Consider the following 57,671-nt stretch of genomic DNA (forward strand, 5'->3'; position numbering starts at 1 on the left):
ACAGGAACGGGCTGCAATGACCCTGGAGCCGGAAGTATCCGGATTACCAGCCGTATTGAGTGCATTATCAGGAGCAACTGGAGAGTATTCAGGCATGGTTACAGGTGTTCTGAATGCTTCAGGGACAGTTCATAGTTATATACAGAATTATGGCGAGCATGGATCCATTATTACAGCTGAGGCCGCGCAGATTGATGGCCGCAGGACTTCGGACAGTGGGCGCAGGCAAACGGAGCAACAGGCCAAAACCAAGCTCGGGGAGGCCATGAAACTGCTTAATGAGATCCGCGGTCTGGGTGAAAGCGCAGAAGAAGCCGTGGAACGGTACCGTAGTCTGCGTCAATACTACGAGGAGAATGTCTCTTTCAATGAGGGTATAGAGCAGGAAGCGGCAGTTACCGAGAATAGCGGTGATCAATATACTGCCGGAAAATCATCGATGAAGAATATGGACGGCTTGTACTCAGCGATGAGCAGTGTTCTGGAAGGCGCCAGGGACAGATTGTATCAAACAGAGTATTCAGCAATGTATTTCCGTCATTTTGATCTATCGGCGCTGACTCCGCTGGCTTCCGGGTCTGCGGAAGGATTCGGAGAAAAGCTCGGGGAACAACTTGATCCTCAGGCTCAGGAGCTGGAGTATATTCTGTATGGCTTCTATAATCCTGCCGGGAATGTAGCAGCGGCTTATGGGGAGATCTTTGCCTTGCGGCTGGCCGTACGGACTATGGAGGGAATGATAGAGAAAGCCAGTCTGGGTAATCCGCTGGCGGTCCTGGCTGCTGCACTTTTGTATGGAGTTGAACAGACTGTTCAGGACATGCTTCTGCTCTGCAGGAACGGGGAGATTCCCTTATCCAAATATATGACCGCGAAGCTTACATATCGTGATCATTTGCGGCTGTTTCTTCTGCTGCATGGAGGAGGGGAGGAGCAATTGGCCCGGATGCTTGCACTTATCCGCCTGAATACCGGCACTGATCCGGCGGGTAAGTTCACGTATGCCTCAGCAGAACTCACAATGGGCATGCCGCTGTGGTTTCTCCCTGGAGTAGTGAAGCTGGTGGATTATAGTGCAGGACTCTCCGGGGACGTCCGGGGTAAGAATTATTTCAGGAAAGTAGGGGCCGACTTTTCTTATTGAAGGAGGATTGGCCGAATGAAGCTCTGTCTGCGGAAATCGCCGGGCCCGCGTGATGAAGGCAGCATGGTTGTAGAAGCGGCGCTGGTTCTACCCATGTTTCTGTTGTTTGTCCTGTTCCTGATCTTTATTGTGCAAATGACACTATATTCTACGGCGCTGCAGAGCACGGTATCCGATACGGTTAAAATAGTCTCGGCGCATATGTATCCTGCGGCTTTGGCCGCACAGCAATGGGATGATGCGGAGAACACAGATTCGTCCGCTGGCTCTGCCTCCCCGGGTGTATGGAGTATTCCGCGGTTGTCGCTTGCCGAATGGAGCGAGAATTATATGAAGGAGCTTCCGGAACCTATGGAATCTTGGGTCAGCGCTGCAATCCAGCAGGGAGAAGGGCCGCTCCAGAAGGTGCAGGCCGGAGCTTCCGAGGCCGTACTGGATATAGCACTTAAGCCTATGCTGAAGCCGTATCTGTCTTCGGACTGGCTTGAATACAGCCGGATTCATGTGTCCAATGTTACCGTCCCTGATCTAAATAAAGGGATGCATCCCTACTTCGGACTGGTAGTCAGCTATGACTTGCCGATGAAAGTTCCGTTCCTGAATCAGAAGATTGTACTTGAGGCCAGTGCAGTCGAACGCTTATGGATCGGCAACACAGATGTATCCGGAGATGGCGGTGCAGCCGGACCTGATGAAGAAACCGGCACCATTATCATCCTGGAGAAGCCTAATCCGGGCGTGGCGAACCATCAGGGCCTGATAAAGGTTAAGGTGCCTCCGGGCGCTTCGGCGAACCTGGCTATTTTTTACAAAAGTGGTCAGAGCACGGCCAAATATCTGGGCTGGAAGCAGGCGGATGAGAACGGATATATCGAATGGGAATGGAAGATAGGCGTAAATACAACACCGGGGACCTGGCCCTTCGTCATTTGTTTGGCTGACGGCACCTCCTTGGAGGCGACTTTTGCAGTTGTGAAATAACTGAAGTTTACGGGAAGGGGAGTGCGGATGACAGAATGGGCTTTTTGGGGCTGCCTGCCGTTCCTGACAGCAGCATTATTCACGGATATACGCTGGATGAAGATCCCTAACTGGATTACATTGCCTGCACTGGTTGCAGGAATATCCCTGCAGGTGATTATGAACGGCCGGCATGGACTGCTCTTATCTCTGTGCGGTGCAGGTTCGGGGTTTCTGCTGCTGCTGATCATGTATTTCATCGGGGCAGTGGGGGCTGGAGATGTTAAGCTTTTTGCCGGAATTGGTGCCTGGACTGGTGTACTGTTCTCCCTGCAGGTAATTGTGTATTCTGTGCTGTTGGGAGCCGTTGTCGGCTGGATCATGATTCTCTTCAGACGGGAAGCAGGCCGGAGGGTACGCGGTATGTTAAGCAGAACAGCGGGATTCCTGCTGCTCCGTAATACGGATATGTTCAAAAAAGGGCAGGGGAGTGATCTGCTCCGGTTTCCTTTTATGCTGGCTGTTTTTCCGGGATTTATCTGTGCGTACTATTATTTCTGACTTGAGGTTTGGAGTTTTAACAGCTCAGGAGGTGAAGCTGCTTGTTTGGACTGGAACGTGATTTCGTGCAGCAGGATGGGATAACGATGCTGCTCGGCAAGCCTGAGGGATTGGCGGCAGGAGAGCTTAACATGGTTCAGGCCCGCATGCTGATGAACACCGGTATTCCGCATCATCTGCGGCTGCTTCTTAGAGAGATAGACCTGCAGGTGACACTGGAATATACCGTATCAAGACGAAAAATGCTGGGGACTCTGCTCAAAAGTGAGAGGCTGAGCATGCTGGAATTCTTCGGGCTGCTGCTGCAGATCGCTGCAGGAATGGAGGAGGGGCGCCTGTATATGCTGCGTGCAGAGCAGTACGCGTTGCATGAAGATTACATCTTCATTGAGGGACCGTTAAACAGTGGAAAAGTGTTCCTTACCTACCTTCCACTGCAGCATACAGAATCAGCTGTAAGTCCGGGGGAGTCATTGAGATCGCTGATCATGGTTTTTATGGCGGCCATCCACGAGCTGTCTGGCGACGGAATGCAGCGGCTGCTGCAATACTGCGGGGAGGAGGCTTTCAGCCCTGCAGGGCTTAAGGAACTATTAGCAGAATTGCTGACAGGGGCAGACCAATACAGGGCTCCTCCTGAAGCCATGGGGCTGGTTCAGGGGAAGCTGGTAGGAGCGCCGATTCGGTCAGCAGACAGAATGGAACAGCCTCCGCTCCGTAATCTGGAAGAGCCAAAGACGGCTTTCCCGGGGAGAGCAGCCTTCGCGTGGGAGCAAGAAGATAAGGAGAGTGTGCCTCCTGCTTCTGGACAGGCGCCAGATCAGGCTCCATGGATGAGCGGCGCACCGCGGCTGAAGCGGAAGGATGGGGGAGCAACCGGAGAACAGCTGATGCCTGATATGCCTGAACAAACCCTCCAAGCTGCTGTGGACGGAACATCATCGTATCGGACGTATATTGTACTTGGTGCAGTGCTGTGCGATGCGTTGTTATGGAAGTTTCTCTATTTAAATAATCCCTTGACGCTTTGGCTCGCGGTCTGTGCAACAGTAACTCTGGGGCTGGCAGTTGTATGCTGGATGGTGTGGAGCGGTAGGATTACCCGGGGCGGATCTGAGGAAGAGGAAGAGGAAGAGGAAGAATTTTTGGAGGAGGGGACAGAGGACAGGAAGGGTACAGGCCGGAAGCTGAGGAATGAGCTGGAATGGGATTTTGGCAGAAATCCGGTAGCGCCGCTCCGGACTTCAGCTCCCGCTTACATGCGTTCAGAACAAGCATCATCTGCTGAAATCTCTTATCTAAGGGGGACAATGGCAGGTGGACAGGGTACAGCTCCGGAGATTGCCGAGGAACGGATTCATGTGAAAGAAGCGCCTGCTGCAGTAGCTGCCACAGCGCTGCTAATCCGGGAACCGGAACCGGTCAAAGGGGGCGGGCTCCCATCCAGCGGGCGGGCAGTTCCTTATCTGGAAAGAAGCGAGGCGGATGACGGCGGAACTCCTGAGAGAATTGAACTGAACCGCCCCAGCTTCATTATTGGCCGCTCTTCAGAGGTCGCCCAGTATGTAGAGACATCTGAAGGGGCATCGCGGGTGCATGCCGAAATTTCCAGAAGCGCCGGCGGGTATATCCTGAAGGATCTGGACTCCAGGAACGGCACACTTCTCGCTGGTGAGGTTATGGTTCCTTATAAAGAGTATCCGTTGACCGAAGGAGCGGTGTTCACGATTGTTAAGGGCTGCTATACGTTTCACACTTGAGATTTCAGCTGTTCAAGCGCCGGCTGCAGGGTTGGATAGGTGAACGTGAAGCCGTTATTCACTGCTTTGGAAGGAAGTACGCGCTGTCCCTCAAGCAGAATTTCCGACAGCTCACCTACGGCAGCCTTCAGCAGAAATGCCGGGACGGGGAACCAATGTGGACGGTGATAGACTTTGCCGATCATGCTTCCGAATTGTTCGTTCGTAACCGGCTGCGGAGCAGTAGCATTAACAGGGCCTTCGATCTCAGGATGAAGAATGCAGAATTCGATTAACCGGACGATATCCGTCAGGTGAATCCAGGACAACCACTGCTTGCCGCTACCGATTCTGCCGCCGAAGCCAAGGGAATACGGCAACCTCATTTTGGGAAAAGCACCGCTCTCATTGCCCAGCACAACGCCTGTGCGCAGTTTGACCAGCCGGCAGCCGGAATATGCTTCATCGGCAGCCTCTTCCCAGGTCTTGACGACTTCTGAAGGGAAGTCTACAACGCGGGTTGGAGAAGATTCATTATAGGTATCCTGCCGTGAAGTCCCGTAAATGGCGACAGCAGAGGACTGGACGACTACCTGGGGCTTATGCTGCAGCGACTGCAGCAGCTTCCCTGCTGCGGTAACGGTTTCCAGCCGCGATTTCATAATCGCCTGCTTGCCGCTTTGAGTCCAGCGCTGGCTAAGGGAAGCTCCGGCAAGATTAACCAGTGCATCTGCGCCTTCGGCAGCTTCGGGATTTGATTTCAGACTGTCCCAGGTAAGATAGCTCAGACCCGGATGAGATCGTGGGTTCGCCGGAAGCTTGCGGCCGACACTGATGAGCTGATGCCCGCTTTGCAGCCAATATTCGGTCAGCTCGCTGCCGATGAAGCCGCTGCCTCCGCAAATGATATATTTCATAGGGGGTGCTCCTGTTCTGGACGCCTGATAATGGCGTGACCTGATTAGCAGTTATTTGACTAAATGTTTATAAGGTGTGTAGTCGATGCCGTTCTTTTCCAGGAAGGTAACCAGAAAGCGGTTGTCGCGCCGTGGTGTGGCTATAATATAGCCTTTGATGCAGTGCTCACGGGTTACCTCCGGAGCGTTGCTCTCCACGGCAATTCTGCCGATCTCGGCAGCAATGGAATGTTTGGCGATGTCGCGGAAGGGACTGGGTACCGGCTGAAGCAGCTGGTCCAGAAAAGCCTTCATCTCGTCGCTCCATAGTGGACGGCTGCGTTCTACCCAGTAATTCTGCCAGTCCAGCTTGGACTTGCCGTCAGCCTTGGGCAGCACCTTCAGAAATTTGCGGAACATAAAATAGCCGCCGATGCACATACAGCCCAGCAGTAAAAAGGTCCAAAATGCGATGGAATTCATAAACCAATTGCTCGGAGCTGCAGATAACAAGCTTGAGGGTGAATGAAAATGCATGTATACACCGCCTTTGACAATGATGATTGTCACTTTCCTTTTACTCATCTAAAGTATAGCGTATTTCCAAAGTTTTGCGAAGCGGAAGCGGGCTTACGGGGCTTGCCTAGATTTATTTTCCCGATCACGGTAGAATAAGGGTTAATTCGTGAAGGAAAGAGGGAAATAGGCATGCTGAAAATAGGTTCACATGTGTCCTGCGCGGACAAAGGTCTCCTGAGCGCGGCCAATGAAGCAAATGAGTACGGATCTACCTCGTTTATGATATATACGGGAGCGCCGCAGAATACGCGCCGTAAGCCAATTGAATCGATGTTCCCTGAGGAAGGGAAGCTGGCTATGGCGCAGAATGGTGTCGAGGAGATTGTGGTTCACGCCCCATACATTATTAACCTGGGCTCCTACAAGGAAAGCACCTACCAGCTGGCAGTTGATTTCCTGCAGGAGGAGATCCGCCGTACCCATGCGCTCGGTGTTAAGCATATCGTCCTGCATCCGGGTGCATTCACTGACAAGGATGCCGAATACGGCATTCAGCGTATTGCAGACGGACTAAACGAAGTGCTGGGCGGTACGGATGAGACGGAAGTGCATATTGCTCTGGAAACAATGGCCGGCAAGGGAACAGAGGTCGGACGCAGCTTCGAGGAGATTGCTTCCATTATCGATAAGGTCGTACATAATGAGCGGTTGTCCATTTGTCTTGACACCTGTCACATTCATGATGCCGGATACGATATTGTGGGCGATCTGGATGGCGTGCTGAAGAAATTCGACGATACCATCGGCCTGGGACGGCTCGGCGTTATCCACATTAATGACAGCAAGAATCCGCGGGGAGCGGGCAAAGACCGCCATACTCCGATTGGCTCGGGCTATATTGGTTTTGAGACGATCAACAATGTCGTACATCATGAAGCACTGGCAGGTCTGCCGTTCATTCTGGAGACCCCGTGGATTGGCAAGGATGCCAAGAAGCTTCGTCCAATGTATGAAGTGGAAATTGCTCTGCTGCGCGGCAATGTGGCTGAACGTTTCGGAGTGGAATTCCTGCAGGAGCTGGAAGAGCTGCATGCTTTTTTTGCCAAACAGGAGCTGGACTCCCGCCGCTATGTGCTTGATGTATGGGAATTGCTGAAGAATGATGCCAAAGCCAAAAAAGCCGATCCCCGTGAACCGCTGGAACGTCTCTATGATCAAGTAATTGCCGCCGGATTATTCCCTCAGCTTAGTGAGGAAGCCGTCAACCAGCGACTGATCGCCTGGCTGGCAGGCAAGCAGCTGCTCGTGAACGCTTAATCCAACAACAGATTGCGCAAGCAGATGAGAGGATGGACGGAGAAATATGGAGTTACATGTGAAAAGAGATCATTCATCAGGCGGACAATATCCGGACCGGGCGCGTATGCTCATTTCCTGTCCGGACGGGCCGGGAATCGTAGCGGCTGTGTCGCATTTCTTGTACCAGCATGGTGCAAACATTGTGCAGTCGGATCAATATACGATGGACCCGGACGGCGGCATGTTTTTTATGAGAGTGGAGTTTGACCTGCTTGGGCTGAATGAACGGCTGGAAGAGGTGCGTACGATCTTTGGCGGCGTTGCCGAGCGCTTCAAGATGAACTGGCAGATCTTCAATGTAAGCCATAAGAAGCGGCTGGCGATCTTTGTATCCAAAGAGGATCACTGTCTGGTGGAGCTGCTCTGGCAGTGGCAGGCCGGTGATCTGGATGCGGATATTGCACTTGTGGTCAGCAACCATACGGACATGCAGGCTTATGTTGAATCCTTCGGCATTTCTTTCCACCATATTCCGGTTACGGCGGATACGAAGGAAGCCGCAGAGAAACGTCAGCTTGAGGTGATCGGTGATGATATCGATGTGATCATTCTGGCCCGGTATATGCAGATTATCTCGCCTTCGTTCATCGAGCATTACCGGCACCGGATTATCAATATCCACCACTCGTTCCTGCCGGCATTCGTCGGCGGCAAGCCGTACGCCCAGGCGTATCAGCGCGGGGTCAAGATTATCGGCGCTACTGCCCACTATGTGACTGAAGAGCTGGATGGCGGTCCGATTATCGAGCAGGACGTGCAGCGGGTCAGCCACAGTGATGATGTGAACGAGCTTAAGCGCATCGGACGCACCATTGAACGGGTAGTTCTGGCCCGTGCGGTGAAATGGCATATTGAGGACAGAATCCTCGTGCATCATAATAAAACAGTAGTTTTTAATTAAGCAGCGAAGTATTCCAGTTAACCATTACAACCACTCCGGTAAAAGTCAGGAAACACACGGATGCATATAACATCCTTCCGGCCTGATTTTTACCGGAATCATCTTCAGCCGGGAGCTTCTCCCGCAGCCTCAAGCTATACAACAACCTCACAGTAATAATCTAATACACTTCTCACCACTACAGGTAAAAAAGCATTTTACCGGCATTTTGGATCTTAAGCCAAAATGTATTTTGTTATGTGCAGATTTCACATTCAAAGGGGGTAAAGGGCTTGTCATCGCAACGCGGACATTTATTAAAACGCAATTACATCTTTGCCTTTCTCATCCTGACCGCCGGCTTCGGCGGACTGCTTGGCTATGATCTCTATTTCAAACCCTATGTACTCTCTCAGACTGTCGTCAAAATTAAGGTGGATGACGGAGGCTTTTTACCGAAAAATTATGAGCTGAAGCCCGGAGATCTCTATCTGGATTCCGTGCAGACCAAAGACATTCCGGCTGGTGTCATCCGAAGCCTGGATCAGGTGGAACGGAAGATTACGAATGTGAATCTGACGGATGGCAGTATTCTGACCGAATCCCTGATTGATGTGAGCAATCTGGAGCCGCAGCAGGATGAGGGGATATTTCCTATACCCAAAGAGGCGATCTATGCCATTAACGGTTCTCTCCGCAGCAGAGATAAGGTGGATATTTATCTGGTAGAAGGGGATTCGCCGGTTAAGGACCGGACAGGCTATAGCCCGGCAGCCGGGGCAGCAGATGCTTCCGCAGGAGTGAAGGTTTCAGGACCGGCTTCTGCTGTGGAAGAGGGAATTCAGCCGGCGCTTCCGGACCGCAAAGTATTTCTCAGCGGAGTAACCGTGAATTATGTGCGCACCGAAGACAACAATGATGTGCTGGATTCGGAGAATGGCAACAACAATAACCGCTTTACCTCGACCGGCAAAGTGGCGGCACCGGAGCTGAAGCTGAAGAAGAGCGACGGGGAGCTGCTGGGGGCATTTTTGGAACAGGGCAAGAAGCTGTGGATTGTAAGAGTGGAGTAGGAGAGTGGAGCAGAAAGGAGGAAAGATGAGCTTGAAAATATTCAGTCTGGGTATGGATCAGCTGACAATTAATGAAATAAAGCTTGCCGGATTTACGGTCATCGCCCAAAGCGTGCTGCCTGAGCCGGCGCAGGCCGGAGGACATCTGCTGATGGTGACAAGCGAGCAGGTACCGGTATCCGGACTCAGCCGGCTGCGCCGGAGTTATCCGGATTCCAACATTTTATATGTATATCTGCAAAAAGGAGTGAGGGGGTATCAGGCCATTCATATGCAATGTGAGAGCCTGGGGATTTTCTTCATGCCTCCGCGTTCCACCTCATCAGCAATCATCGATAAGCTGCGCTACATGCTTGAGGATGAGCAGGCAGAGCGGGGAAATCTGATCGGATTCTTCGGGTCCGGGCCGGGCATTGGCTGTACAAGTGCAGCTAAGCTATTCGCCAGACGGATTGCGGCTTCGGGGCTGCGGGTGATCGTGCTGGGTCTTGATCTGTACGATCCGGGTTATGACCGTAAGACAGCAGTCAGTCTGGACAGGCTGCGGCCGCGGATTACCGGCAAAATGCTTCACGATGAGGACTTTGCCGGGTTTGTGAAGCAGGAAGGATATTCGTATCTGCCAGGCAACTTCGATTATTTAAGCGCTCAGGACTATCAGGAGGAGGAGATCGAGTATTTGCTGGCCAGAGCAAGTGAGAATGCCGATGTAGTGGTGGCTGATTTCGGGTCCATTCCGGAAAGTGCCGCCTGGTATGTGGGCATGCAGAAATCGGTGCTGCGGATGATTGTAACGCATCCCCGTCATGAATACAGGCTGCAGCCTCTGATGGAGCTGGCCGGGCATATGGATCTGCATCCGCAGGATTTCCAGTGGATCATTAACCGCAGCAATGTAGAAGAGCTGACCTCTTCCAAGAATCTGGCGCTGCGCTTTGGCAGTGAGATCCTGCTGGAGCTTCCGTATTACCAGCCTTTCCTGGAGAGCCTGCCGCTTGGCAAAAAAGAACTTCAGCATGTAGACGATAAGGTTCATGCGCTGCTGGTCTCGCTGGGTCTGGCCTTGGAAGTCCGAAAGAAGGGAATATTTCAATGATTGAATATCCGGATGAAGCTTGGCCGCTGAAGCAGGGGCGAATTCCATCAAGATGGACTCCGCTAGACCCTGAGCATGGAAGACGGCAGGAAGAGGAGGACGGGAGCGGACAGGCACTGCCTGGATTAGCGAAGGAGACAGAGGACATACGGCTTTTCTCACTGAAGCAGAGCGTGCTCCGTACCAGCAAACCCGGCAAGGAAGACTTCTACGGCTTTCTGCAAAAAATGAAAAGTGAAATGAACGCCGGACTGGAGCGTGAGGATGACAGCTATTTCGAGCTAAATGCCAAGGCGTTGATTGGTGATCCGCAGGCAGTCAGCTTTTTCATGAACGAGATCGAGAAATATTTGCGCCGTACCCCGTTTACGGGCAAGGTGCCGGAGGCTTACCGTACAGCCGCTGAAGCGCTGTTTCATGAATGGAAAGGGTTCGGACCTGCGTACCGCTGGTTTACGGACCGGGCTTATAGTGAATCAACCGGTCTGCAGATGATCGGACGGCAAATTTTCTATAACCACCAGGGCAGGTTTGTAGCTTATCCGTATGAGATGCCTTCGCTGGATCGTGTAGAACAGCTCAAGCGATCACTTTTGAAAAGCGATCCCAACAAAAAGCTGAACAAGGATAACCCTTCGGTGGAATTCAAAATGGACGATCCCCTCTGGCCGGGCCGGTTCATCCGGTTAGCCATCTGGGTGTCGCCACGGGTCTGGGAAGGCTTCACCACCATATCGCTGCGCCGCCAGGTCGTCGAATTCCTGGATCTGGATGATCAGGCCGGCACAGAATGCATCCCTGCGGAAGCGATTGAACTGATCCGTGCGCTTACGGGGACGTTTCGTAATACGATTATCGCGGGTGCCGTAGGCTCGGGCAAAACCACTTTTGCCAATACAATTGTCGGAGAGCAGCTGCTCGGTTCCTCCTCCTGCATGGGTGTGGTGATGATTGAGAAGCATCCGGAGTCAATTCTGCCGTATCAGATCAAGGGCCACCGGATCATTCCAATCCAGGCATCCAATGAGGAGCTGATGGAGGTCGGTGTGGAATCGCTGCGGCATGACCCGAACATTCTCTATATGACGGAGATGCGTTATAACGAATGGGAATTCTATCTGTGGAGCGGCGAGAAGGGCTATGACGGCATTACCGGAACCTTTCATACGGTGGATTCGGAGGATATTCCTTACCAGGGTGCATTTGCCGTATCTACACGGATTGGCGGCAGCCTGAAGGGGCATTTAATCTCAGCGCTGAAATCCTGTGAGCTGGTATTTATTCTGGAAAGTGTGCCCGATGGGAAGAAACGGCTCGCGCGGATATCCGAGGTTTTTTATGAGGAAGCCAGCAACTCGGTATTCGCTAATGATCTGATGCGCTGGGAGCCGGAGCAGTCGGCCTGGAGCTACAATGACAAGCTGACGCCGGGACTGATGCTGAAGATGAAGAAGAAGAATGCGCGGGCCACGCGGAATATGCTGCAGGAGCTTGGACATCTCGCCGCCCAGAAGCCGATGGTGGACCCGTTGAAGGAAAGCTTGAAATCCAGGATTGTTTTGAACGAATGAGGGAGGGGGTAGCCTGTGGCGCTGCTGTACTATATCATCCAGTTTGTCTTTCATTTACTGGTTGCGGGCGGATTGTGGCTGTTGGTGAAGCCGCTTATTGAGCGGCATTTATCGCAGTGGGGACAAAAGATGGATTTCCGGATGAACCTGAGGATGAGTCTATTCGGCAAAAAGGTAAGCATGATTAATAAAAGAATGTGGCTATACCGCCATCTGGATGATTTGCTGTATTTTGCCCATAAGAGGTATGAGCCGGGAATCAGTGTTATGCGTTTTGTCACCCGTTCAGGCATGCTGTTCACGGGGGTTTTTCTATCGGGTCTGCTGACTCTACGGGAGCTGCCGGGACATATGAGCTTTAATAATCCTTTCCTGGAGGGGATTGTGTTAAATGAGGGTACAGCTGTGCAGGATGCTTGGCGGCTCCCGTTGTTTCTGGCAGTTCTCTCGGCAAGCATTCCATACTTACGGATGAGGTATACCTATGCTCAGAGGAAAGTGCGGGGGAGCTACGATCTGCTCGATGTGATCAAAATCGCCACCAAATTCACTCATTTATCTGCGGATTCTATTCTGTCGAGGACCAGTGATTTGCTGGCCGGGGATAATGTGCTGAAGACTCCCTTGAAGCTGCTTGGAGCGGCGTTTGCTAATTACAGCAATGAACGGGAGCTGAATGAGGAGGCGGGGCGCTTTGCCGGAGCGATCGGAACGACCTTTGCCATAGAATTCGTATCGGATCTGCTCTATTGCGAGAAGGAAGGCACACGTTATCTCAAAAGCTCGCTCATGATGCTTAACCGCTCCATGGAGCAGCAACGGGAGACGATTCTGACGGTCAAAGCAAGCAGCAGGGATGCGATTAGCCTGGGGCTGTATGGAAATCTGGTTGTGCTGGTTTCTTCGGTTGGAACATTTATGTACATGCTGAAGCCCGATGTCTATTTCAAATTGCAGTTTGAGACTACCGTTGGCCTTACATTTATGATGGTCATCATTGCGGGAATGTTCATCTCGTTCATGATCAGTACCATCCTCGCCAGGCCCAAGCTGGACTACCACTAAGGTGATGAATAATGGATAGATTACTACTTTTGATAGCTGTAACAGGTATTGTGTATCTCGCTCTATTGGTTTTTGTCGGCAGCAGCAGCCGTCAGGAACGTTATGTGCTCCGTCTCGGCGTGAAGTGGAAGGCCTTCGGGGAACGGGTGCAGAATGAACGGCTGCAGCACTTGCTGAATCAGAGCGGTCTGTCTATATCAGCAGCCAAAATCACAATGTTCCGGTACTCGGCGGCTCTGATTTATCTGCTGGTCCAGGCGGTCGGTGACTTCGTACGTTCAGAGTCTTTGTCTATCTATGATCCGCTTATTGCTGCGCTTATTCTCCTGATTACCAGTCCGCAGCGGGTTCTGCCGCTTGGCTGGCTGCTGATCTGGCTGCATCAGAAGACACTTATTCAAAAAGACGGGGAGCTGATTTCCTTCATCCGTCTCTATGAGAATAACCGGCTGCGCAAGCGCGGGTATGTGGAGTTTGGAGCTTTTTGTGCAGGGACAGCCAGCCACTTCAATTATATCCGTCAGGATCTATATGAGCTCTCGGAAAGGGCGGTAGATGAGGGAACCGAACGAGCGATTGAATGGTTTTGCAGCAAATTTCCCGAGAACCACGCTTTTATCAATGATATCCGTTCGATTCTGCTAGCGACGGAGGGGATGGATGATGATCATGAAGCAGCGAATTATTTAAGGGAGCAGGGCAAGATTATCACCAAAATATCGAGCGACCAATATCTGAAGAAATGGTCCTTCATCGGCGATGTATCGACCATCATTAATGTAATTCCGTCTATCGCTACCTTCCTGATGATTGTATGTCTGGCTATGCAGTACATTATGCTGATTAAGGGCAATTTTAGCGGTGTGGGGATGTTTCAATGAGTGAATTTTTGTATATTCAAACAGCACTTAAAAATATAAAATAAAAAGGGAGATATTAACAATGAAAAAGGACGCTATTTCTACTGGTTTATTTATCGCTATCGGATTTCTGTGTGTGGCTATCGTAATCGCAATACTGATTCCTGTCGTACGGGACGTAATCGACGATGCAGATGATAACAGACCGCTCATTCCGGCGGTTAGCCTGGTTGAGCCGTCAGGCTCGGGTGTGGATACGGCAGGACATAAGTTAGTTGATTTCCTGGTTTAACGGAGATGAAGAAGGACTCGATTTCCGTCGCGCTGTTTCTGGCTATTGGCTTTGTGATTGCGGGGATTTTTATCGCCGGGGCAACAAGCATTATCGGCGGCAGCCAGGATGATATCATTACCCATGTCAAAGCAGTTGAACAGTATTAAAAGGAGGCGCTGCGCTTGAAGGCAACCGTCCTCCGGGCATTGTTTATGTGGCTGGTGCTGTTCATTATCCTGCAGCCGATTTTTACGTATATTGATTATCTGCTAGATTTGCAGGTCAAAGCCAACACATCCTATATCACGCAAAAGGCCGCAACCGAAGGAATGGTTACAGCCTCAATGAGAGGCGAGGTCATCTCGAACCTTAAGGCTGTCGGTTTTCCGGAGAGCTCTATTGAAATTACTAGCAGTACGGAAATGATTCTTGAGCGCAAGCAGCGGATTGATGTCTATGTAACAGCACCAAGAGTAAACCTGTTTCCCTACAATTTCTCCGGCGTCTCCCAGCCGACACGTTATTATGGGCACGGCTCGATCATGAGTGAATATCTCGATTAACTAAGGGATGAAGCTGACCAATGGATTATATTATTAAGCTGGCATTTGTCCTGCTGATCTTTATCTACTCCTGGTTTTTTCAAATTCAGAATCAGGAGTGGGACATCATGCGCAGTATGCTCAAGGATGCCAACAATATGGCAGTTCACGATGCGTCACAGGAGTTGAACGAAGCAGCGCGGGCTCAAGGCCGGTTGGTTATTGACCCTGATGAAGCTTATGCTACCTTCCGCCACACGCTGCAGAGTAATCTGGGACTGGACGACGGCTTATCCCCCTTAGCGGGGAGCCGGCTCCAGGCTCAAGTGAAGATCGTCAAGTTCGACATTGTGGATGAAGCAACGGGAAATACGTTTCCCATGCTCTATGAAGACCCTGCGTACGGCATCACCAAATACATACAGGGACCTTCGGTCATCGCAGTTATTCAAACGGAGCATCCGGTCCTGATCTCCAGAAACAAAGTACAAGAAGCAATTACCGTGCCGGCGGTTCAAGAGTATAAGCTGAATCATTAGCCATATTAGCTTCGGCGGGTCCTGATCCAACTACTACAATTAAGGGAGAGTTCGATTATGAAAAAGACGATGCTCAGCAAAACAATGATAGGGAGAACAGCTGTGAAAGCCTTACTGGCAACAGCATTGTTAGCCGGTGTAATTGTAGGTCAAGTTGGGCCTGTCAGTGCAACAGCTGCAAAGCCGACGGCGGCTCCGATTATGAGAGATAATCTTTCGAAGTACGGATTAGTGAAAGATGTGGAGCTTCCGGTAACAGTTGAGGCTGGCGGACTTAGTTATACGCTGGAGAAGATTATGATTTATGATTTTAATTCTAAAGATGCAATCAATTTGAGAAAAACATATAAGTATGGTGAAGAGTCCGGGCTTATTTCAAAGCCTACATATTTTGTTTGGACGAAAATCACAGTCAAAAATAATAGTAAGAAGGTAGTGGATAATTCAACCGATGATTATTGGAAATTGAAATTTAAAGGACTCGCAACACTTGAGCCTGTAAGCAATTGGTCACGTATCAAGAAGCCTAATGACAAAATGGCTCTTAATAGGTTAGTCCTAAAGCCAGGTGAACAATTATCAACCTATCAAGCATATATGTACAATGATACGGTTTTTGACTACTTTGTTATTCGTTTATTTTTTAATGGTCAATTTAGTGAAAAGTATGTTGTGAAAGAACTGTAAGGGGGATATATGAGGAAAATCACTTGTTTAATATTGATTATTATTTTACTGGTACCAAGCTTCCCGAATTATTATGCTTTGGCTGCGGGAGCCAAAGCAGGTTCTATCGCTATTCCCATTACTACAGGTTTGGTAGGATCAGATAACAGTGCGAAAAGTTTTTATTTGGACTTACCCAGTGGTGTTACTAGTTCCACTATAGTGCAAAATACAGTTAAATACACTGGCAACAATCAGACCATTGGAAATATTGCTTTAGAGAATGAGAAAATTAAAGTTACTTTAAAAGGTTCGGAAAATAAAAAAGTCCTTGAAAAAGTTAAAGGGTATAGGGCTTCTTTTGAAGAAATGTACTCCACTAAAATCTATAATTCAATATGGTTATATTCCGATGGAAGACGCTGGCAAATTAATGAATACGATGAGTACAATGATCGGATGAAGACAAAAGATATACCGGCAGCCGATGGCTACCCATCACAAAATCCTCCAAGCATAATAGTAACAGCTGGTCCCCTTCAGGAGCAGCTGTATCTCAAATGGTATAACGGTTCAAGAACAGAAGTTATTGATTCAAAAGATATTGTTGCATCGTCTATAAAACCAATAATTCACGAGTATTCTTCATATGCTGATGGGGAACCAAAGTTTAAGAATGGAAGAGTTATTATAAACTATAACATCCCTAATAGTACTCCATGGGAACCAGAATCGAATGATGGACTTTCAGGTAAAGCGGAAGGACGCAGGTATAAAGCATACGCCTCCTATTATTACGAAGCTAAAGCCAACGTCACCACCTACAGCTACGGCGGCCTAGTCACTTTCGACTACGGCCTCCCCGATGAACCGACCCTAACCGGCGCAGCTATTCTTGAAAAGCCCTCACCCAACCCTGTGAAATTTGAGGAAAAGGACGTACCGGTGCAGATCAACCTGAAAGGGGAGCTTTTGGCATATAAGGATTCGTCTAACATCGAAGAATGGATGTTTTATGCCAAAGAAAAAGGAAATGACAGCACACTGAAAACGCTAAAGGATTATTCTAAAACCTTTACGTCTGCAAAAAAGATTGATTTTACTATTCCAAAATCAAAAGTGAAGGCACCTGGTATCACACAGGAGTACGAATTAAGTGTAGTCGTGAGGTTCAAGAAACCCGTTATAACCAAAACGGGAACCATCACTTCTTTGAAGGAATCCTACACAGTTAAAGCCGGAGTTTATACAACTCCAATTTCTCCAGGTGGTGATTTTCCAGGGCCAACTTCTCCTCCGAATCCTCCACGAGAAATGAAGCCACCTATTGCTCTTATCTCAGCACCAAAGACGATTAAGGCAGGACAAGAATTTGAAGCCAACGGCACAGGCTCCTACGATCTGGATGGCTTTATCAAAAGCTATTATTGGGACACGCCGAATGCTATAGGAGAATTGACGGATCGGCCGCGGGGGACCCTTTGGTACGATAAGGAGCACTTAGGCGAGCAGTCGTTGGCGCTCACGGTTATGGATGATGATTCCATGGCTGGAAGCACCAGTACTGAAATTATGGTCATTGAACCGGTGCCTAATGCATCCATATACGCTGAAGGGACACTGAAGCAGAACCGGAAAGTCATTATTCAAAGCTACAGCAGCAGCCCGACTCATTACCCACTGGTCGCATCTAAAACCAAAATAACCATTACTGCCGTTTCTGGCGGGACCAATGCAGACATTAAATACAGCGGGTCGCTGAATGGCGTGCCAAGTAAAGATGTACTGTTTAAAAAGCCAGGCAGATATAAAGCAACAATCTATGTCGAGAATACCCTGGGGCTGTCTGCGAGCAGCGAAGTGTCGTTTGATATTGTACCGGATGAGAAGCCCTTTGCTTACTTCACACTTCCTGGCTCTGCGTATCGTAACCCTGCAGATGGCAATCAGGCGACGATCTCTATCGATGACATGTCCTACTCTCCGGATAAAGATATTGTGGCCCGGAGGCTATGGGAATATCGCTACGATTCGAATAACAACGGTAATTTTGCAGATGAGAGCTGGGTGATCTTTAGTAACGAGAATTTAGATCATCTCAATCTTAAAGTGCGGGATGTTGGACAATACCAGGTAAGGCTCACCGTATTTGAAGAATTTGGTCAGCCCACGATTGATGAATTTGTTACCCAGGATGATCGCCAATCGAACAACTCAGACATCACACAGAATGCTATTGAACGAATCTTTAAGGTTGAAAATCAGGCACCAGATGTGGATTGGTCATGGTAGAAAGGAAAGAATATGCAGAAATTTAATAAGGTACTCTCAATATTCATGGCTGCTGTGTTATTGCTTCTAACCTATCCTGAAGCTTTTCCGGGAAAGGTGCGGGTAGAGGCTGCGGGTGATCCCAATGTAATCAACTATATCGACATACATGTCGAGGCATTTACTCAAATAAGTAAGTGGGTGCCCGCTATGGGGGGAATTGGCGATGTTGGTATTGACATGCCGGGTCTTACACTTAAGAATGTGCGATTTGACCTGACCACTCGTCAGTTGGAATATAATATTGTGCCGGATGGGCCAATTGTTATGAAATCTTCACCTCAGAATATGTATTACGATAATACACGTACTAGATTTTTGGAAATATATACTGCTTTAAATTCACCGGGTTATGGTTTGATATCACAGTTTAGCCAATGGAGGGTCGATGATTTCCCGGCTCCTCAATCTGTCGATACAATCACATTTGATCCGTCGACACAGCCTACAAACAAGTGGTATCAATCATTTCTAAAAGACCCTCCTACTGAAGTTTACATTTCGATAGGAGTGAGTGATCATCAATGGTTGTATACAATGTCTAATGGATGGTCAAATGGCGCCGGACAATCATTCACCAAACCCCTAATTATCAATTCAGCTCCAAGTCTAACCGTAACGACTCCAAGCGAACAGCAGCTCATTAACGAGCCGGGCTTCAGCGGAATGAATATTGAAGGATATGTACGCGATGTGGACAATAACGATGTGGTGGTCAGCGCGGAGATCCCGAATGTGTTCTACAAGAAAGTAACCATTCCGCAAGCGTTATATAACAAACCATTTTCTATACCCATAGACGTTTTGGCAGACGGCATCCCTCCAGGGCATCATACAATCATTGTCAAAGTCGTAGATCCCTACAACTTCAAAGACGAGAGGACGCTAAATGTAAATGTGTCCTATAGGTTAAGAAATAAGTCATTTATCTTAATCAATACACCTATAGACATTTCGACATCCTATACCGATTATGAAGGGGACCCGAAGGTTCAAGACAGGTACCGGTATGATCATGACCCGAACTTTTTTGACAATTCGATGGGGATCATTGGGGACAGTGGTCTATGGCGAAATTCCCAATACCAGTCGTTCCCCTATAGCGGGGTGTACACGGCCACCTTCCAGTCTCGGGATAATCCGAAAAATGATGATCGGTTCGATGAATACCGGCTATGGAGCCGCGATAATTTATCATCCATGACGTTTCATGTACACCGCAAGCCGATTGCTCTGTTTAGTGCAAAGCTAACGGGGGGATGGCTGCAAATTACGGATAGCTCCTACGATCTTGATCATATCAAGGCGTATAACAAAGGCTTGATGGATTGGCAGTGGCAATATAAAAAAACCGAATCCGAAATGTGGATGGACGGGCAACCGCCTGCGCAGCTGCCGACAACCGAACAATATGATATCCGGCTGCGGGTGCGTGACGTGGACGGAGAAAACGGGGCAGGGGTTTGGAGTGATTGGTGTGTGCGTACCGTAGGCAGCGGTGGTAATCTTCCACCGGTTGCACTCTTTACGGTAGATCCCAACATTGTATCCTATCGTCAGTCTACAACGATCACCGACAAATCTTTTGACCCGGATAACGATCCACTTGATGTGTATAGCTGGACCGTGACAAAGGACGGTTGGCAGCAGGTGTGGAGTCATTGGGGCGGGGCAACTACACCTCCGAATATTGCCGCCTATGGAGTAGGGACTTACCAGTTAACCTTACAGGTCCACGATAATCGGGGACTTTGGTCAGAACCCTACAGCCAAACCGTGCAGGTCATGAATCATCCACCTGCAGCTGCGTTCTATATGCCATCTGAAGTGTACCGGGATACGGTAATTCCGCTGGAAAATTTGACGCCCGATCCGGACGAGGATGGGGACGGACTGAGTTATGGCTGGAAGGCACGGATCAATAACTCCGGCTATTATTATACCAGCGGTAATCGGAGTCCAGTGATAACGATCCGTGATTTAATTTCAAACTACGGGATATCACAGCAGCAGGCCATCTCTGATGGGTGGGAAATGCGGCTTACAGCATCGGATGGATCGCTGAGTTCTAATGCCACTCGGTTGTTTACGGTCAAGAATCATGTTCCAACGGCAGGAATCAATGGACCAGCGGTTGTATACCAATATGACAACAAAACCTACTACGGTGTGGATACGGATGAAGACTCATCGGATGCAAGCAGCTTACAATACTACTGGAAGGTTATCAGCAGCGATGGAACCACAACAATGTACCGCACAGCCAATATAAATATAGATTTCCCTGACACAGGGTCCTACACCCTAGAACATTGGGTAGTGGATCAAATCGGTGCAAAGTCGAACGTGGCTAAGTTGAAGATTGATGTCATTGAAAACCAGGCTCCAGCTATCACGCTTACTGCTCCGGCAGGTACAGTTACAAATCCAACAGTTTTGGATGCAGAACTGCAGGGCGATCCTCTCATTGGGTGGAACTACAGTGATCCGGAGAACGATCCGCAGGAGAAATACCGGTTGGAGTTCTTCGCGACAGACGGGCAGTTGGCCAAAACAGTCGAGAATACAGATCCGACCGGCGGATTGCGGCAGTATCAGGTGCCTAATCCCACCTTTGAACGGTTCGCGATCTTCAGCTTATACGCCCGGGCTTATTCAAAAGGCTCCTGGTCGGAAGTCTCCAATGAAAAAGCCTTCATCATCGATAATCCGCCGCATGCCGGTTTTACCCTGATGACGGATACGGGCCGTAATGCAGCAGCGGTACCCATTTACCGGACGGATGTACTGCGGATCACTAGCACTGCAACAGATGCGGATATCCCGAAGGGCGACAGTATTAAATATCAATATTTCCTTAAGCCTTCAAGCGGGAACGAAGGGTTGGCCAGCATACAGGAGAGCTTCACCAAGCAATTCACGTCAAACGGAACCTTCGCGCTGCGGCAAGTCGTCACGGACAGCCTGGGACTATACCGGGAGCTGTCGCAGAATATCACTGTCGTGAACCGGATTCCGGCTGTGAATATTATTTATCCAACCAGCACCAGCCCATCCAGTCCGACCATTGTTAGTACACTCACCCCTGTGATTCAGTGGGATTATCAGGATGAGGACGGCGATGTGCAGCAGCGCTTCAAAGTACGTATTATTAATCTGGCAAGCGGGGCGGTAAAGGCCCAGTCCGGTGAACAGGTATCCGGCGCTAAACAGTGGAAGGTTCCTTCCGGCACGCTTGCTGAGAATGAGAAATATGCTGTGGAAGTTGAGGGGTATGACGGGTTCGGCTGGAGCAGTGTGTCTCCGCGCAAATATATGATGGTCAATCTGCTCAGCATTAAGGGGGCTGTCCAGCACACAGAGGAGTGGAACAGCAACCGTCAGGCTTACAATTTGAATAAAAGCGGGAATGCTGAGAGCCCGCGGGGGTATACTGTTTATTGGGCGGGGGAGAAATTCGTGCTGCAGGGCACGGCAACCGGATTGCCGGATACCGTTCAGGTTACAATGAGCGGAGGGTATACAGCGCAGCTGAGTCCGACCGGAAGTGACAAGACCAAGTGGACAGGCGAATTGGCAGACCCGTCGTTTGAACAGCTGCCGGATGGTCCGGTTACGTTCACTTTTACCGCCACTAATGAATTCACCACCAAGGTCGATTCGGTTACGGTAACCATCCTGGGGGATTGGTCAGAATATTATCAGAGTCATCGCGTAAAATAGCGGAACTCAGTCACTGCGTTACCGGTATCTTGTTCTTATGTTCCATATCAAGCAGCATCCTACGGGCGGAGGGTGATCGTTCAGACGATCCCCTCAGTCCGTTCTTCGTTTAAGCGGAGCATTCGTGCGGCAACCGCCCCCGAAACGGGTGAACTGGTGGTATGTAAGCTGGACGTAAGGAGAGCCACACGATTATTACGGCGCATATAATAGGAAAGTTTGCCGCTGAATATCTTGTGGGCACACAGGGATGAGGCGAAATCCTCCGGAGTTACGAAGCAGGAGGGCTTGGCCACCGGATGCACGGCTGTTTCTTCAAATACAGAGGCTACAAATTGTGAGCAGAAAAAAGCATCCTCCCTGTCGATCCGGATATTCAGCAGCACACCCACCAGGCCGAGCAGATGATATTTATAGCGCTCCTGATTCTGCATCATACCTTGGACATGATTGTACATGGTGTCATACTCTTCGGCACTGACTCTAAGCTGATAGATGGCACAGTCTGCACTGCTGTAGAACGGATGGATAAAGTTCTCATGGATCAGTCCGGCGATAAACGGATTGTGCACTCTTTTTCTCCCGAAGCTGTAGACCTCGCGCAGTTCACTGTCAAAGGCGATCGAAGCATGATTCAGCTCTGCTTTGGTGAACCATTTAATAATTCCGCTGAAGGCCGTACCCGTTCCGGTAAGCACAACATAGATATCTCTATTTGCAGTCATCTTCGAAATCCCTTTCTGCTGGAAGTAATGGATAATCCGGTAAAAAATATTGCTGAGGTACTTCCATCTTACTGTATAAATCAGCTTTGTAAAACAAACTTTAGTCTTAGATAGAAACTAGACTTAAGGCTAAGTCCCTCCATCCGCGGATTGCATCCTCCCAAATCCTCCCGAACTCTGCAAAGCTGGCGGTAGAGTGCATAGACCCGGCAGAAGCCGCTAACTATAAGCTGTAGCAAAAACAATTGGAAATGCTTCCACTTACGTGATACAATAATAGTCAAAATGACATTCTTGATTTGAGGAGGATTATTTTAATGACTGAACAAGCAAAAAAAGATCAAGCCATTCATAAAGAAGAAAACTCGACGGTGGACAACCTGGCCATCACTACGATCCGTACACTTGCTATTGATGCGATTGAAAAAGCAAATTCCGGACATCCCGGGATGCCAATGGGTTCCGCACCCATGGGATACCAGTTGTTCGCCAAGACGATGAATCATAACCCGGATCACCCGACTTGGGTAAACCGTGACCGTTTTGTATTGTCCGCCGGACATGGCTCCATGCTGCTCTACAGCTTGCTCCACCTGAGCGGCTATGATCTGCCGATGGAAGAATTGAAGCAGTTCCGCCAATGGGGCAGCTTGACACCGGGACATCCGGAGTTCGGCCACACTGCAGGTGTAGACGCGACAACCGGTCCGCTTGGACAAGGTATCGGTATGGCTGTAGGTATGGCGATGGCTGAAGCACAGCTGGGTGCTACTTACAATAAAGACGAACATAATGTAATCGACCATTACACATATGCGATCTGTGGCGATGGCGACTTGATGGAAGGGATCTCTTCCGAGTCCGCTTCGCTTGCCGGCCATTTGAAGCTGGGCAAACTGATTGTAATGTATGATTCCAATGATATTTCCCTCGACGGCAAGCTGAACCTCGCGTTCTCCGAGAATGTGGCTAAACGTTTCGAAGCTTACGGCTGGCAGGTTCTGCGCGTAGAAGACGGCAACGATCTTCCTGCACTCGGTAAGGCTCTTGCTGAAGCTCAAGCAGACAGCAGCAAACCGACGCTGATCGAAGTGAAGACCGTTATCGGCTACGGCAGCCCGAACAAACAAGGTAAAGGCGGCCATGGCGGTACTCACGGCTCCCCGCTGGGTGCTGATGAAGCGAAGCTTACGAAGGACTTCTACAAATGGGTATATGAAGAAGATTTCTTTGTTCCGGACGAAGTGCGCGCCAGCTTTGCTGAAGTGAAGGCTAAAGGGATCGCGGCTAACAAAGCATGGGATGAGAAATTTGCAGCTTACAAACAAGCTTACCCTGAGCTTGCTGCACAGCTCGAAACTGCACTCAGCGGTGAGCTTCCAGCAGGCTGGGATGCCAATCTGCCATTCTACAAAGCAGAAGACAAAGCAGTATCCACCCGTGTCGCTTCCGGTAATGCGCTGAACGGTTTGACTGCCGGCATCCCGCAGCTGGTTGGGGGTTCTGCTGACCTTGAGAGCTCGACAATGACTCACTTGAACGGTTTGTCCCAGTTCACTTCTGAATCGTATGACGGCCGTAATATCTATTTCGGCGTCCGCGAATTCGGTATGGCTGCGGCCATGAACGGGATTGCACTGCACAGCGGTCTCAAAGTATTCGGCGGTACGTTCTTCGTATTCACAGACTACCTGCGTCCGGCTGTCCGTCTGGCTTCCATCATGAAGCTGCCGGTAACCTACGTGCTTACACATGACAGTATCGCTGTCGGTGAAGACGGTCCTACCCATGAGCCGATTGAACAGCTTGCGTCCCTGCGTATCATTCCAGGCCTTACCGTGCTTCGTCCGGCTGACGGCAACGAAACTTCGGCAGCTTGGGCTTATGCTATGGAGAACACAGCCAATCCGGTAGCGCTGGTACTGACCCGTCAGAACCTGCCGATCCTGCCAGGAACTGTGGACGGCGTTCGCGAGAACATCAAACGCGGCGGCTATGTAGTTTCTGATTCCAAGAATGGTACCCCGCAGGCACAGATCATTGCTACAGGCTCTGAAGTACAGCTGGCTGTTAAGGCTCAGGCTGCTCTTGCTGAAGAAGGCATTGATGTCCGTGTAATCAGCTTGCCGAGCTGGGATCTGTTCGAGAAACAGGACAAGGCTTACCGTGATTCCGTAATTCTGCCTGAAGTGAAAGCCCGTCTGGCGATTGAAATGGCGCAAACCTTCGGCTGGGAACGTTATACAGGCGATCAAGGCGACATTCTGGGTATCACTACCTTCGGCGCTTCCGCCCCTGGCGACACAGTAATCAGAGAGTATGGCTTCACCGTGGAAAATGTAGTCAGCCGCGTGAAAGCCCTGCTATAATAGACGGATTAACCATAAAGGGGAGAATAAGCATATGAGTCAGTTTACGGGCGCGACAATTCAAAAAGCAGCGAACATCTATTACGACGGAAAAGTTACCAGCCGTACAGTTACTTTAGAGAACGGTACTAAGGTGACACTCGGTATTATGCTGCCTGGAGTGTATGAATTCGGCACAGAAGGTCCAGAGACGATGGAAATCCTCTCCGGCAATCTTAAAGTACTGCTTCCCGGTACTGACGTGTGGAAAGACATCGACGGAACAGAAACATTCCATGTTCCCGGCAACTCCAAGTTTGCGCTGGAAGTCTTCGCATTAACTGATTATTGCTGTTCTTACCCGATTGTGTAATTCAAAAGTATAGAAATGTAGAAATCCCCCGGGAGCTTTAGGCTGCCGGGGGATTTCTTTGTGTGCAGATAATAATTGAAATGGCGCGGGTCATGTCATAGACTGCCTGCAGTTAAGTAATTCAACGGCAACGAATCTTAGGTGAGGAATTGGCGTATTCGGCACAGCGATTGAGTGGTAAATGAGGAGAGTGTTGCCATATAACCGGAAATTTGTTATCATTATATAAGAACGTATGTTTGTTATTTTTAAGTGCTCAGAGGTGCAGAGAGGTGGAATTTATAGGCTGCATTCGGATAATTACATAAGCTGTAACTATGGGCAACTTCGGAGAGGACGAGCCCTGTACTTAGTGTATTTTATAATGCTGCAGCTAAAAGGCGCAGCCTGAAATCCGGCTGCGCCTGCAGTAATTGTTGATTGAGTATAGTTTATTATTTCTGGTCAGCCTTGCCGCCAATCTTCTGGCCGATCCAGTCTTCGTAAGATTTCACCACAGCAGACAGGTCTTCATCCCCGTAGCCGTGATTGAAGCCCGCCTGGAACATACTTTTGGCGACACCAAGCATAGGGGAAGGTACGCCAGTGGAATCGCTGAGCGAGGAGGCCAGCTTGAGATCCTTGAGCATCAGGGCAAGGGAGAATTGGTTGCTGAAATCATTATCAATAATCTTCTGCCCCTTCAGCTCAGCCTGCTTGCTGCCTGCCGATCCGTTCTTCACCAGCTCGAGGAACTTGTCTGCGGGAACGCCTGATTTCACGGCAATGGAGAAGCCTTCGGCGAGTGCGACATTATGAATGCCGACCATGGCATTGTGAGCCAGCTTGGCTACGGCGCCGCTGCCGTTAGCGCCCATATGCAGCAGCAGTCTGCCCATGGAATCAAAGATATCACGATGCTCTTCAATCACTTCGGCGCTGCCGCCAACCATGAAGACCAGTGTGCCTTCGATAGCCGCAGGTTTGCTGCCGGTTACAGGCGCATCCAGGAAGCTTCCGCCCCGTTCTTCCACGGCTGCGGCAATTTCCTTCGCGAGGCCGGGCGAGATGGTGCTGGAATCCACAACGGTGGTTCCCGGCTGAAGGGTAGCCAGAATACCGTTATCACCGTAGAATACTTCCCGGATCGAATCATCATTGCTGATCATGGTAATAATAACATTCTTGCCTTCAGCCGCAGCCTGCGGAGTTGCGGCAACCTTCGCGCCTTCCTGTTCCAGAGGTCTGCATTTCTCTGCTGTGCGGTTGTACACCGTAACCTCAAAGCCGCTGCGCAGCAGGTTAGACGCCATAGGCGCTCCCATCGTTCCGAGTCCGATAAAGCCGATCTGTTTCATTTCATTTCCACCTTTGCTCTTTGAGATCATAATATAGAAACTAAGTTTGTCTACATTCTATCAGAAGGTCCTGGCATGTTCCACAGAACAGGTTTCCGGTTCCGGTCAGTAAACGCTTCCAAGAAACTTTCATAAACATGGTTCCAAAGCCGGGGATATGCCTTAAGACCTTGCCAGTCAAGGCAAATTAAAGTATCCTAGATAATAATGTTGCAACAAACGGTGTCAAATCTAAAGAGATAAACAGGAGGCTACCATTACCGATGTCCAAGAAGATTAATTTTGACTACACCAAAGCCCTTTCCTTCTTCAGCCAGACTGAGATTGACTATTTCGCCGCTCCGGTGAAACTGGCCCACGAACAGCTGCATAACAAGAGCGGAGCCGGCTCTGATTACCTGGGCTGGATTGATCTCCCTACAGCGTACGATAAGGAAGAATTCGCCCGTATTCAGCAGGCTGCCAAAAAAATTCAAAGTGATTCCGATGTACTGATCGTTATCGGTATCGGCGGTTCTTACCTGGGAGCACGCGCAGCTATTGAGGCGCTTTCGCATTCGTTCTACAATAACCTGTCTAAGGACAAGCGCAAGACTCCGGAAGTTTATTTTGCCGGCAACAACATCAGCTCTACCTACATCACGCATTTGCTTGATCTGGTAGAAGGCAAAGACTTCTCCGTGAACGTAATTTCCAAATCGGGTACGACTACTGAACCGGCTATTGCCTTCCGTATCTTCCGTGCAGCACTGGAGAAGAAATACGGCAAGGAAGAAGCCCGCAAACGTATCTACGCAACTACAGACAAGGAGAAGGGCGCACTCAAGAAGCTGGCTAATGAAGAAGGCTACGAGTCGTTCATTATTCCTGATGATGTAGGCGGACGTTATTCCGTACTGACACCGGTAGGCCTTCTGCCAATCGCTGTAGCCGGAATCAACATTGAAGAAATGATGCAAGGGGCCGCAGCTGCAGCCGATGAGTTCAACAATCCGGATGTAGCTACGAACCAGAGCTATCAATATGCCGCAGTGCGTAACGCACTTTACCGCAAAGGCAAGACTACAGAAATCCTCGTGAACTACGAGCCGTCCCTGCACTTTGTATCTGAATGGTGGAAACAGCTCTACGGCGAAAGCGAAGGCAAGGATTACAAAGGAATCTATCCTTCCTCCGTTGACTTCTCGACAGACCTGCACTCCATGGGTCAGTTCATTCAAGAAGGTAACCGCAATATCTTTGAAACGGTTATCCAGGTAGAACAGGTACAGCACCATGTATCGATCGAGTCTGATCCTGATGATCTGGACGGACTGAACTTCCTGACAGGCAAGACAATGGACTTCGTGAACAAGAAGGCCTTCCAGGGAACTATGCTGGCGCACACAGACGGCCAAGTGCCGAACCTGATCGTCACTATTCCTGACCAGACGCCTTATACTTTCGGCTATCTGGTGTACTTCTTCGAGAAAGCCTGCGGCATCAGCGGATACCTGCTGGGTGTGAATCCGTTCGATCAGCCGGGCGTTGAAGCTTACAAGAAGAATATGTTCGCATTGCTCGGTAAACCGGGCTACGAGAAAGAAAAGGCAGAGCTGGAAGCCAGACTTACTGAGTAGTTGTAACCATACGCGCAGATCATTCATACTAAGGTAAGTCATCAGGGAGCAGTCCATAGGTAACCATTACCGGGGCTGCTCCTAATATATATCAAGTTATCATATGTAGATTAAGGAATGGACAACAAATGCTGGAACAATACCGGACGGTACGTGCTCCCGGTTCACGGGAAGTCGTAATCCGTAAATCACGCTTCATCGGACATGTAATGCCGGTGGAGAGCGAAGAAGAAGCCGTGCAATTCATTGAAGACATCAAGAAGCAGCACTGGAACGCTACACATAACTGTTCTGCTTATATGATTGGTGAGAGGGATGAGATCCAAAGACAGTCGGATGACGGTGAACCGAGTGGAACGGCCGGGAAGCCGATTTTGGAAGTAATCCGCAGCCAAAAGGTTAAAAATGTCGCTATTGTAGTTACCCGTTATTTCGGAGGCATTATGCTGGGCGCAGGCGGACTGATTCGTGCCTATACAGACGGCGCAGTGCTGGCACTTGAAGCCGGAGAGGTGATCACCCGTGTGCTGAGGCGGGAGGTGTTCGTGGAAATCGAATACACCTGGCTGGGCAAGGTGGAGAACGCGCTGCGGGGCAGAGGCATCCAGACTGGTGAAACGTTATTTACGGATAAAGTTACGCTGCTATGTCTTCCGCGCAATGATGAAGGTGACGCATTTATCGCATGGATAACCGATCTTACCGGGGCGCAAGCCCAGGTTACGGAAGGGCGGCGGCTTTACTACAGCGAAGGGGAATAAATTTATGGCAAGAAGAGCAGTGGAGCAGGAATTGTCGAGAGAAAGGATATTGGAGGCGGCGAGGCATCTTTTTATAACCAAAGGGTACCGGGCCATTTCGATGCGCAGCATCGGCCAGCATCTGGGTTATAGTCATGGTTCTCTCTATTATCACTTCAAAGAGAAGGCTGAATTATTCTACGCAATCGTAGTCGAGGATTTCAATCATGTGGCCACACTGCTGAATCAGGCAATGAGCATGCCCCCTGAAGAGGGAATGACCCGTGTTGAACAGCTGATCATGGAGTTCATCCGTTTCGGGCTGGATCATCCGTACCAGTATGAGATCATGTTCATGATCCGCGATGAAGAGCTGCTTGCCTATTGTAGAGCAGAACAGGGCCGATGTTTCGAGTTGTTTGCAGGTATTGTCCGCCGTCATATGAAGGAAGAGGGATATGTGTCGGAAGACTGGCAAAGTGTGCCGCTGACCCTGTTCTTGTCTGCTCACGGATTTATTTCATATTATATTCAAGATAAGGTGCTGTTCGAAGATGTGAAGCAAGCCGCACTTACGCATGTCAAAGTACTAAGCCGCAGTTTATAATAGCTGTTTTTTTTAACGATCCGCACTTTAGAGCGTTGCATTGGTATAACATTGATTGGTGAAAGTGTTATAGAAGCTATAAATAATATAGAGAGCAGCTCCGCAGGAACCGGCGAAGCTGCTTTTCTATAAGCTTTCATGAGGACTGGACTAACCCCCGATGATTTTCAGATAACATTGCCGGTGTCTTGGACCATCGAACTCACAGAAATAGATCCCCTGCCAGCGGCCCAGCAGCAAGGCTCCATCATGAATAATAATGGTTTGGGAAGGGCCTGCTGTGATTGACTTTAGATGGGAAGCGGTATTGCCCTCGGCGTGGCGGTATTTCGGATGTTCCCACGGATAGACTTCATCCAGGCGCATCAGCACATCATGTTTCACATCCGGGTCGGCGTTCTCGTTAATCGCAATCCCCGCTGTGGTATGCGGACAATACACTACAATAATTCCACTTCGCACTGCGCTTTTCTTCACATAAGCTTGGACCTCGCGGGTGATATCCCGTAACTCATCCCGTTTGCTGGTGCTGATCTCCATAGTATGAAGCATAATGAACTCCCCTCTCTTACATAGGCAAAATGAATGTTATATATACTTTAACCCAAAAGCTACGAAAGTAATTGACGGCAGCAACCGGTCTTTGGTAAAGTAGTGATAACTTTAAACCAAGTATATTAATAGGAATAATTACAGCTTTAAAGGCGAGTATACCGACCGGATAGCCGGAGGTGGGAGGCTTAACCATTGAATTCGTTGATTAGACACAAAGGCTGGACCTGGGGATTCCGTACAACTATTTTACTTTATTTTGTAGTGCTGATCGTGCTGCCGATACTCGGTGTCTATTACAATTCATTCTCGCTCGGTATTGGCAGTTTTGTCGAGAGTATCATTGATCCGATTGCCTGGAAGTCGGTATTATTAACGCTTAAGCTGGCGGTTATCGCCACACTCATTAATGTGCTGCTGGGGACGATGATTGCCTGGGTGCTTATACGCTATAAATTTCCCGGAAAAGCGCTGCTGAACAGTCTGGTTGATCTCCCGTTTGCCCTGCCTACTGCCGTTGGAGGCCTAATGATTCTTCTACTGCTGGGTCCAGGGAGCCTAATCGGCGGTCTGGCGGAGTCGCTGGGGTTTGAGATTGTTTTTCATCAGCCGGCGATTGTGATTGCTATGGTCTTCGTCACTTTTCCCTTCGTGATCCGGGCGGTGCAGCCGCTGCTGGAGGAGCTGGACGCTTCTGAAGAAGAGGCGGCGTATACGATGGGGGCTAAGCCTAGCCGGGTCTTCCTGCAGGTCATTCTGCCGTCGATGTCACCGGGTATGATTGGCGGGGGGATGCTGGCCTTCTCCCGGGCCCTCGCTGAATTCGGAGCAGTTGTGCTGGTGGCCGGCAATATTCCGGGGCGGACGCTGGTGTCTTCGGTATTTATTTTCGGCGAAGTTGAGAGTGATAATCCGGTGGGGGCCGCAGCGGTCTCCATCATTCTCCTGACCTTGTCCTTTCTTATTCTCTGGCTGATTAGTCTGCTGCAGATGCGGGGGAGAAGATCATGAGAAGACTCTGGATTACACTGACGTATCTTGTATTCTTCCTGCTGATTGCCGCGCCGCTGGGTAAAATGACGATCGGTGCCTTCAGCGAAGGCTGGGGCGGCTTCTGGAATGCCCTGACCCGGCCGGAGGCGCTGCACGCGCTGATGATGACCGGATTCGTGGTGGTCGTAGTCACGCTGCTGAATACGCTGTTTGGCATCATGATGGCTTTGTATCTGGTGCGGGCGGACTGGCTGGGACGGCGCCTGAAAAGCCTGCTGAACAGCATCGTTGACCTGCCTTATGCGGTATCGCCGGTGATCGGCGGTCTGATGATCGTCCTGCTGCTGGGGCCGGACAGTGCGCTGGGCGAGCTGTTTGAACAAATCGGAGTGAAGATTGTGTATGCTTTTCCCGGAATGGTCATTGCCACATTGTTCGTGACCTTCCCGCTGATGGTGCGTGAGGTGATGCCGGTGCTGCAGGAGATTGGCTCCCAGCAGGAGGAAGCGGCTTCGACGCTTGGTGCATATGGCTGGACGACCTTCTGGAAAGTAACCTGGCCTTCGATCCGCTGGGCCGTGATCTATGGGGTGATTCTGACGGTGGCCCGTTCGCTTGGTGAATTCGGTGCAGTGCTCGTTGTGTCCGGCAATATTATGAACAAAACGCAGACTGCGACCACGCTGGTCTATCAGGATGTCGAGAATTTCAATGTTACGGCTGCGGGCGGTATAGCGCTGGTGCTGGCCGCATTCTCCGCAGGTCTGCTGCTGTTGATGGAATGGAGCAAGAGAAGAAAGGGTGTGCACTAGTTATGCATGTAGAGGTCCGGGGACTGAATAAGCATTTTGGAGATTTCCACGCCGTGAAGGACGTCAATTTCGGGATTACCAAAGGTCATCTGATCGGGCTGCTCGGCCCCAGCGGAGGCGGCAAAACCTCCATCCTGCGCATGCTGGCGGGACTGGAGACACCGGACAGCGGGGAGATTATTTTCCATGGCAAAACTGTGAATAACTTACCGCCCCAGGAGCGTGAGATCGGCTTCGTGTTCCAGAACTATGCACTATTCAAGCACATGACGGTGTTTGAGAATATTGCCTTTGGGCTGAAGGTGAAAAAGAGTTCGAAAAATGCCATCCGTGACCGCGTAGCTGAGCTGGTGGAGCTTACCGGGCTGAAGGGCTTCGAGAAGCGGTATCCGCATCAGCTGTCCGGCGGTCAGCGCCAGCGTGTGGCTTTTGCCCGGGCGCTCGCGCCTGAGCCGCAGCTGCTGCTGCTGGATGAGCCGTTCGCGGCGATTGATGCGAAGATCCGCCAAGAGCTGCGTTCCTGGCTGCGGGAGCTGATTGAGCGTGTTGGCATAACCTCGATCTTCGTTACCCATGACCAGGATGAAGCGATTGAGGTGGCGGATGAGATTATGATCATCAACCAGGGCCGCCTGGAGCAAAAGGGTACGCCGTGGGATATCTACAAGGAGCCGAAGACACCGTTCGTGGCGACCTTTATCGGGGAATCGACGCTGATCGAAAGTGCTTCCGAGCTGAAGGGCTTCAAAGGGGCAGGCGGCGGCAAACCGACCAAGGCGCTGATCCGTCCCGAGTATATCGAGGTGGGCCACCTTCATGAATTCAAAATGGCTTCGGCCACCGAGCAGGGCATCGTGAAGCATCTGCATTTCCGCGGCAGCGAATGGCTGGTGGAGGTGGAGGTGAACGGACATAAGCTGGTAACGTACCGGTCACTGGAGAAGGAGACGCTGACTCCGGGTCAGGAAATTTCTGTGCTTGTGCACCGCGCCTACCTGTTCAACGATGAACACAGCTGGATTCAGGAGAATGGGCTGAAGGAAGATCCGATGCCTGTATTTATTTAAAAATATATTCCGTATTTATTTAAAAATATAAGATGTAGGATGTGTCGCCGGTATGAGGCTTTTCAGAAGGAGCAGACAACTGCACGGCTGGCTGGCTGTCTTAATGCTGGCGGTGCTCACACTGACCGCCGTCGGCTGCGGAAATGAGCAGGAAGGTTCAACAGCTGCTGCGGCGCAGCAGGGGGACTTGACCCTGGTGGTCGGTGCGTACAGCGTAGCGAAGGATGCGATGGGCGAAATTCTGCCCTTGTTCGCGGAGGAATGGCAGGCCAAGACTGGCCGAAAAATCGTATTCCAGCAGTCCTATGAGGCTTCCGGAACCCAGGCGCGGGCGATTGCCGGCGGATTCGAGGCCGATGTCACTCTGCTGGCGATGGAAGGCGATGTTGAGAAGCTGGTCAAAGCGGGCCTAGTGGAGAAGAACTGGAAGGAACGCGGCGAGGCCGGAATGGTCACGCGTTCGGTTGTGGCCTTGGGTACACGGGAAGGCAACCCTAAGGGGATTCATGATTTTGCCGATCTGGCGAAGCCGGGCGTGAAGGTGCTCTATCCGAATCCGAAGACCTCCGGCGGTGCGCAGTGGGACATCAATGCGATCTACGGGGCGGGTCTGAAGCTGTCTGAGGAGCAGGAGGGAGCGAAAGACCCTGCTGCCGCGAAAGCTTTTCTGGAGAGCATACACGCCAACGTAGAATCTCTGGATAAAAGCGGACGCGCTTCGATGGCGGCCTTCGAATACGGGGTAGGCGATGTAATCGTCACTTATGAGAATGAGCTGCTGGCGCGGATAGCCCAAGGGGTAAAATATGAGGTGATCATCCCGCAGAATACAATCCTGATTGAGAATCCCGCTGCGGTAGTGGACAAATATGCAGATGAGCATGGCACCCGCGAGGCGTCAGAGGCGCTGGTGGATTATCTGACCACGCCGGAGGCGCAGGCGGTCTTCGCCAAATTCGGCTTCCGTCCGGTGAACGAGCAGGTCTACGCGGAGCATGAGAGCCAGTATCCGGTTCCTGTGGGACTGTTCGATATCAGCTACCTTGGCGGCTGGGAGGAAGTCCGTACGACCCTCTATTCCAAGCGTGGAATCTGGTATCAGGTGCTGGCCGGGATTTAGTTGGGAAGTTCGGGCGGATACGGTATGATGATGGTTACTAGGGGAATTGGAAGATTCGTAATTCCTGCTTGCGGTGAGATGCGGGCGATTAGGAGAGCTGTTCTGCGGCTGGATGCTGCCGGACGGCTCTTTGTTTTTGTATCGGAATCCCTCTGATTCCGCTGGAAGTGGACGGTATGGGGAAATCAAAGGGATAAATCCCTCTGATTCCGCCGGTATGGGGAAATCAAAGGGATAAATCCCTCTGATTCCGCCGGATGCGGGCCCAAGGAGGAAATGAGGAGCAAAAGTGCCCCTGAATCCGCCGAAAGTGGGCGGCAGGAGAAAGTAGTCTGTATAGAGCAATGTGAGGTGGTCTTATAATCTACATAAGCTGCACAGGCCGCACGGGCTGGATAAGCCCGGCTTGATTCACCCGTTAGGATGAGTTTGTTCGTCTTCGTGTTGCGGCGGGGAGGCGTCGGGATTCGGGATGCAAAGGGACGGCTCCTGTTTTATAATATACAGATTGAGACACACTGAAATATTGCACAATGAAGGAGGGCGGGCTTATGGATACATTGATTTTGGGGGGGACAGGGGATGCCATGGGCGTACCCCGGGTCTATTGCGACTGTGAAACCTGCACGGAAGCAAGAACAAGCGGCCGCAATAACCGGCTGCGTTCTTCTGTCTTTATAGATAACGGCAGCGGCTTTCTGACGATCGACTGCGGACCGGACTGGCGCAAGCAGATGGAGCTGCTGGGGCACCGCAGCATGCAGCGGCTGCTGGTGACGCATGCGCACTTCGACCATATCGGCGGATTGCCGGAATGGGCGGACAGCTGCCGCTGGATGGGCTTCAGGGGGGAGCTCTACGCTCCGGCGGAGGTGATTCCCGTGATCCTGCGCCAATACCCGTGGCTAAGCGGGCATATTGACATGATTCCCTGCGATGACGGCATTACACTGGACGGCTGGCAGATCAGCACGTGGCGGGTCAACCACGGCAAGAACGGCTACTCCTACGCCTTCCGGCTGGAGAAGAACGGCTATGTCTGGATTTATTGCCCGGACTCCATCTCCCTCACACCGGAGGAAACGAAGCATATGCACGGAGCAGACTTATTGGTGCTGGGGACCAGCTTTTATTACGAGGCGGCAGAATTGTCCACCCGTTCTGTATATGACATGACGGAGGCGGCAGACCTGCTGGAGATTGTACAGCCGCGCCGCGCGGTATATACGCATATGTCCCATGATGTGAATCTGGAGAAGGATTATATTCTGCCGGAGAAGGTCACCCTTGCCGTTACCGGGATGAGGCTTCCGCTGTATCGTGAGGAGTCCTGAGCATCGGATCAGCGGGTGACTTCAGCATGAACGATCCGCGTATATACAAACAAAGAAGCTCCGGATGCCCCGGAGCTTCTTTACATACAACCCTAATTATTCTTGCCCAAGCAGCTTCTCTGTTTTGGATAAGAAGGTATCCAGCGCTGCAGCGAAGTCAATATTCATCCGTTCAGCCAAAACCATCAGCCACCACGCACATTCGCCAAGCTTATGCTCCAGTTCAACTGCAGTATCCCCTTGAGCCAGCCAGCGCCCCTGCTGTGACATGGTCAGACGGCCCACCAATCCGGCATCTGTAAGAAATGCCAGTGCATCCTCTTCGACTGTCCACTCTTTATCATGATGCTGCCGTTCCAATTGATGATAGAGCTGTCTGATTTGAGCGGAACGTAATGCCGCCTCGTTAATATTCATATCTATTCCTCTTCTCCCTTATAGCAAGTTAGTATATCGTCTGCCCAATATAGCACTCCTAATTAGACGGCATTATGTCATATTACAATCATAAAAATGCTGCGAGACGTGTGCAGACCAAACCGCTGCTGAATTTATCTCCTGCCTAATATGACATAATGCCGTCCTGTTACAGGGCGTATAGTGGACTTGTGAGCTTGGCCGGTAGCCCGGCTAGCAGAGAAGATCACGGACAGGAGTGAAGATACTGATGAGTCAAAATGAACCATCATTGCCACAGGTTATTATAGATTATATGGATGCTTCCAATGCACACGACTTCGAGGCCTATATGAATATAGTTAACAGCAGATCTGCTGTAAGCGCGGGTGAACATGAACATGAGAACGCTGCAGCATGATGTTGAGCTGGATAATGCTGTTTTTTTCGGCAGCTATGTTCTGGTGATAACAGACGGAAAGATGACGGGCGGAGGGCGTGTGAACGGGTATGATGAAAATGAGGTGGTGGTTGGCGGACGGAAGCATTCGCGGCAAACCTCAACTTTCGTTCTTACGCAGCCTCCGCAAATTCAGATAGACTTTATTTAATGCTTAGTCAGAAGGAACTCCGGCTCAGAACTCGAATATCTAACATAATCGGCCAGCTGACAATGTGATGATGGAGAGGAGTCGGAGGCGATGATAAAAGGTCTCGGAGGAGTATTCTGGAGAACCAATGATCTTGAGGCTGTGAAAAAATGGTACAGTGATGTGCTGAAGCTTGAAATCGACAATTGGAACGGGACTGTGATTAAGCCCCAATCCGGGAATGAGACGATCTTTTCTTTCTTTGCGGAGGATGACAGCTCCTTTCCGGCCGAACAACAGGTGATGTTAAATTTCCAGGTACATGATCTGAACGAGACTCTTAAGCACTTGGAACAAATGGGTATACCGCTTGCCAAGGAACAAGAGAGCAGCGAATTCGGCAAGTTTGTGTGGATTAAAGATCCTGACGGCCGGCTGATTGAGCTTTGGGAGAAATAGAAGGTTGAAATTCAATTTCATATGGCGAATCTGTTAAAAAGGGATTTCACCCGGCGGCGCTTGCCGCAGGTGAAGTCCCTTTATTGTAATTATAGCTTTTAAAAGTTATCGGGGTCCCCGCTTTGTGGGGTTATTTTGAAATATAAGAATTGATAGGTTTTACATGATAACTTATTCTTCTATTTCTCGCTGAAACGGTACCGTCCTCTAAAAGGACGGCAAAGCCGTTTCCGCTTGCGTTAGTTCATCGTCATGCCGCCGGTGACATTAATCGCCTGGCCGGTCATGTAGGAGGCCAGCGGGCTGGCGAGGAACAGCACTACGTTCGCTACATCCTCCGGTTCAGCCGTCCGGCCGAGCGGGACCTGCGAGCGGTCCTCGGCGAGAATGTCCTCCGGTGTCATTCCGCGCAGGGCAGCACCTTCCACACGCTCGCGCTTCTTCATGTCCGTCTCGACGATGCCCGGACAGACCGCGTTCACAAGAATCTGCTCCCGGGCCAGCTCCAGCGCCATGACCTTGGTGAAACCAAGGACCGCATGCTTGGAGGCAACATAATTGCCCATGCAGCGGTAGCCGTTCTTGCCCGCCTGTGAGGCAATATTGATGATCCGGCCGCCGCCGCCCTGGCGGAGCATCTGGCGCGCCCCGGCCTGGGAGACCAGATATACGCCCTTGGCGTTGATATCCATTACCTTATCCCAGTCTTCCTCCTTGATGTCAACGGCAAAGTCCATCGTCGATGTCCCGCTGTTGTTCACCAGAAAGTCGATCCGGCCAAAAGAATCCACCGCGCATGCTATCAGCCGCGCGGCATCCTCACCTGACGTAACGTCGATGCGGATCTGCACCAGCCGCTCATGAATCTGTTCCACCCCCGGCTTACAGGCGATATCGCCGATTACGACATTCGCGCCAGCCTTCAGGAACAAATCGGCAATGCCCTTGCCGATCCCGGTCAGACCTCCGGTGACCACCAGTGTTTTTTCCGTGAAATCGATGTTCAGCATGGCAGCAGGCTTCCTCTCACTCTAGCTTCTGAAGGGATCATCGCTGATGCCGGCATCCAGAACCTGTCTGGCGTACTCTTGGGCGCTGAATAGGGAATGGTCTCTGTAGTTGCCGCATTCCAGTGCAGATACCGCAGGAACAATCTCTGTATCCAGTACTTTATGCAGAACCTTGGTCAGCGCTGCTGCGACATCGGCAGGGTTATGCTCATCCCAGATAATCAGATAGAAGCCGGTCCGGCAGCCCATCGGGGAGATATCAATAATGCCCTCCAGCTCATCACGCAAATAAGTGGCCAGCAAATGCTCCAGGGTGTGGACAGCGGCAGTAGGCAATGCATCCGCATTCGGCTGCAGGAAGCGCAAATCATATTTCTGGATGGTGCTGCCTTTCTCATTCTTCTCCGTACCTGCAACCCGCACATAAGGGGCCTTTACCTTCGTATGATCCAATTGGAAACTTTCAACCTTCGCCATGTTATTCCTCTTCCTTTCAAGCTTTTCATATCAAACTATCACAACGTATAAAAGATGTAAATAGACAAAGCCGATTAATCCAATCATCTTAATTAAAATGTGTTGACATGAATATTAATGCATTGTAACATATGAATCAACTTAATTCTGATGCTTTTACTGGGTTTAATTGTCGGTTGTTGTTGCCGGATCGTCTGGCTTGGGTTTCTAAAGAAATATATACATTGGGGGAGAACTTACATGTTGAAGAAAAAATGGATTCATTCCGCGCTATTAGTCATTGCCACCACTTTGGTTATCGCAGGCTGCGGTAATAACAGTGATGCTGCCGGATCAGGCAGTAATTCCTCCGGACAAGCAAAGAAGACGCTGCGTATCAGCTTCAATCCCGGACCTTACAGTGACCAGTTCAAGAACGGTGTTGCACCTTATCTGGAGAGCCAGGGCTACACCATTACTTATAAAGAATTCACCGATGGTATTCAGCCGAATGTGGCTGTAGCGAATGACGAGATTGACGCTAACGTCTTCCAGCATTCCCTGTACCTCGAATCTATCAATGAGCGTGAGAAAATCGACCTGGTAGGTGTGGTGAAGGTTCCTACTCCGCCGATGGGCCTCTATTCCAAAAAACACACCAGCCTGGATGAAGTCAGCGACGGTGATCAGGTCAACCTGCCGAACGAACCGGTGAATATGCTCCGTGCGCTTAACGTCCTGAAGGATGTGGGCTGGATTACACTTAAGGAGGATATTGATCCGCTGCAGACTTCACTGGCTGATATTACATCCAATCCCCACAATCTGAAGTTCATTGCCACTGAGCCGGCCCAGGGCCCGCGCGCACTGGAGGATGTGGATTACGCTGCTATTCAGGGGAACTTCGCCGTATCGAACAATATTAAGCTGACCACGGCACTGCAGCTGGAGAACATGACGGACCCGTTCACGAATATCGTGGCGGTCGACAGCAAGAACAAGGATGCTCAATTTGTAAAAGATATCATCGAGGGCTACCATTCTGCTGAGTTCCAGGAGTACATCACATCGAATCCGGATTATGAAGGCTACAAGCTACCGGACTATTTTACGAAATAACAAACCATTATAGCGCTACCCGGTGATCTGTCATTTCCCTGTCAGGGAGAAGTGGCAGATCGCCTTTGTATATTCCAGCCTGAAGCTTGAAGTCTCAGAGATCCTGTGAAGAGGTGTAAGTGATATGGATTTTGAACCCGCTAATGTTGTAAAAGAGTTGTCCGGAAATTACTTCAACGCGCTGAAAGCCAGAATCGCCGATTACCGCAGCAAAGGGATAGACGTGATCGATCTGGCCAGCGGCAACCCGGATCAGCCCACACCGCAGCCCATAATTGATGCCCTGAAAGCGGCAATCGATAAACCGGAGAATCAGGGCTACCCGCCGTTTTACGGTAAAAAAAGTACGCTTGAAGCCATAGCTGTCTTCTATAAACGGGAGTATGGCGTGGAGCTCGATCCGGAGCATGAAATTGCAGTGTTCAGCGGCTCAGGCATTGGGGTGGTCGGTATTCCGCAGAGTCTGCTGAATCCGGGGGATCTGATGCTTACCGCCGATCCGGCTTATCCGGCCTATCATGCCGCAGCCCAGCTGGCGGGAGCCCGGGTTCATACCCTTCCTGTCTATGAGGAAGATGGTTATCTGCCGGATTACGGGCGTGTTCCTGAAGAGATCCTGCGGCAGGTGAAGCTGCTGATGCTGAATTATCCCAACAATCCTACAGGAGCAGTGGCTTCGGGAGAATTCTGGGAACAGACGCTGGAGCTGGCCGCCCGCTATAAGTTCCCGGTGCTGAATGATTTTGCCTATGGCGCGTTCGGCTTCGATGGCCACAAGCCGCTTAGTCTGCTTCAGCATGCGGACGGCAAAGCCTATGGAATCGAAACCTATACCGTGTCCAAAACCTACAACATGGCAGGCTGGAGGTTTGGCTTCGCCGCCGGTAATGCTTCGATCATTGCTGCCTTGAAGCATTATCATACGCAGGCGTACAGCACCGTGTTCGGTGCAGTGCAGGATGCGGCAGCGGCGGCTCTGCTCGGACCGCAGGATGCGGTGAGGCAGCTGGGAAGCCTGTATCAGCGGCGGCGCGATGTGCTGGTAGAGAGACTAAGAGGCATCGGCTGGGAGGTTCCGGCTCCGCAGGGAACCTTCTTCGCCTGGTTCAAAGTGCCTTCAGGCTATACAGCGGAAACCTTCGCCCAGCGGCTGCTGGATGAAGCGCAGGTGGCTGTGGCACAGGGTGAAGGCTTTGGAGAACAAGGGCGGCAGTACGTGCGGCTCAGCCTGGTGAACAGCGAGGACAGGCTGAACGAAGCGGTAGACCGGATAGACGCGGCAGGTATTTTCAAGCAGACGGTGGTCACGGACCTGAGGGGGGCGGCTCAGTATGATTGAGCTAAGGGATATTTACAAGACATTTGAACGGAAGGGCCAATCCATTGAAGCTTTGCGCGGGGTAAGCCTGCATGTGGACAAGGGTGATATTTACGGCGTCATCGGATACAGCGGAGCAGGCAAAAGCACCCTGATCCGGCTGGTCAACTATCTGGAGCGGCCGACAAGCGGAGAGGTGCTCGTGGAAGGTGAGCCGTTGGCGGAGTACAATCCGGCGCAGCTGCGCGCGGCCAAGAAGAAGATCGGCATGATTTTTCAGCATTTCAACCTGCTGGAATCCAAGACCGTATTCGACAATATCGCGATTCCGCTGGTGCTGCTGAAACGGAGCAAAAAAGAGATACAGGACCGGGTCACCGAGCTGCTGAAATTCACCGGGCTGGAGGATAAGGCGAAGAGTTATCCCAAGGAGCTGTCCGGCGGCCAGAAGCAGCGGGTGGGCATTGCCCGGGCTCTGGCTACCAATCCGTCCGTCCTCTTATGTGATGAAGCGACCTCGGCGCTTGACCCGCAGACGACCAAATCCATTCTGGAGCTGCTCAAAAAAATAAATAAAGAGTACAACATCACCATTATGATCATTACGCATGAAATGGCTGTCATCCAGCAGATCTGCAACAAGGTTGCCGTGATGGAGCAGGGGGAGATCATCGAGCAGGGCAAAGTGCTGGATGTCTTCGGCAGTCCGCATCACCCCACTACGCAGAGCTTCGTGCAGACGGTTATTCATAACAGTGTGCCGCAAAGTGTGTTGAACACGCTGAAGGCCGAACCGGGGCGGCGGCTGTTCCGGCTGAAATTCGTTGGAGGCACAGCCTCGGAGCCGATTATTAACAGCCTGATCCGCAGATTCGAAGTCAATGCGAATATTCTGTTCGCCAATATGACGGAAATCCAGCAGACAACGCTGGGGACAATGATTCTGCAGCTGCACGGCGAGCATACAGTGATCGATCAGGCGGCGGCTTTTATCGTCAGCCAGGGTGTGGACATTCAGGAGGTGGAGGTTTAATGCTGGATACAGTGATTACCTCGGAGCAGCTGTTTCAGGCGCTGCGGGAAACGGTGGTTATGGTTGGGGTTTCGTTGTTTTTTGGAGCGCTGCTGGGGATTCCCATCGGTATCATCCTTGTTATTACACGTCCGGGCGGTGTGCTGCCGAACAGAATCATCTATTCGGTGCTTAATCCGATCATTAATATTGTCCGTTCGCTGCCATTTATCATTCTGCTTGTAGCTATTATTCCATTCACGCGGCTGCTTGTGCATACCTCTATTGGCACCAGCGCAGCGATTGTACCGCTTGTTGTATACATAGCGCCTTATATTGGACGCCTGGTCGAGAACTCCCTGCTTGAGGTAAGCCCGGGGATTCTGGAAGCTGCCGAAGCGATGGGCGCGACTACGTTTCAGGTGATCTGGCATTTCCTGCTGCCGGAGGCATTCGGGTCGCTGATCCTGACGATGACCACGGCGATGATCGGACTCGTTGGGGCCACAGCAATGGCGGGAACGGTCGGGGGCGGCGGGATCGGCGATCTGGCGATCTCGTATGGCTACCAGCGGTTCGACACCTTCGTCATGATCGTTACCGTGGCCATTCTGATTATTTTCGTGCAGGGCATCCAGTCTGCGGGGAACCGTTTGGCTCGTAAGGCGCGGCGGGACTAAGAATGAGGCTGAAGCTGAGGCGGTTGTTAGGCTGAGCGTAGGCTTACACAACTTAAGCGGATGCTTCCGAAGCAAGTTTTGTATGAAGGTGATACAAGAAGCGTAGGCTTACACAACTTTTAAGGAGGGACCATTATGGCGGAACGTCTTATCGTGCGCGCGGCACCGCAGGAATTCGTCTGCCGGGAGGGCAGCTGGAATGACCTGGAGGAGCATCTGCGCAGACGGGGAATTGAGCGGGTACTGGTGGTGCGCGGTGTGAAGTCCTGGGCGGCGGCCGGGCGGTATTGGCCGCAGCTTACCGGAACGGAGATCCATTATCATGTCTACGGCGGAGAATGCACCTACGGGGAGCGTGATGCCATAGCCGGTTATGCGGCAGAGCATCAGCTTCAGGCGATTATTGCTGTAGGCGGCGGGAAGATCACGGATGTGGTCAAATCTGCTGCAGCCAAGCTGAATCTGCCGGCAGTTATTCTGCCGACGCTGGCCGCTACCTGCGCCGCCTGGTCCTCGCTGAGCGTGATGTACGACAGTCAGGGGGCTTATGTCCGCTTCGATGTGTTCCCGCGCAGCAACGCGCTGGTGCTGCTTGATCCGGCCGTCATCGCTGCTTCACCGCCGGAGCTGCTGGCAGCCGGCATTGGCGATACGCTGGCCAAATGGTATGAGGCTGACGCCATCATTCGCCATCTGCCTGCGCCTCCGGTTGAAGTGGAGCTGGCCTGGTTCACGGCGCGCAAATGCCGTGATCACCTGCTGGAGTACAGTGCAGCAGCGCTCGCGGCCGTCTCGGCGGGAGTGCTGGATGATGCGTTGACCCGGACGGTAGAAACGATCATCATGGTGGGCGGACTGGTCGGCGGCTTCGGTGAAGATTACGGCCGCACCGCCGGTGCGCACTCCGTCCATGATGCGCTTACGGCCATACCGGAGGCCCACAGCCTGCTGCATGGCAGCAAGGTGGCTTACGGTGTGCTGGTTCAGCTTGCGCTGGAAGAGAACTTCGCGGAGATAGAAGAACTGCTTCCGTTCTACCGGCAGATCGGCCTGCCAGCCAGTCTGGCGGATATGGGGCTGGACTTCCTGACTCCGGGCGATCTGCTGGAGCTGGGAGAACGGGCGGCGGTGCCGGAGGCCTCCATTCACAGGATGCACGGCGTGATTACTGCCGCGCGGATTGCGGATGCGGCGGCTGAACTGGAGCGGTTCGTCGGCAGTTGGCGCCGGGATTCCTCCGGAGGGCCGGGGCGGGCGTTAGATACCGGGGAAGTGGCACAGACAATCGATGCTGCAGGAGTAGGCATGTGGACGAAGCAGGCTGGAAAGTGAACATGGACGATAGCGGACAAAAAGAGCAGGCAGAGTCCGGTGTGCGTCAACAGAACATCATTGGTCAGGGGGCTGTAACATCATGAGTATTGCGATTATCGGCGCAATGGAAGAGGAAGTAACGCTCTTGCTGTCACGGATGACGGATGTGCGTAGCCTGAAGGCAGGCGTGGGAAGACTTCATTCCGGCAGGCTAAACGGGCTGGATGTGGTTCTGCTGCAGTCCGGCATCGGCAAAGTGAATGCGGCAGTAACTACAACGCTGCTGCTGGAGCGGTTCCACTGTGAGCTCATTATTAATACCGGCGCTGCCGGTGGCTTGGCTCCGGAGCTTAAGGTTGGCGATGTGGTCATCGCCGAGGAACTGATCTACAGCGATGTGGACGCAACAGCATTCAGCTATGCATATGGGCAGGTGCCGCAGATGCCGGACCGTTATCCGGTCGCGGGCGATCTGCTGGCTGCGGCGAAGCAGGTGATTGCCCGCACTTCCAGGGCGGAGGCAGTCGTCACCGGACTGATTACTACGGCGGATTCGTTCATCAGCCGGCCAGAGCGGGCTGATGAGATCCGCAGCCGCTTCCCTGCGGCTAAGGCTACAGATATGGAAGGTGCGGCTATTGCGCAAACCGCCTACCAATTCGGTGTGCCGTTCCTTGCTGTCCGTGCGATCTCCGACATAGCCGGATCAGAAGCGGCCGGATTATTCAAGTCGCATCTGGAGCTCGCCGCCACCAACTCGGCGGAGGTCGTTACGGAGATTCTGGCGCTGTATACAGCGGCGGAGACTCGTGGTGCGAAGTGAGTGCCTGATAGGTGACTGAATACTAAGTGACTAAATACTAAGTGGGCGGACCATTAACAGTGAGCAACTATATCGTCGAATTAACTGTGAGAACAGACTACTATAATAAACCGTACTATTGAATAAAATTAAACAAGTAACCGGTCAACGCTTATAGCAAATGTTGTACGTATTACAACTTGGCTCCCCAGAAACCAACATGATTGGACAGATTGTTGTATGAAATACAATAATTGTCCCGTTAAACCGTTTGGATGAGCGGAAATGATGCCTTTTATACAACAATTTTGGATTACGCTCCATATTAGGAAGTAATTGTTGTATTCCGTACAACATTCACTGAGGAAAGCTAAGTATGCGTAAGTATTCAAGTTCAGCCTATATAGTTGAATATAATAAACTTGTATAGCTTGAACTGAAGAAGACAATAACAGATGAGAATAACGGAGGGGGATTTTGGAACTGTAGGAGCGCCAGCGACTGCCTTTGTCACCGGATTTCTACCGCTAAAAGCGGTAACAATCAAGAAATCTGGTGACAACAGCGGCCGAAAGTCCAAATATTCACCGCAGTTATGAACAACATCCCATTGGAATCATTTCAAGTTCAATCGTAACAATCAAGAAATCTGGTGACAACAGCGGCCGAAAGTCCAAATATTCACCGCAGTTATGAACAACATCCCATTGGAATCATTTCAAGTTCAATCTACCCGGAACCGCCTGTGAGTACTGAACGGAGCTGCTGAGGAGCTTTGTTCGTGGCTTTGAAGGCGGTTTTTTGCTGTGCAATAGCGACATTTTTCAGCCCCAAGACCGACCCGCGAATCCGCCTGCCGCCGCTGGGCGCTTTCCCGCCAGCTCTGTAAACTAAAGGCATCGAAGCGCGGAAAGTAAATGAATCATGAGCCCATCTTCCAATTTTAAGCAACTAATGTGTATTTTTCATTATTTCCAAGAAAAGGAGGAGGCACTATAATATAACGATATTCGATTAACGTGGAGGATGAAATGGATATGAGTGAGAATTTGCTTCCAATTCTGCTGGATATTCCAGAGAGCTTTGAAACAGAGCGCCTGCTCCTGCGTGCTGCACGGCCGGGAGACGGTGCAGAAATGAATGCTGCCATTGGAGAGAGTCTGAACGAGCTGAAGCTTTGGATGCCTTTTGCCCAGAGCATGCCGGCGGTGGAAGAGACCGAGGTCTATGTCCGGGAGTCGCGGGTAGCGTATCTGAAGCGCTCGACACTGAATATGCAGATCTACAGCAAGGCGGACGGCACATATATAGGCAACATCGGCTTGCATCATATCGACTGGGACTGCCGCCGTTTCGAGACAGGTTACTGGATCAGGAGCTCCTGCGCGGGCAACGGATACATCACGGAAGCGGTGAACGGAATTACCGCCTTCGCTATAAGAGAGCTGGAGGCCAGCCGGATTGAGATCCGCTGCAGTGCGCGGAATGCCAAAAGCGCTGCTGTCGCCGAGCGTGCCGGGTTCACGTTGGACGGCATTCTGCGCCGGAGCACACGCGAGGCGGACGGGGAACTCCATGACAGCAAGGTGTACGCTAAGGTGCGGGGTGTTGAATTCTAAAGGGAGATGATGATGTGAAGAAGAAGAAAGGTGCTTTTGCCAGATTAAGTACATACATGCTCAGACATAAGCTGATTTATAGCATATTACTGCTAGTTACCCTGTTTAGTATTGTCCTTGATCTGACGATGGCCTGGTTCTTGTCCCGGATTACGGATGCGGCGGTCCGTCTGGACGTAGAGGCTTTTACAGACCTTGCCTGGTTCGGAGTTATATTCTTGACGGTCGCCGGAATCAACACTTTTCTAAGTGTGTATCTCAAAACTAATATATCGGCCAAAATCAGAAATGAACTGCGCCAGGACATGATGGGACATACCCTGGCTTTGCCGCAGTCTTATTTCGACCGCAATCATTCGGGTGATCTGTTATCCCGGTTCACAAACGATAATCAATCCGTAGGCGAAGCCTGCGGGCACGTCATGATGGATCTGCTGCGCAATCCGCTGCTGGCGGTGGCCTCCTTCGCTTATCTGATCTATATCAACTGGCTGCTTGCGCTGATCTGTCTGTCCGTAGGGCCGCTGCTGTTCCTGACCGGCAAAATATTCGGCAATGCGATGCGTGCCAACAGTGTACGGGTACAGGGAAATATGAGCAGAACGACGGCTTTTCTGAATGATATCCTGGGCAGCAGCATGGTGTTCAAAGCGTTCTCGATTGAGCGCAGGCTGCAGAAGCAGTATATAGAATATAGTGAGAGCATTGCCTCCGGGGAGAAGAAGAAGGCGAGAATCGAAGGAGCAACGGGGGCGATCTCCTCTGTGCTGGGCAACCTTACCTTCCTGCTCGCGCTGGTCATTGCCGGGTGGTTTGTGGCCAAAGGATCACTTGAGGTCGGGGCGATGATTGCATTCATCCAATTGATGAATTATCTGGTGGGGCCGTTCTCGGTACTGCCGGGCCTGGTCGCTTCCATGCAGCAGTCGCTGGGTGCGGCGGAACGGATTTTTGAAGTGATGGATGCTGCTCCCGAGGTTGAGATACTGCCTGACCAGCAGATGCAGCAGCCTGATTTCAATGTGCTACAGCTCGCAGACCTGTCGTTCGGATATCCGGAGAGTGAGAAGCAGAGTCTAAGCAAGGTTAATCTGGAGTTAACGCGCGGAAAGCAGATGGCCGTGGTGGGCCCGAGCGGCGGCGGTAAATCCACACTGTTCAAGCTGCTGCTCGGTTTCTACAAACCGGATGCAGGTGAGATTTCAATTAACGATCAGGCGATTGCCGGGATGCAGCTTGAGCAGCTGAGAAGTTACTTCGCCTATGTGCCCCAGGAGTCGGGTCTGTATACCGGAAGTATCCGTGACAATATCGGTAACGGCAGACCGGGCGCTACGGAAGAAGAGATTATAGAAGCGCTGCGGCAGGCGAACGCTTATGATTTCGTGATGGAGCTGCCGGAAGGCATCCACACCGATATTGGTGAGCATGGTTCGAGATTGTCCGGAGGGCAGAGACAGCGTCTCTCCATTGCCAGAGCGATGCTGAAGAATGCGCCGATTCTGCTGCTGGATGAAGCTACGGCGGCTCTCGACAATGAGTCGGAGAAAATGGTCCAGCAGGCGATCCGCAAGCTGATGAAGGATAAAACAACGCTGGTCATCGCCCACCGCCTCTCAACCATCCAGAATGCCGATATTATTCTGGTGATGGAGAACGGGGAGATTGTGGAGCGGGGCGGACATGAGGAGCTGCTGGCGGCAGAGGGACGGTACTTCGAGCTGTATAATTCCCAGCTGGAGCAGGAGGCTGTGGAGGAAGGGCAATATTCTTCTTTGGGCGGTGAGAGCTTGAACAGCGGCGGAACGGCCCCCCTCAAGCAGGAGACAGCTGCGGCAGGTACGTTATAATAGTCTTCTTCAGCTAAGTTGTTGGCTTTCAGCATGCGCTACGCGCTACTTGGCAGAGAGAGCGTCAATCGCTTGAACAGCCAGATTCAAGGCTTTGAGTCTTCTTTCTAAAAGAGTTTTTTGTGGACTGCCAGCCTTGGATTTAGCGTAACTATGTTCAACAGATGGGGTTATTTCAATCAGAACTTTGCGGGTTTCTGCTATATCTTCACGGGAGTACTGATGAGGTTTTTGATTCCAGACGTTCTCCAGAACCGCTAAGCCGATGTGTGAAGCATTGAGCCGTTTCTTTACCAGCGTAATGTTTGTGCCCTTTTGAGTCATTTGAGCAAAGGCATTTTCAAGTTTTTTGATGGTCGATTGCCAAGATTTAATGGATTCGAGCTGGTCCGCAGCAGATACTTCTTCCATGGATGACCTTCCTTTCTTCTTGGATTATAAAAGGTGGCTTACAGCGGTTCAATAAACTGAACCAGCGGTAAGCCACCTTTGTCATATAGGATGCCCGGCTAGGAGGTATGCCTGTTATTCTACACCGAGAATGAACTTATCGATGGCGAATTTCACGCCGTCCTCATTGTTGCTGAGGGTAACGAAATCGGCAATTTCCTTCAGGGCAGGAATGGCATTCGCCATAGCGACACCGAGGCCGGCGGCTTCGAGCATCTCGTGATCGTTCCAGGAATCGCCGACAGCGATGGTCTCGGACAGCTCGCAGCCGAAATGCTTGGCCAGGAATTCAAGTGCCAGGCCTTTGGTGCCTTCGTGGTGCATGATTTCCAGGAAATGCGGCTTGGACTTCGTGATGTGAACCGAATCACCGAGCAGGTTGCGCAGGATCGGGGACAGCTCATCCAGGAAGTCGGGATCGTCGATAATGAGCATTTTTGGAGTTTTTTGCGGGACCAGCTTCTCTTCCCAATTAGGCTCAATGTAGTACTGGGTCTTGTTCAGAGCGGAATAGTCGATCAGCTTCTGGTTCTCTTCGCGGGCATAGAGCTTGTCGTCAATGTAAGTCTGCAAATGCAGGTCATGCTCCACACAGTACTGGAACAGCTTGCGCACCGCATCCTGCGGCACATAACGCTCATAGAGCACTTCTTCATCCAGCAGATTCTTAACTAATGCACCCTGGTAGGTGATGATCGGCACATTCAGTCCGGTCTGGCGGGCAATGGCCTGGGCGGAAGCATAAGCGCGTCCGGTAGCTAGGGTAACCACAACGCCTGCGGCAACAGCCTGTTCCAGCGCGGTTTGAGTGGCAGGGGTAACTTCCTTGTCGTCATTAATCAGGGTGTCGTCAATATCGATAGCAATCAATTTGTACATTTGGGTTCTCTCCTAAAAGGTTGGTTTAGTCTGGCTTTCCGCGGAATCTTCTATAAGAAGGGGAACGGAAGCACGACTTTTTGTCTGAAGCATGTAACTATAAAATGCTGCTAGCCCTCTGCCTGCGTCCGCGCCGGATCAGGACTCAGCTCCGCCATCAGCATGGCGGCAAGAATGCATCCGCAGCCTAGCGCAGCGGGCAGGCCGAGTGTCTCTCCGCCGAAGAGCAGACCCGTTACTGCAGCGAATACCGGCTCTGTGGCATAAATAATCGCCACCCGGGACGGGGTGGTATATTTCTGGCAGGCGGTCTGAATCCAGAAGGCGAAGGCGCTGGTCGGGCCGATGGAGATTAGCATGGCCCAGAGCACTTCCGGCTTCGCGAGCAGCTCCCCGCTGTGTATAAGCGGTGCGGGGCCATCCACCAGAAGGGAGGCCAGAACGCTGAACAGGCCCACAAAGGCAAGCTGCAGCGCGGCCAGCGGCAAAGCCGGATAACGCGGCGCATATATGCCGGTATACACGATCTGCAGCGCAAAGAAGGCGGCGCAGAGCAGGATCAGGCCATCGCCCTTATTAAGGGAGAACGCAGAGCCGGTGAAGGTCAGCAGATACAGGCCAACCGCTGCGAGGCCGGCACTGAACCAGGTGTAACGGGATATGGCATGCTTCAGCAGCGCCAGAGACAGGAAAGGTACAAGTACCACCGACAGTCCGGTAATGAACCCTGTATTGGAGGTGGTAGTATACAGCAGTCCCATGGTCTGGAAGCCATAGCCCAGGAAGAGCAGCAGGCCCAGCAGCAGAGCATGCAGAACCATACGTAAGCTTAGCTTCTTCCATTCCTGACGGTAGAAGACGGCGGTAATTAGTGCAAGCAGCAGGGCAGCACCTGTAAACCGGATGCTGTTGAAGGCAAGCGGCGGCAGTACCCGGACGGCAGATTGCACAATAAGAAACGTACATCCCCACATCATCGCCACCAGCAGCAGACTTAGATCGGCGATTCGGGAGCGATTCACAGGGTGTCATCCTTTCAGGGCCGTATGAGTTGTCCAAATTGTATCCTAAATCAGGGGGCAGGACAAGCCGAAACTGCGTAGCGGCAGTGTCCGCACGGGATACAGGAAGCCTGTAACCCGTTATACGCTGGACAAAAAAGGAAAGCCTTGGTATACTTCGATAACCGCACACTTGTTCTTATTTCGAGCATCCAGAATCATTATACTCTCATATGAAGGAGCGGATTCACCATGATGGGCAAATCCCATTTAGTTATCAGCACCGGGGTTACCTTGTCCGCCATGAGTTTACTTGGGCTTGAAATCACTCTTCCGGCCGTCGCCGTTGCGGTGGTCAGCTCGCTGCTGCCCGATATCGACGAGCCGAATTCACTGCTGGTACGCAAGGCAGTTCCCGAGTTTCTGCTGCGTATCCTGCAGGTATCCCTGATCGGGGCGGCTATTTATCTTTATTTTGCCGGAATCGCTGCTCCGCCGTGGAATATTGCCCTGGCTCTGCTGGTTGGCAGTGTGTCTTTCCTGCCGGGCCGCAGGCTGAGGCATCTGGTGATGCTGCTGATTGCGCTGGCGCTGTTTGCTTTTGCCGATGCCTATGATCCATGGAACTATATTGCCGCCTGTGTGCTGGTCGTAGCTTCCGTTGTCCCGCACCGGGGAATCACCCATACGCTGTATGCCGTGGCCGGCTGGGGGGCGCTGCTGTATTTTGTATCAAAGGGCATGGATGACGGCGGCAGTCTCTGGATTGCCGGGAGTATGTCCTACGGCCTGCATCTGCTGGCCGATTCCCTGACCCAGCGCGGAATTACGCCGCTGCCCCCGCTCCCGGTCAAGCTGCGGCTGAAGCTGATGAGCACCGGCACGAAGAAAGGCAATGCGGTGGAGAAGGTGTGCGTAATGCTTACGCTGGCGCTGGTTGTCTATGTTTTTGTGCTTACGCCTTCTTTGGTGTAAAGGGCAATACAAATGATGAACGGCAAGACAAGAACCCCACTACCAGCTGCGCAGGATGCGGCAGGATAGCGGGGTTCTTTGTTCTATATAAGGACCTGCTTGCCGGACGGGTGTCTGCGGTGCAGAACCCTATTCCTCAAGAAACACCAGTCCTATGAAGTCCTCCGGCTCAATGCGGCCGAAGTAATGCTTCAGATCGAGATCAGCCAGTGCCTCTCTGACTTCAGCTTCCGCATAACGTTTGCCGCGCAGCGCGTTCTCCACATCCGCCACATCGCCGACACCGAAGAAGTCCCCGTAGATTTTGATCTCGCGGATGATGGAATCCTCAATGTCCATGCGGATATCGACCAATCCTGCCGGGAATTTGCGGGTATGCTTCACATTGCTCTTCGGCGACAGGCCGTAGTTCCAGTCCCAGTTCTGGTAGTGCTCCTTGGAGATTTCGCCTATCCGCACCCAGTCATCCATGGTCAGCTTGTACTGGGGAACCTCGGACGCCTCCATACCGAAGATGGAACGCAGCAGACCTTCGCGGAACTCCTCAATCGTCATATCGGGGTTGCCCAGCAGCTCCTTGATATTGGCAACACGGCTGCGTACAGACTTGGTGCTCTTCGACTTGAACTTCTCTGGATTTACGTTCAGTGAAGCCTGCACATCGTCCAGATTAAGATCAAACATCAGGGTGCCGTGGCTGAACATACGTCCGCGTGTGGAGAATTGGGCATTGCCGGAGATTTTCTGCTCCCCGACCTGAAGATCGTTGCGTCCGCTCAGCTCGGCATTCACTCCCATCGACTGCAGATAATCAATCACCGGCTGGGTGAATTTGAGGAAATTATGGAAAGACTGTCCGTCATCCTTGGTAATGAAGCTGAAGTTCAGATTGCCCAGATCATGATAGACCGCGCCGCCGCCGGATAACCGCCGTACGACCTGGATATTGTTGTCCTTCACATATTCCTGGTTGATCTCTTCGATGGTGTTCTGATGCTTGCCGATAATAATCGACGGGCTGTTGATATAAAAAAGCAGATAGCTCTCGTCCATCGGCAGGTTCTTGAGTGCAAATTCCTCAATTGCCAGATTGACCGATGCGTCTGTAATTCCGGTGTTATCGATAAAAAGCATAGTGATTCCTCCGCTTGGCCATAGTAAACTGCTGTACTTATTCTAAACTAAAAGAGAGATTTCCACAAAATCGAAAGTTTAACTTATCCGGCTGGCGTTACGCAAGACCGCCAGTTTACCCTCCATTGAGGCTGTAAGCGGACTTCTGCCGGCAGAATAAGCTTCGCCCGGTACTTCTCCGCTTGATAAGTGCCTGGGATCATCATGCCGGGCGCACCTGTGCGTTGCTGTAAGAGCATTGACGTACTTCCGGCAATAGGCCGATAATTGGGTGAAGGATTGCTAAGTTTCACACAGATTGTTGTATGAGATACAAGAATTGTCCTGCTAAACCGCTTGGAGGGGACGAAATGCTGCCTTTTATACAACAGTTCTGGATTATTGCCGGGATCATGCGGAGAATGTTGTATTATGGGCAGGATTTTTGCAGCGGCTGATCTGCTACTCAAATAAGTGTAGTTCAATTAAATTAATGAAGTAATGATTGAGCGTAAAGGGAGTGTACTCATGCTTGAAAAATACGGACACGGCGGCGATCTGCTGACAGCGGCCGAGCTATACGGGGAGAATAGCGGCGGCTTCCTGGATTTCAGCGCCAATATTAATCCGCTGGGCCCGCCGCCGGGGGTGCTCGCGCTGCTGCGGGATGCGGTCTCCGCGATTACAGCTTATCCTGATCCGGGACACCGGAGGCTGAAAGCGCTGCTCGCGGAAAATCTGGGAGTGGGCACGGACTGGATTATCGTTGCCAATGGAGCCGCCGAGTCGATGGCCCTGCTTCTGCTGGCAGTGGCTCCGCGCCGCGTAGGCATCGTCGAGCCCTGCTTCTCCGAATACCGCCAGCTGGCGGAGCAGTTCGGTGCAGAGGTTTTGTCCGTTCAGGGGACCCGCGGCAGCGATTACCGGGCCTCCGTGGACGAGATCTCCGGCCTGCTGGAGCAGACGGATCTGCTGTTCCTCGGCCAGCCGAATAATCCGAACGGCGTCCAGTATCCGCTGGACGAGCTGCGGCTGCTGGCCCGCAAGGCGGAAGCCTGCGGGACGATTCTTGCGGTGGATGAAGCGTTCATTGACTTCATCCCGGAGGCGGACCGGCAATCCCTGCTGCCGGAGCTGGGGGCTTACCGTCATACGGTGCTGGTGCGCTCGATGACGAAGTTCTTTGCCATTCCCGGGCTGCGGCTGGGCTTCACCGCCGCACACCCGGAGCTTGCCGCGGCGATGACCGGCAAGCAGGTGTCCTGGAGCGTGAACGGCCTGGCACTGCTGGCCGGGGAAGCCTGTCTGCGCAGCGGCGACGGCTACGGGCAGGAGACGCGCGCGTTGATCGCAGCAGAGCGGCAGCTGCTGCGCCAAGGTCTGCTTGAGCTCGGCTGCGAAGTGCCGCCGGGCGAAGCGAACTTCCTGCTGCTGCGGCTGCCCGCTCCGTGGAGCGCGCAGGAGCTGCAGCAGCGGCTGGGCGCGGGCGGCATTCTCGTCCGCAGCTGCGCTATGTACCCCGGCCTTGAGCCGGGGCATATCCGCGTCGCGGTGAAGGGCCGGGCGGACAATGCCCGGCTGCTGCGGGAGCTGGGGGCGCTGCTGCGGGCGGGGAGCTGAGAGCTGCAGCAGTTGAGAGCGTGCCAGCCGCCAGCCGCCAGCCGCCAGCGTGCCAGCCGTTAGCCGTTACGTTCCAGCCGTCAGCCGTTAGGTGCTAGCCGTCAGCGTGCCAGCCGCCAGCCGTTACGCGCCAGCCGCCAGCCGCAGGGGGCCAGAAGCCAGCCGTTACGTGCCAGCCGCCAGCGGTTCTTCGGCTCGCTTCGCTGCCGGTGTGCACGCAGTCTCTCCTCAAGAAATTAGTGGAAAAAGGCCATTTAATTGTCCTTAACCAGACAATTCCGGGACAGCAGTTGGAAAAATTCCATCTCTCCGGGTCCAAATACAAGCCAAATCTGACCCATACGGACACTACAGCCCTTAACCACTCATAATAGGCCCTTTTGACGGGTTTACGGACACCACAGCCCTTATCCACCACTTTTCATATGCCAGCTCCACTTTTCGGGCGGAATAAAGGCGCTGGTGTCCGTAAGAACCGGCACTCAGGTGCTTTGGCCCTTTTGACGGGTTTACGGACACCACAGCCCTTATCCACCACTTTTCATATGCCAGCTCCACTTTTCGGGCGGAATAAAGGCGCTGGTGTCCGTAAGAACCGGCACTCAGGTGCTTTCCGCAGGCTTAACGTCTCTGCTGTCCGTAAAAATAAGCTATTCACTTGCTAAACCGTTGTGTGACGTCTACTTTCTTGACAGAGCCCCACTTATTAGGCCGGCTATAGCGCCGAACGGAACTAGTCTCTTATCGGTAGGGTCCATCATCTATTGACTGTACAAAGAAATCGCTCCTTTTGAAATGGCGGGTGGTACCTCCATTAATTACAGGAACGGTTTTTTTGTGTTGTTTTGAAGAATGTATGTTACCTGGATAGTTATCGGCAACGCGTTCACCCCGCAGACTTGTTGCTAAGCGTGGATGAACCCAGGCATTGCGGTTACCCGGATGGCCGGGCCGTAAAGAGGTAAAAAAAGTCGGCTGGATGTAAAGATATTCGTATGTTTAAACTTACCGGATTTTTATATGCTTAAACCAAATAGATAAGGAGGTTAACGATGCCTAGAATACCGCTCACAAAAATTCCGGTTATGTTATTGCTGGCTTCACTGGTCCTATCCTCAACCCCGCTTGGCCAGCCCCCGGCCGCCTATGGAGCAGACGGTGCAGATGCCGCAGATGCCGCTGTAAGCTCCCCCGCACTTGATATTACCCAAAGTAAAGTAGAAGGTGAGTATGCGCTGGATCTGTCGGAGGTTGGGAATGTAGACTGGCTGCATCTGAAAGGCAACGGCCCGGATGACATCATTCAGATTAAAAAGGCCGTTCCCAGCTCTGTAACCTTCAGCGTGTACGGGAACGATACCACAGGTACCGAAGGGAAGCCGGATAGGGGCAATGACGGGAATTATTTGTCCTATTCCTGGAATGACGGCATGGCTGGTTATGAAAGGGCTGTCAAGGATACCGGATTCGGCGTGTTTTTCCCCAAGAATAGAGATTCGGGGATATACGGGGATGTAGGCTGGACCTTCCAAATTGCCCCGCAGCCGCAGGAGTCAACGGTCGTATTCGGCATCGGGCTATGGCAGGCTAAAGCTGCTTTGAAGATCTATGCGGATATGAACCTCATGGAGACGAAGGAAATCAGTGCGGGGGGGACCTCGGAAGTATATAAGTATCAAATTAAGGTGCCCGCCAATGTGCAATTAAAGGTTGAGGGTCTGCAGGCAGAAACCCTTTCACGGTACGGTAACATGTCCTTCTCGGGACTGGCGGTAAGCAGCAAGGAGGTAGCCGACAAAAGCGTGCTGCAGCTTGCCTATAATCAGGTGAAAGACAAGCTCCAAGGCGTATATACGGATGAATCCTGGGAGGGTTTTGTACAGGCAAGAGCTGAAGCCAAGCGTGTTCTGGACAAGCCGGATGCCCTCCAGGCGGAGATCGACACGGCCCTGTCTCTTCTAGAGCAGAAGCAAGCGGCTCTGGTAAGAAGAGAAACCAATCTGATGGTCGATTACACAGGTGCTGCGGAGAATGAATACGAATTTGGCAGTAATGGGGATCAGCAGGACAGATATCAGACTTTTACAGCTCAGGAGAGCTTCGAGATGCAGTATGCACAAGTAAATGTGAGGAAAATGTCCAATAGCGTAAGTGACTTGACTGTGAAGCTATATGGGACAGACCCTTCCGGCTTCCCGGCAGGTGCTCCTCTTGCAGAGACGGTGGTCGGACGGGACCGTGTTGCGGACGGTGAAATGACTACGATTCCACTCCGTTACAGTCTCGCCGGAAATACACGGTACGCTCTGGTTTTATCACAGAAGAATCTGTCCGCCGGCAAATACCGCTGGATGGTCATGAAGAAGAACGGGGAAACGGCAAGTGAATTTTTCGGCAAAAGTGTCTCCGGAGCCTTCCAATCCGAAGCACATCTGGGCACTGGTATCTTAAGAATTATTAAGAATACGGATGTGGACAGAACCGCCTTGCAGGCCTTAATCGATGATATTGCCATATCTAACTACAACAGCAGGCTGTACACCGTACAGTCGTGGTCTGCACTCGAAGCCGCATTGGCTAATGCCGGCCTGGTTTTGAACGATTTTGATGCTGATCCGGAGGAGATCAATGCAGCGCTCAGCCATTTGCAGGCGGCAAGGGGCCAGCTGGAGATTAATATGGATATGGCGGCGATTGCCGGGCAGATCGATCTTATTAGCCGGGCCGTTATTAAAGGCTACACCCTCAGTTCCCTGAACACCTTGAATGAAGCTGTGCAAGCCGCCAAGGCGCTGGAGGCCAACGCCCCGGATAACGAGAAGCTGACCGCCTACTCCGCTGTTTTGGAAGCGGTTCATAACTTGAAGACCGCGGGCAAATACCAGTACGATACCCATGCGCAAATGACAGCGGCCTTCGGCTTCGAAGGAGACAAGAATGCTTCGCTCGCTTTTCTGGACGGATCGTATCAAATCGGCGGAAGCCGTCCGGAGCAGCATGGTCCGGTGGCCCTGAAACAAATGGTCACCTTCGGAGTTGCGGACACAAGCAACATTAAGTGGACCAAAGGGGAAGGTTATTTACCGGTAATGATCAGTGAATATACGAAGAATAAAGTAGACTACAAGATTGAGACCTTCGCCAACAAACATACGTTGGACCATAAGGATTATGTCGTCAATTATTCCAGAGTCACGGCTACGAATCATTCAGGCGAGCTCACGCTGCTGCCGGTCGTCTCGGGCAATCTGGTGCCAATCAATGCGGACGCTGTAAATACGTACACCGTTCAGCCGGGGGAAAGCGTTGTCAGGGAATATGCGATTGAAGCTGATAAATATGAATATTTTGACAAGAACGTGACCCGGTTTACTTCCTTGACCAAAGAGCAGGTGGCGGGTCTGGGAACCTTCGAAGCCAACTACAGTGAGATGAAGGCTTATTGGCTGACGAGACTCTCCGCAGTAGTGGATATCGGCTTACCGAACCGTGAGCTTGAAAATGCGTTCAAATCCGGCTATATCGATACGCTGATTATTAAAGATGATACGTATCTGCATGTGGGGGAGAACGGCTATGCCCG

53 protein-coding genes (2 of these 53 cut by a window edge) are annotated in these 57,671 nt (G+C 51.5%); 41 read left to right on the forward strand and 12 right to left on the reverse strand.

Annotation, left to right across the window (positions count from 1 at the left end; translation table 11 throughout):
- The 4 genes in view from QW71_RS09000 to QW71_RS09015 are tightly spaced (at most 41 nt apart) and all read left to right on the forward strand, a layout consistent with a single transcriptional unit that may run on beyond the window.
- Positions 1–1,144, forward strand: the 3' portion of a protein-coding gene (locus tag QW71_RS09000) for a hypothetical protein (protein ID WP_052769941.1). The gene continues 932 nt to the left of window position 1, outside the view; only the last 1,144 of its 2,076 coding nucleotides appear in the window; the start codon falls outside the window, past its left edge; its stop codon occupies positions 1,142–1,144.
- A 15-nt stretch (positions 1,145–1,159) separates the two neighbouring features.
- Positions 1,160–2,125, forward strand: coding sequence for a TadE/TadG family type IV pilus assembly protein (locus QW71_RS09005; protein WP_039296380.1), 966 nt, complete (start codon positions 1,160–1,162; stop codon positions 2,123–2,125).
- A 27-nt stretch (positions 2,126–2,152) separates the two neighbouring features.
- Positions 2,153–2,665 carry a prepilin peptidase gene (locus QW71_RS09010; RefSeq protein WP_039296383.1) on the forward strand — a complete coding sequence of 171 codons (513 nt, stop codon included), beginning with the start codon at positions 2,153–2,155 and terminating at the stop codon, positions 2,663–2,665.
- Between the two features lie 41 nt (positions 2,666–2,706).
- Positions 2,707–4,425, forward strand: a complete 1,719-nt coding sequence (locus QW71_RS09015; RefSeq protein WP_039296387.1) for a DUF6382 domain-containing protein — start codon at positions 2,707–2,709, stop codon at positions 4,423–4,425.
- On the opposite strand, the gene QW71_RS09020 is transcribed toward QW71_RS09015, so the two are convergent.
- Positions 4,416–5,321 carry a TIGR01777 family oxidoreductase gene (locus QW71_RS09020; RefSeq protein ID WP_039296389.1) on the reverse strand — a complete coding sequence of 302 codons (906 nt, stop codon included), beginning with the start codon at positions 5,319–5,321 and terminating at the stop codon, positions 4,416–4,418. The two genes, QW71_RS09015 and QW71_RS09020, sit on opposite strands and share 10 nt — an antisense overlap.
- Before the next feature lie 51 nt (positions 5,322–5,372).
- The gene (locus QW71_RS09025) at positions 5,373–5,837 is read right to left on the reverse strand and encodes a DUF2621 domain-containing protein (protein ID WP_039296562.1); all 465 of its coding nucleotides are present in this window, start codon (positions 5,835–5,837) and stop codon (positions 5,373–5,375) included.
- Between the two features lie 171 nt (positions 5,838–6,008).
- Between QW71_RS09025 and QW71_RS09030 the strand changes: the two genes are divergently transcribed.
- The 14 genes from QW71_RS09030 to QW71_RS09090 all read left to right on the forward strand — a co-directional run bounded on the left by QW71_RS09030 (position 6,009) and on the right by QW71_RS09090 (position 21,798).
- Positions 6,009–7,136: a deoxyribonuclease IV gene (locus QW71_RS09030; RefSeq protein WP_039296392.1), complete on the forward strand. Its 1,128-nt coding sequence runs from the start codon at positions 6,009–6,011 to the stop codon at positions 7,134–7,136.
- Between the two features lie 46 nt (positions 7,137–7,182).
- On the forward strand, positions 7,183–8,079 hold the full coding sequence (gene purU, locus QW71_RS09035) for a formyltetrahydrofolate deformylase (protein ID WP_039296395.1): 897 nt from the start codon (positions 7,183–7,185) through the stop codon (positions 8,077–8,079).
- Between the two features lie 272 nt (positions 8,080–8,351).
- Positions 8,352–9,131 carry a hypothetical protein gene (locus tag QW71_RS09040; protein WP_039296398.1) on the forward strand — a complete coding sequence of 260 codons (780 nt, stop codon included), beginning with the start codon at positions 8,352–8,354 and terminating at the stop codon, positions 9,129–9,131.
- Between the two features lie 25 nt (positions 9,132–9,156).
- Positions 9,157–10,227 (forward strand): hypothetical protein, encoded by a 1,071-nt coding sequence (locus QW71_RS09045; RefSeq protein ID WP_039296400.1) that lies wholly within the window; start codon positions 9,157–9,159, stop codon positions 10,225–10,227.
- The gene (locus QW71_RS09050; RefSeq protein ID WP_039296403.1) at positions 10,224–11,798 is read left to right on the forward strand and encodes an ATPase, T2SS/T4P/T4SS family; all 1,575 of its coding nucleotides are present in this window, start codon (positions 10,224–10,226) and stop codon (positions 11,796–11,798) included. Before QW71_RS09045 ends, QW71_RS09050 begins: the two co-directional genes overlap by 4 nt.
- A 15-nt stretch (positions 11,799–11,813) precedes the next feature.
- Positions 11,814–12,863 carry a hypothetical protein gene (locus QW71_RS09055; RefSeq protein WP_039296406.1) on the forward strand — a complete coding sequence of 350 codons (1,050 nt, stop codon included), beginning with the start codon at positions 11,814–11,816 and terminating at the stop codon, positions 12,861–12,863.
- Positions 12,864–12,874: 11 nt separating this feature from the next.
- On the forward strand, positions 12,875–13,744 hold the full coding sequence (locus tag QW71_RS09060; RefSeq protein WP_152679719.1) for a hypothetical protein: 870 nt from the start codon (positions 12,875–12,877) through the stop codon (positions 13,742–13,744).
- A 61-nt stretch (positions 13,745–13,805) separates the two neighbouring features.
- A complete protein-coding gene (locus QW71_RS09065) occupies positions 13,806–14,015 on the forward strand; it encodes a hypothetical protein (RefSeq protein WP_039296413.1) in 210 nt (69 codons plus the stop codon).
- Positions 14,016–14,020: 5 nt separating this feature from the next.
- Positions 14,021–14,164: a hypothetical protein gene (locus QW71_RS40400; protein WP_156118554.1), complete on the forward strand. Its 144-nt coding sequence runs from the start codon at positions 14,021–14,023 to the stop codon at positions 14,162–14,164.
- Between the two features lie 15 nt (positions 14,165–14,179).
- Entirely contained in the window at positions 14,180–14,560 is a 381-nt protein-coding gene (locus tag QW71_RS09070) for a hypothetical protein (protein WP_039296416.1), read from the forward strand.
- A gap of 20 nt (positions 14,561–14,580) precedes the next feature.
- Positions 14,581–15,078, forward strand: a complete 498-nt coding sequence (locus QW71_RS09075; protein ID WP_039296420.1) for a hypothetical protein — start codon at positions 14,581–14,583, stop codon at positions 15,076–15,078.
- Positions 15,079–15,135: 57 nt separating this feature from the next.
- Positions 15,136–15,765 carry a hypothetical protein gene (locus QW71_RS09080; protein WP_039296422.1) on the forward strand — a complete coding sequence of 210 codons (630 nt, stop codon included), beginning with the start codon at positions 15,136–15,138 and terminating at the stop codon, positions 15,763–15,765.
- Between the two features lie 9 nt (positions 15,766–15,774).
- Entirely contained in the window at positions 15,775–18,036 is a 2,262-nt protein-coding gene (locus QW71_RS09085; protein ID WP_039296425.1) for a PKD domain-containing protein, read from the forward strand.
- Positions 18,037–18,612: 576 nt separating this feature from the next.
- A complete protein-coding gene (locus QW71_RS09090) occupies positions 18,613–21,798 on the forward strand; it encodes a hypothetical protein (RefSeq protein ID WP_039296429.1) in 3,186 nt (1,061 codons plus the stop codon).
- An 80-nt stretch (positions 21,799–21,878) separates the two neighbouring features.
- Here QW71_RS09090 and QW71_RS09095 read toward each other — a convergent pair whose 3' ends face one another.
- The gene (locus tag QW71_RS09095; RefSeq protein ID WP_039296434.1) at positions 21,879–22,523 is read right to left on the reverse strand and encodes a hypothetical protein; all 645 of its coding nucleotides are present in this window, start codon (positions 22,521–22,523) and stop codon (positions 21,879–21,881) included.
- A 317-nt stretch (positions 22,524–22,840) separates the two neighbouring features.
- On the opposite strand from QW71_RS09095, the gene tkt reads away from it, so the two are divergent.
- Both tkt and QW71_RS09105 read left to right on the forward strand, forming a co-directional pair.
- Positions 22,841–24,892 carry a transketolase gene (tkt, locus tag QW71_RS09100; RefSeq protein ID WP_039296436.1) on the forward strand — a complete coding sequence of 684 codons (2,052 nt, stop codon included), beginning with the start codon at positions 22,841–22,843 and terminating at the stop codon, positions 24,890–24,892.
- A gap of 34 nt (positions 24,893–24,926) precedes the next feature.
- On the forward strand, positions 24,927–25,244 hold the full coding sequence (locus QW71_RS09105) for a pyrimidine/purine nucleoside phosphorylase (RefSeq protein WP_039296439.1): 318 nt from the start codon (positions 24,927–24,929) through the stop codon (positions 25,242–25,244).
- Between the two features lie 434 nt (positions 25,245–25,678).
- Here the strand turns inward: QW71_RS09105 and QW71_RS09110 are convergent, their stop codons facing one another.
- Complete coding sequence (locus QW71_RS09110; RefSeq protein ID WP_039296442.1) at positions 25,679–26,581, reverse strand: NAD(P)-dependent oxidoreductase; 903 nt, start codon at positions 26,579–26,581, stop codon at positions 25,679–25,681.
- 263 nt (positions 26,582–26,844) lie between these two features.
- On the opposite strand from QW71_RS09110, the gene QW71_RS09115 reads away from it, so the two are divergent.
- The 3 genes from QW71_RS09115 to QW71_RS09125 all read left to right on the forward strand — a co-directional run bounded on the left by QW71_RS09115 (position 26,845) and on the right by QW71_RS09125 (position 29,547).
- Positions 26,845–28,200 carry a glucose-6-phosphate isomerase gene (locus tag QW71_RS09115; protein ID WP_039296447.1) on the forward strand — a complete coding sequence of 452 codons (1,356 nt, stop codon included), beginning with the start codon at positions 26,845–26,847 and terminating at the stop codon, positions 28,198–28,200.
- 128 nt (positions 28,201–28,328) lie between these two features.
- A complete protein-coding gene (locus QW71_RS09120) occupies positions 28,329–28,961 on the forward strand; it encodes a YigZ family protein (RefSeq protein WP_039296449.1) in 633 nt (210 codons plus the stop codon).
- 4 nt (positions 28,962–28,965) lie between these two features.
- Complete coding sequence (locus tag QW71_RS09125) at positions 28,966–29,547, forward strand: TetR/AcrR family transcriptional regulator (RefSeq protein WP_039296452.1); 582 nt, start codon at positions 28,966–28,968, stop codon at positions 29,545–29,547.
- A 150-nt stretch (positions 29,548–29,697) separates the two neighbouring features.
- Here QW71_RS09125 and QW71_RS09130 read toward each other — a convergent pair whose 3' ends face one another.
- On the reverse strand, positions 29,698–30,099 hold the full coding sequence (locus QW71_RS09130; protein WP_039296455.1) for a secondary thiamine-phosphate synthase enzyme YjbQ: 402 nt from the start codon (positions 30,097–30,099) through the stop codon (positions 29,698–29,700).
- A 195-nt stretch (positions 30,100–30,294) separates the two neighbouring features.
- Between QW71_RS09130 and cysT the strand changes: the two genes are divergently transcribed.
- The 5 genes from cysT (at position 30,295) to QW71_RS09155 (ending at position 35,425) form a co-directional block, all read left to right on the forward strand.
- Positions 30,295–31,110 (forward strand): sulfate ABC transporter permease subunit CysT, encoded by an 816-nt coding sequence (gene cysT, locus QW71_RS09135; RefSeq protein ID WP_039296457.1) that lies wholly within the window; start codon positions 30,295–30,297, stop codon positions 31,108–31,110.
- Positions 31,107–31,904, forward strand: coding sequence for a sulfate ABC transporter permease subunit (locus QW71_RS09140; protein WP_039296460.1), 798 nt, complete (start codon positions 31,107–31,109; stop codon positions 31,902–31,904). Before cysT ends, QW71_RS09140 begins: the two co-directional genes overlap by 4 nt.
- Before the next feature lie 2 nt (positions 31,905–31,906).
- On the forward strand, positions 31,907–32,971 hold the full coding sequence (locus QW71_RS09145) for a sulfate/molybdate ABC transporter ATP-binding protein (RefSeq protein WP_039296463.1): 1,065 nt from the start codon (positions 31,907–31,909) through the stop codon (positions 32,969–32,971).
- A 52-nt stretch (positions 32,972–33,023) separates the two neighbouring features.
- Positions 33,024–34,091: a sulfate ABC transporter substrate-binding protein gene (locus QW71_RS09150; RefSeq protein WP_039296466.1), complete on the forward strand. Its 1,068-nt coding sequence runs from the start codon at positions 33,024–33,026 to the stop codon at positions 34,089–34,091.
- Positions 34,092–34,642: 551 nt separating this feature from the next.
- Positions 34,643–35,425 carry an MBL fold metallo-hydrolase gene (locus QW71_RS09155; RefSeq protein WP_039296469.1) on the forward strand — a complete coding sequence of 261 codons (783 nt, stop codon included), beginning with the start codon at positions 34,643–34,645 and terminating at the stop codon, positions 35,423–35,425.
- Positions 35,426–35,521: 96 nt separating this feature from the next.
- Here QW71_RS09155 and QW71_RS09160 read toward each other — a convergent pair whose 3' ends face one another.
- Positions 35,522–35,842 carry a MazG-like protein gene (locus tag QW71_RS09160; protein WP_039296472.1) on the reverse strand — a complete coding sequence of 107 codons (321 nt, stop codon included), beginning with the start codon at positions 35,840–35,842 and terminating at the stop codon, positions 35,522–35,524.
- Between the two features lie 380 nt (positions 35,843–36,222).
- Here QW71_RS09160 and QW71_RS09165 point away from each other — a divergent pair, with 380 nt between their 5' ends.
- Both QW71_RS09165 and QW71_RS09170 read left to right on the forward strand, forming a co-directional pair.
- Positions 36,223–36,432, forward strand: coding sequence for a hypothetical protein (locus tag QW71_RS09165; RefSeq protein ID WP_039296476.1), 210 nt, complete (start codon positions 36,223–36,225; stop codon positions 36,430–36,432).
- Between the two features lie 90 nt (positions 36,433–36,522).
- The gene (locus QW71_RS09170) at positions 36,523–36,870 is read left to right on the forward strand and encodes a VOC family protein (protein ID WP_039296478.1); all 348 of its coding nucleotides are present in this window, start codon (positions 36,523–36,525) and stop codon (positions 36,868–36,870) included.
- 239 nt (positions 36,871–37,109) lie between these two features.
- Here the strand turns inward: QW71_RS09170 and QW71_RS09175 are convergent, their stop codons facing one another.
- Positions 37,110–37,880, reverse strand: a complete 771-nt coding sequence (locus tag QW71_RS09175) for an SDR family NAD(P)-dependent oxidoreductase (RefSeq protein ID WP_039296480.1) — start codon at positions 37,878–37,880, stop codon at positions 37,110–37,112.
- Between the two features lie 21 nt (positions 37,881–37,901).
- Complete coding sequence (locus QW71_RS09180; RefSeq protein ID WP_039296482.1) at positions 37,902–38,357, reverse strand: S-ribosylhomocysteine lyase; 456 nt, start codon at positions 38,355–38,357, stop codon at positions 37,902–37,904.
- Between the two features lie 240 nt (positions 38,358–38,597).
- Here QW71_RS09180 and QW71_RS09185 point away from each other — a divergent pair, with 240 nt between their 5' ends.
- The 8 genes from QW71_RS09185 to QW71_RS09220 all read left to right on the forward strand — a co-directional run bounded on the left by QW71_RS09185 (position 38,598) and on the right by QW71_RS09220 (position 48,050).
- Positions 38,598–39,455, forward strand: coding sequence for a MetQ/NlpA family ABC transporter substrate-binding protein (locus tag QW71_RS09185; protein WP_235441428.1), 858 nt, complete (start codon positions 38,598–38,600; stop codon positions 39,453–39,455).
- 124 nt (positions 39,456–39,579) lie between these two features.
- A complete protein-coding gene (locus QW71_RS09190) occupies positions 39,580–40,794 on the forward strand; it encodes an aminotransferase class I/II-fold pyridoxal phosphate-dependent enzyme (protein ID WP_039296483.1) in 1,215 nt (404 codons plus the stop codon).
- On the forward strand, positions 40,787–41,806 hold the full coding sequence (locus tag QW71_RS09195; protein WP_039296486.1) for a methionine ABC transporter ATP-binding protein: 1,020 nt from the start codon (positions 40,787–40,789) through the stop codon (positions 41,804–41,806). Before QW71_RS09190 ends, QW71_RS09195 begins: the two co-directional genes overlap by 8 nt.
- Entirely contained in the window at positions 41,806–42,465 is a 660-nt protein-coding gene (locus tag QW71_RS09200) for a methionine ABC transporter permease (protein ID WP_039296489.1), read from the forward strand. The genes QW71_RS09195 and QW71_RS09200 overlap by 1 nt, the downstream gene beginning before the upstream one ends.
- Before the next feature lie 135 nt (positions 42,466–42,600).
- On the forward strand, positions 42,601–43,797 hold the full coding sequence (locus tag QW71_RS09205) for an iron-containing alcohol dehydrogenase family protein (protein WP_063776439.1): 1,197 nt from the start codon (positions 42,601–42,603) through the stop codon (positions 43,795–43,797).
- A gap of 82 nt (positions 43,798–43,879) precedes the next feature.
- Positions 43,880–44,602 carry a 5'-methylthioadenosine/adenosylhomocysteine nucleosidase gene (locus tag QW71_RS09210; RefSeq protein WP_039296493.1) on the forward strand — a complete coding sequence of 241 codons (723 nt, stop codon included), beginning with the start codon at positions 43,880–43,882 and terminating at the stop codon, positions 44,600–44,602.
- Between the two features lie 1,016 nt (positions 44,603–45,618).
- A complete protein-coding gene (locus QW71_RS09215; RefSeq protein WP_306766031.1) occupies positions 45,619–46,200 on the forward strand; it encodes a GNAT family N-acetyltransferase in 582 nt (193 codons plus the stop codon).
- A gap of 14 nt (positions 46,201–46,214) precedes the next feature.
- Entirely contained in the window at positions 46,215–48,050 is a 1,836-nt protein-coding gene (locus tag QW71_RS09220; protein ID WP_052769942.1) for an ABC transporter ATP-binding protein, read from the forward strand.
- Between the two features lie 45 nt (positions 48,051–48,095).
- Here the strand turns inward: QW71_RS09220 and QW71_RS09225 are convergent, their stop codons facing one another.
- The 3 genes from QW71_RS09225 to QW71_RS09235 all read right to left on the reverse strand — a co-directional run bounded on the left by QW71_RS09225 (position 48,096) and on the right by QW71_RS09235 (position 50,401).
- Positions 48,096–48,461 carry a hypothetical protein gene (locus QW71_RS09225; protein WP_039296496.1) on the reverse strand — a complete coding sequence of 122 codons (366 nt, stop codon included), beginning with the start codon at positions 48,459–48,461 and terminating at the stop codon, positions 48,096–48,098.
- Positions 48,462–48,575: 114 nt separating this feature from the next.
- The gene (locus tag QW71_RS09230) at positions 48,576–49,379 is read right to left on the reverse strand and encodes a Cof-type HAD-IIB family hydrolase (protein ID WP_039296499.1); all 804 of its coding nucleotides are present in this window, start codon (positions 49,377–49,379) and stop codon (positions 48,576–48,578) included.
- 110 nt (positions 49,380–49,489) lie between these two features.
- Positions 49,490–50,401 (reverse strand): DMT family transporter, encoded by a 912-nt coding sequence (locus QW71_RS09235; RefSeq protein WP_039296502.1) that lies wholly within the window; start codon positions 50,399–50,401, stop codon positions 49,490–49,492.
- Between the two features lie 231 nt (positions 50,402–50,632).
- Between QW71_RS09235 and QW71_RS09240 the strand changes: the two genes are divergently transcribed.
- Positions 50,633–51,355, forward strand: a complete 723-nt coding sequence (locus tag QW71_RS09240; protein ID WP_039296505.1) for a metal-dependent hydrolase — start codon at positions 50,633–50,635, stop codon at positions 51,353–51,355.
- 129 nt (positions 51,356–51,484) lie between these two features.
- On the opposite strand, the gene QW71_RS09245 is transcribed toward QW71_RS09240, so the two are convergent.
- A complete protein-coding gene (locus tag QW71_RS09245) occupies positions 51,485–52,489 on the reverse strand; it encodes a lipoate--protein ligase (protein ID WP_039296507.1) in 1,005 nt (334 codons plus the stop codon).
- A 507-nt stretch (positions 52,490–52,996) separates the two neighbouring features.
- Here QW71_RS09245 and cobD point away from each other — a divergent pair.
- A complete protein-coding gene (gene cobD, locus QW71_RS09250) occupies positions 52,997–54,088 on the forward strand; it encodes a threonine-phosphate decarboxylase CobD (protein WP_039296510.1) in 1,092 nt (363 codons plus the stop codon).
- A 1,052-nt stretch (positions 54,089–55,140) separates the two neighbouring features.
- Positions 55,141–57,671: the 5' portion of an S-layer homology domain-containing protein gene (locus QW71_RS09255; RefSeq protein ID WP_052769943.1), read on the forward strand. Its footprint extends 2,446 nt past the window's final position; 2,531 of the gene's 4,977 nt are visible here — the first part of the coding sequence; the start codon lies at positions 55,141–55,143; its stop codon lies off the right edge, out of view.

Source organism: Paenibacillus sp. IHB B 3415 (assembly GCF_000802655.2).
Taxonomy (GTDB): Bacteria; Bacillota; Bacilli; order Paenibacillales; family Paenibacillaceae; genus Paenibacillus_AQ; species Paenibacillus_AQ phytohabitans.

Bases quoted from the DNA above. Each gene is read 5' to 3' on its own strand.
- QW71_RS09190 (WP_039296483.1), top strand. From the start codon at position 39,580: ATGGATTTTGAACCCGCTAATGTTGTAAAAGAGTTGTCCGGAAATTAC.
- QW71_RS09225 (WP_039296496.1), bottom strand. From the start codon at position 48,461: ATGGAAGAAGTATCTGCTGCGGACCAGCTCGAATCCATTAAATCTTGG.
- QW71_RS09160 (WP_039296472.1), bottom strand. From the start codon at position 35,842: ATGAATATTAACGAGGCGGCATTACGTTCCGCTCAAATCAGACAGCTC.
- QW71_RS09145 (WP_039296463.1), top strand. From the start codon at position 31,907: ATGCATGTAGAGGTCCGGGGACTGAATAAGCATTTTGGAGATTTCCAC.
- QW71_RS09125 (WP_039296452.1), top strand. From the start codon at position 28,966: ATGGCAAGAAGAGCAGTGGAGCAGGAATTGTCGAGAGAAAGGATATTG.
- QW71_RS09115 (WP_039296447.1), top strand. From the start codon at position 26,845: ATGTCCAAGAAGATTAATTTTGACTACACCAAAGCCCTTTCCTTCTTC.
- QW71_RS09200 (WP_039296489.1), top strand. From the start codon at position 41,806: ATGCTGGATACAGTGATTACCTCGGAGCAGCTGTTTCAGGCGCTGCGG.
- tkt (WP_039296436.1), top strand. From the start codon at position 22,841: ATGACTGAACAAGCAAAAAAAGATCAAGCCATTCATAAAGAAGAAAAC.
- QW71_RS09180 (WP_039296482.1), bottom strand. From the start codon at position 38,357: ATGGCGAAGGTTGAAAGTTTCCAATTGGATCATACGAAGGTAAAGGCC.
- QW71_RS09030 (WP_039296392.1), top strand. From the start codon at position 6,009: ATGCTGAAAATAGGTTCACATGTGTCCTGCGCGGACAAAGGTCTCCTG.
- QW71_RS09105 (WP_039296439.1), top strand. From the start codon at position 24,927: ATGAGTCAGTTTACGGGCGCGACAATTCAAAAAGCAGCGAACATCTAT.
- QW71_RS09150 (WP_039296466.1), top strand. From the start codon at position 33,024: ATGAGGCTTTTCAGAAGGAGCAGACAACTGCACGGCTGGCTGGCTGTC.
- QW71_RS09080 (WP_039296422.1), top strand. From the start codon at position 15,136: ATGAAAAAGACGATGCTCAGCAAAACAATGATAGGGAGAACAGCTGTG.
- QW71_RS09090 (WP_039296429.1), top strand. From the start codon at position 18,613: ATGTCTAATGGATGGTCAAATGGCGCCGGACAATCATTCACCAAACCC.
- QW71_RS09065 (WP_039296413.1), top strand. From the start codon at position 13,806: ATGAAAAAGGACGCTATTTCTACTGGTTTATTTATCGCTATCGGATTT.
- QW71_RS09185 (WP_235441428.1), top strand. From the start codon at position 38,598: ATGTTGAAGAAAAAATGGATTCATTCCGCGCTATTAGTCATTGCCACC.
- QW71_RS09175 (WP_039296480.1), bottom strand. From the start codon at position 37,880: ATGCTGAACATCGATTTCACGGAAAAAACACTGGTGGTCACCGGAGGT.
- purU (WP_039296395.1), top strand. From the start codon at position 7,183: ATGGAGTTACATGTGAAAAGAGATCATTCATCAGGCGGACAATATCCG.
- QW71_RS09005 (WP_039296380.1), top strand. From the start codon at position 1,160: ATGAAGCTCTGTCTGCGGAAATCGCCGGGCCCGCGTGATGAAGGCAGC.
- QW71_RS09155 (WP_039296469.1), top strand. From the start codon at position 34,643: ATGGATACATTGATTTTGGGGGGGACAGGGGATGCCATGGGCGTACCC.
- QW71_RS09050 (WP_039296403.1), top strand. From the start codon at position 10,224: ATGATTGAATATCCGGATGAAGCTTGGCCGCTGAAGCAGGGGCGAATT.
- QW71_RS09210 (WP_039296493.1), top strand. From the start codon at position 43,880: ATGAGTATTGCGATTATCGGCGCAATGGAAGAGGAAGTAACGCTCTTG.
- QW71_RS09110 (WP_039296442.1), bottom strand. From the start codon at position 26,581: ATGAAACAGATCGGCTTTATCGGACTCGGAACGATGGGAGCGCCTATG.
- QW71_RS09215 (WP_306766031.1), top strand. From the start codon at position 45,619: ATGAGTGAGAATTTGCTTCCAATTCTGCTGGATATTCCAGAGAGCTTT.
- QW71_RS09165 (WP_039296476.1), top strand. From the start codon at position 36,223: ATGAGAACGCTGCAGCATGATGTTGAGCTGGATAATGCTGTTTTTTTC.
- QW71_RS09240 (WP_039296505.1), top strand. From the start codon at position 50,633: ATGATGGGCAAATCCCATTTAGTTATCAGCACCGGGGTTACCTTGTCC.
- QW71_RS09060 (WP_152679719.1), top strand. From the start codon at position 12,875: ATGGATAGATTACTACTTTTGATAGCTGTAACAGGTATTGTGTATCTC.
- QW71_RS09230 (WP_039296499.1), bottom strand. From the start codon at position 49,379: ATGTACAAATTGATTGCTATCGATATTGACGACACCCTGATTAATGAC.
- QW71_RS09130 (WP_039296455.1), bottom strand. From the start codon at position 30,099: ATGCTTCATACTATGGAGATCAGCACCAGCAAACGGGATGAGTTACGG.
- QW71_RS09205 (WP_063776439.1), top strand. From the start codon at position 42,601: ATGGCGGAACGTCTTATCGTGCGCGCGGCACCGCAGGAATTCGTCTGC.
- QW71_RS09245 (WP_039296507.1), bottom strand. From the start codon at position 52,489: ATGCTTTTTATCGATAACACCGGAATTACAGACGCATCGGTCAATCTG.
- QW71_RS09025 (WP_039296562.1), bottom strand. From the start codon at position 5,837: ATGCATTTTCATTCACCCTCAAGCTTGTTATCTGCAGCTCCGAGCAAT.
- cobD (WP_039296510.1), top strand. From the start codon at position 52,997: ATGCTTGAAAAATACGGACACGGCGGCGATCTGCTGACAGCGGCCGAG.
- QW71_RS09075 (WP_039296420.1), top strand. From the start codon at position 14,581: ATGGATTATATTATTAAGCTGGCATTTGTCCTGCTGATCTTTATCTAC.
- QW71_RS09195 (WP_039296486.1), top strand. From the start codon at position 40,787: ATGATTGAGCTAAGGGATATTTACAAGACATTTGAACGGAAGGGCCAA.
- QW71_RS09085 (WP_039296425.1), top strand. From the start codon at position 15,775: ATGAGGAAAATCACTTGTTTAATATTGATTATTATTTTACTGGTACCA.
- QW71_RS09020 (WP_039296389.1), bottom strand. From the start codon at position 5,321: ATGAAATATATCATTTGCGGAGGCAGCGGCTTCATCGGCAGCGAGCTG.
- QW71_RS09120 (WP_039296449.1), top strand. From the start codon at position 28,329: ATGCTGGAACAATACCGGACGGTACGTGCTCCCGGTTCACGGGAAGTC.
- QW71_RS09045 (WP_039296400.1), top strand. From the start codon at position 9,157: ATGAGCTTGAAAATATTCAGTCTGGGTATGGATCAGCTGACAATTAAT.
- QW71_RS40400 (WP_156118554.1), top strand. From the start codon at position 14,021: ATGAAGAAGGACTCGATTTCCGTCGCGCTGTTTCTGGCTATTGGCTTT.
- QW71_RS09010 (WP_039296383.1), top strand. From the start codon at position 2,153: ATGACAGAATGGGCTTTTTGGGGCTGCCTGCCGTTCCTGACAGCAGCA.
- QW71_RS09140 (WP_039296460.1), top strand. From the start codon at position 31,107: ATGAGAAGACTCTGGATTACACTGACGTATCTTGTATTCTTCCTGCTG.
- QW71_RS09170 (WP_039296478.1), top strand. From the start codon at position 36,523: ATGATAAAAGGTCTCGGAGGAGTATTCTGGAGAACCAATGATCTTGAG.
- QW71_RS09095 (WP_039296434.1), bottom strand. From the start codon at position 22,523: ATGACTGCAAATAGAGATATCTATGTTGTGCTTACCGGAACGGGTACG.